Consider the following 57,671-nt stretch of genomic DNA (forward strand, 5'->3'; position numbering starts at 1 on the left):
GGCAGGGCACGGCCACCGCTATCGGGTTGGCCGCCACAGCGCTGGCAACGGCGCGGGCAGACTGGGGCATGCCCATTTGCCGTGCCAGCTCTGAATAGCTAAGGGTCTGACCCGCCGGAATCTTCTGCAAAGCCTGCCAGACCCGCTGCTGAAACGCTGTGCCTTGAATATCCAGCGGCAGGGCCAAACCCAGCCTGGGCTGCTCGATCAGGCTCACCACCTGGGCCACGGTCTGCTCGTACTGGCTGTCCGCTCCAATCAGTTCCGCTGCCGCGAAGCGCTGCTGCAAATCCTCAACCAGCCGTTGCGGATCATCGCCCAAGAGCACGCAGCACACGCCCTGCGCCGTGCTGGCCACCAGCAGGCTGCCCAGCGAGCATTCGGCCAGTGCGAACCGGATCGTCTGATGCTGCCCGCGCTGGCGATAGGTTTTGGGTGCCATGCCCAGCATGGCGGGGGCATCTTTATAGAAACTGCTGCTGGCCTCATAGCCACTCAGGTATGCGGCATCGGTGACCGACTGGCTGGACTCCGGCGTCATCGCCGCACGCAAATACTTGCCGCGATGCGCCTTGGCGTAGGCCTTGGGCGTGAGCCCCGTCACGCGCTTGAAGCTGCGGTGCAGCTGCCAGGGGCTGAGCCCCAGGCGCTGCGCCAGCACCTCCAGCGCAGGCACGGGCTCTTCGGCCTCTAGCCAGCGGCAGCATTGCGTGATGCGCTCATCTATTTGAAGGTCGGCAGCAGAGTGGGAGGGCGAAGGACTGGGCATGGCATGAATCTGGGCAAGGGCTTGGCGTCAATAACAGGAATGACTTTACGCAAAGCTTTTGCATCTTGCATCCACGTTCTTGCAGTCTTTATGCGTCTGGATTCGGTTACGCTGACTACACTGACCTCTTCAGAAAAATTCCACCATGACCACCGAATCCTCTGGCTGCCCCATGCATGGCGGCGAATCCATCGTCCGCGACGAGAAGGCACAGCTCGACTTCAGCCGCGACATGAGCTATGGCGACTATTTGCATCTGGACCAGATTCTGACGGCCCAGCACCCGCTGTCGCCCGCGCATGACGAAATGCTGTTCATCATCCAGCACCAGACCAGCGAGCTGTGGATGAAGCTGATGCTGCACGAGGTACGCGCGGCCATAGCGGCGATTGCCAATGCCTCGGGCGAGACCCGCCCCGATGCATTCAAGATGCTGGCCCGGGTGAGCCGCATCATGGAGCAGCTGGTCAGCGCCTGGACCGTGCTTTCGACCATGACGCCACCCGAGTACACGGCCATGCGCCCCTATCTTGCGAACTCCAGCGGGTTTCAAAGCTACCAATACCGCAGCATCGAGTTTTCGCTGGGTAACAAGAATGCCGCCATGCTCAAGCCCCACGAGCATCGCAGCGATCTGCTGGCCCAGGTGCAAGCTGCATACGAGTCACCTTCTTTGTATGACGTCTCCCTGCAACTGCTGGCCCGGGAAGGCATTGAGGTTCCCGCCAACAAGCTGCAGCGCGACTGGACCCAGCCGTATGAGGCCTGCGAAGGCGTGAAACAGGCCTGGATTACCGTGTACCGCGACCCGCACAAACACTGGGATCTGTATCAGCTGGGCGAGAAGCTGGCCGATATAGAGGATGCTTTCCGCCTGTGGCGCTTCCGCCACCTGACCACGGTGGAGCGCGTGATCGGCTTCAAGCGCGGCACCGGCGGCACTGGCGGCGTGAGTTATCTGAAGAAGATGCTGGATGTGGTGCTGTTCCCCGAAATCTGGAGCCTGCGCACCGAGCTGTAAGCAGCCCTCCCGCCATCGCCGATCAGGCTGTCCCTGCTGCTCTTAAGTGACAGCGCGGGCAGCCTGAATTCTTTAGGCTGAGGGAAAAACCTAACATCGCAACAAAATCCCCCATGCCTTCCGTTCAGAGCGCCTCTCCCGTCCCCCCTGCCAGCAAACCAGAACCCTCTTCCGCCGTCTGGGCCATGCTGGTCTGCCTGCTAACCGGCTTTGCACTCAGTCAGGCGTTTCGCACCGTCACCTCCATCATTGCCGATGGTCTGCGCAGCGACTTTGGACTGTCCGCCCAGTCTCTGGGCTCGTTTGCCGGGCTGTTTGCACTGTCCTTCGGCGTGGCCCAGTTGATCATGGGCATTGGCATGGATATCTACGGCTTGCGCCGCACCGTGCTGATGACTTTTCCGCTGTCAATTGCTGGCGCTGTACTGTCGGCCATGGCACCCAGCTATTCCTGGCTGATGCTGGGGCAGTTGCTGATCGGCATTGGCTGCTCGCCCGCCTTTCTGGCCAGCACCATGTTTATTGCTCGCCACTTCCCGGCAGACAAGTTTGCCTACATGTCCGGCATTGGCCTGGGTCTGGGCGGGCTGGGGCTGCTGTTTACCGGAACCCCCATGGCATGGCTGGTGCAGCACATGGGCTGGCGCGCGGGGTTTGCGCTGCTGGCGGTGCTGAGCGTGCTGTCCTGGCTGCTGATTTTCTTCAAGGTGCATGAGCCCGAGATCGCCAGCGACTCCCAGCCCAAGCCCGGCTTTATCGAAGCGCTACAAGGCTTTGGCAGCCTGCTGCTGCTGCCCCACACCTGGGGCATTGTGCTGTTGGGTATGGTCAGCTATGCATCGTTTCTGACGGTGCGCGGCCTCTGGCTCAGCCCCATGTTGATGGACCGATACCAGTTCTCGCTGGTCACCACTGGCAATGTGGCGCTGGCCTCCTCCATCATTTCGCTGTTCGTGCCGTCCATGTTCGGCCGCCTCGACCCCGGCCCCGCCTTGCGCCGCCAGCGCATCGCACGCTTTGCGCTGCTCATGGCGGCCACTTTTGTAGGTCTGGCTCTGGTTCACCACCCGGTATGGAGCGTGGTTCTGCTGCTGGTCATGAGCACGCTCTCGGGCTACGGCACGCTGATCTATGCGGATGTACGCTCGTCCTACCCGCCCGCCACCACTGGACGTGCACTGTCCATCTTCACCATGGCCATGTTCCTGGGGGCGGCGCTCATGCAATGGCTGTCAGGCATTGTGGCCGGCATTGCGGAGCGTCAGGGTTCGGACATTTATCAGGCCGTGATGCTGATGGTGGCCTCCATGCTGGGCATGGGTGTACTGGCCTACCGGGTCATCAAACCCTCGCCGCTGCTGCAGAAGGTCATGCATTAAAAATCGGCTCTAGCGCAATTTCTATATGCGTTAGCAGCTATTGTTTAGATAGTGACTAGAGCTTAGTCTTTCTCTACAGCGCACCTTCATAAAGCCAGGGCACATCCATGATGCGCCCGCCCAGAGCGCGCAGCGACAGATCCCGCCCCCAGCGCACCACCCCTGTGGCGTGGAAGATGCGTCCATTGCGCAGCGACCTTTCCTGCACGCGTGCATTGCGCTGCCAGCGGTTCAGGGCATAGCGACGCAGCCGCAGGCTGACATCCAGATCATGCATGGACAACGCGCTCTGCAGCTCTGCAGCATCTTCAATCGCCATGCCAGCCCCTTGGGCCAGATAAGGCCGCATGGGATGGGCCGCGTCACCCAGCAAAGCCACCATGCCCTGCGCCATCTGCGCCTCAGAGGCCACAGGCACCCGGTCAGCCACTGGCCACAAACGCCATTCGCCACCCAAGTCAGGCACATGCTGCACCAGGTCCTGCAGATAGCTGCAAGTGCCTTTCAGGTGCTGCATCAAGTCAGGCAAGTTGGCGGAATGATCCCAATGATCCAGATCGGCGGGCGGCGGGCCTTGCACAATCACCACCAGATTCTGTAACTCACCCCGGCGCACGGGGTATTGAATGGCATGCAGGTGCGGCCCCAGCCAGGCCGTCACCTCGCTGGTGCGCAGGCGTTTGGGCAACTGGGCCTGATGCACCATGGCGCGGTACGCCAGATGCCCGGTCACACGCGGCGGACCATCGCCCAGCATCTGGGAGCGCACAGCGCTGCGCACACCATCCGCGCCAATCAGCGCATCACCTTCAATCAGCTTATTGGCACTGGTTCGAATCGTGACCACGCTATCTTGCTCGGTGTAGCTGTTAACCGACTGATTGAGGTTGAGGTGCACCTCTGGCAAATTTTGCGCAGCCTGTAGCAAGATCTCGTGCATGTCGGCACGATGAATGGTGACGTAGCTTGCGCCATAGCGTTGCACCATATCGCGACCCAGCGGCAAACGGGCCAACTCTTTTCCCGTCACAGCGCTACAAGCACGCAAGGCGGAAGGTGAAGCCACCACCTGCTGCAAAGGCCGCTGCAACCCCCAGGCCTGGAGCCTGCGCACTACATTAGGGCCGAGTTGAATACCAGCCCCGACTTCAGAGAATTCTGTGGCTCGCTCAAAAAGGCGCACATCCCAGTCTGCCCGTGCCGCCGCAATAGCCGCCGCCAGACCACCGATACCGCCCCCCGCAATCAACACCTGCTTATTCATGGGTTCTGATTGTGCCGCTTCAATACCGTAATGAAAGAGAACTTTGATTTGCGCTGGCGCAAAACAGTCACCATGAAAAAAGCCCGCAAAGGCGGGCTTTTTCAACGTGCGCAATCCACAGCTTAGATAACGAATTGTTCGCGATCCTGGTCTGCAATCCACTTTGGCGGCTTGCCGCGGCCAGTCCAAGTCTGACCCGTGACTGGATCACGGTACTTGGGAGCGACCTTGGCACCCGCATTAGCGGAAGCACGCGCACGAGCAGGAGGAAATACATCTTCAGCAGTCAAACCGTATTCAGCAATCAGGCTACGAACCTTGCCCACCGCATCAGCGAGTTCTCGCGTACGGGCTTCGTTGATTTGCTGCTCCAGGTCTTCTCTCTGCTTCAGGAGTTCCTTGTAAGTGCTCATGATTTGCGCTTCTTGGTTGATTAAAGTGAAATCATTATAAATGCTTGAATCTCAAATGCATGAATTAACGAGTAAGCAATAACCACAATTAAAGATGCTTATGAAATGTAACTTCATGTTAATAATTTAATGTTTCTTGATCTTGAATTTCAAATATCCTGGAGATACACAGGTCATCAAAACCCATCAGCAAAAATATCGATTCGCCGAAAAGACCTTCTCAGGGGAACAGGAAAATGCCTGCTGTCCGCCAGAAATAATCCAACGAGCTTGTTATCGGGCCCTCGATCTTCATCCGGGAAAGCGAGAACTCCCAAAGTTCTTTCAACTCCCGGGCGGCTATCAAGCCGCCAGGAAGCGCCATCCAGATGGATCGGTCAGGCTTGGCTTGCTTCGATCGATTGCAGTTCTCCGGCGCTGTATTCCTAAAGATCATGCGATGTTATGTTCGCCCTGAACGACGCCGCACTGATCAATCACAAACATGATTGCGCCTGTTTGGGAGCGCATCGTAGCCACAACTTTAGTGCCCTCAAGGCTCAGAGAAAAATCCAAAGAAGCAAGCACATGCTCTCAGAAAACTCGTGTGAGTCTGAGTCCACTTCCAGAATTTCAGAACCTTTGATCAAGCCCAGAAGCTCAACCGGCAATCATTGACTAGCGAGGTACCAGGAATAGCTGCCCATCTCACACCCTTCAGCGCAGAGCTAAAAAGCCTGGACTAACGTCATTTCGACATCCAGTGATTGCACATCAGAGTGTGGCACCACTAAAGATGTCGAAGATCTTTCGTCCAAACGAAATACGTTCTGCAGCGTCTTGTGTTTACTGCCCTCAATCGAATCCGCTTGCACACGTCTAAAAGCTCGTAACCATTTCCTTTCGAGCATAGTTCATCGTGTTGATTCATTCGTTTTCATCAAGGCAAAAATGGCATTCATTGCGACTCCAGCAAATGGAAAAGGAGTGAGCGATGAATTCAACCAAGGTCATTGGTTATGCAGAAAGCTCGAAAACAGCGTCGGCTAGAGTTATCCCACTCGCACTGAAGCATCCCCCTCGATTAATCGTTATAAATGCAATAGCAGTCACAACAATAGCGGCAACTGAAATAGAGGCAGCCTCTTCAGATATTTTCAGAAAAGTCAATCATGGCCGGCTAGTCAAAATGCCACCAAGGAGAAGCACAAAATAATTACCAGTTGAAGCAAAAGAAGGGATAGCTCAAATTTTCATGCAAGGCCTGCGCACTTTTGTCACCGGCTTACGCCCACAGACAAGCCTCGCAACTGGATACCGATGTCAAGCTAGGCATCGAAAAACACCGCTCGGCAGCGTAAGCCCTGCGATCAGCAGAAAATCCATGAATCGTTCATAAGAAAGAAGACCATGGCTCTTTACTGTATCGGTGATATTCAGGGCTGCGACGATGCCTTCGAGCAACTGCTGCAAACCGTGGATTTCTCCGTCAGCCGGGATACGCTTTATGTGCTGGGTGATCTGGTAAATCGCGGCCCCAAGTCTGCCGAAGTATTGCGCCGCTGCATGCAGGCCGGAGACTCCATGCGCGCCCTGTTGGGCAACCATGACCTGCACCTGCTTGCCGCTGCCCAAGGCCTGCGCCGCCAGAGCAAGCGCGATACCCTGGCTCAGGTGCTGGATGCACCTGACCGTGATGCCCTGCTGAGCTGGCTGCGCCACCAGCCTCTGAGTCGCCTGCACACCAATGCCAGCGGAGAGAACCTCCTAATGGTACATGCCGGTGTGCTGCCCCAATGGAGTCTGCAAGACTGCATAGCATTGAATGCAGAGGTGCAAGCCGTTTTGCAAGGCGCTGACTTTGCGCGCTTTTTGCAGAACATGTACGGCAATCTGCCGGATCGCTGGTCAGCCAACTTGCAAGGCGATGATCGCCTGCGCTGCATCGTCAACGCCTTTACCCGGCTGCGCTTTTGCAGTGCGGAAGGCGTGATGGACTTTGAGAGTTCAGAATCTGCCGATCAAGCCCCCGAGGGGTTAACACCCTGGTTTGATATTCCCGGGCGGGCCACCGCCGACACGCCCGTCGCATTTGGCCACTGGTCCACACTGGGGCATATCAATCGCCCTGATCTGATGGCCATGGATACCGGCTGTATCTGGGGAGGCTGCCTGAGCATGATGCGCATTGGCGAGCGCATGAATGAACGCGAGCTGATTCAACTGCAATGCCCTCAGATGCAAGTGCCGGGCGGCAAGGGCTAAAAACGGCCAATGCCAACAAAAACGCCTGCAGTCAGCAGGCGTTCTTTAATGCAGCTCTTTCTTAAGAGAGGGCTGTTTGCACCGGAGCCTTGAACAAGGCCGCAATCTTGCGCTTGGGCTTGATGCCAGCACTCTTGACGGGAGCCGTGCGGCTGTCCCAGGCAGCCGCTTCAGCAGCAGCACTGGCTTCATAAGGCTTGTCGAAGAACGGATCAGCGGATGCACGAGGGGCCATACGCGATGGGCGGTGGGGATGACTGGTGCGGGGAGCACCGTCAAACTCGCGCTCACGACGGGGGCGGAACTCCTCAGCACTACGGCTTTGGCGCGCAGGGCGGAAGTCAGCCATAGGCGCTGGCTCCACCGGAATCTTCTTTTTGATGAGCTTTTCAATCTCGGCGACCTGACGGCTGTCATGGTCGGTGACCAGCGTTACCGCCAGACCCGATGCGCCGGCACGACCGGTGCGGCCAATGCGGTGCACATAGTCTTCGGCATTGAAAGGCACGTCGTAGTTAAAGACCGCTGGCACATCCTTGATGTCCAGACCGCGAGCTGCCACATCGGTACAGACCAACAGATCGACTTCACCGGCCTTAAACGCTTCGAGCGCCTTCAGACGCTCGTCCTGGCTCTTATCGCCATGCAGGGCAGCGGCGCGCAAACCATCACGTTCCAGGGCGCGAGTCAGGCGGGCACAACCGAGCTTGCTGTTGGAGAAGATGAAGGCCTGACGAATCTCTCGCTCTTTCAGCACAGAGCGAATTGCGTAACGCTTGTCGTCGTCCGTCACCTTATAAAAACGCTGCTCCACAGTGGAAGCGGTTTCATTGGGGCGAGCCACTTCAATCGTGACGGGGTCTTGCAGGTAGCTACTTGCAAGGCGCTTGATCTCTGGCGAGAAAGTCGCCGAGAACAGCAGCGTGGTACGCGTCTTGGGCAAGTGCGACAGGATTCGCTGCAGATCGGGCAGAAAGCCGATGTCCAGCATGCGGTCGGCTTCATCCAGCACCACATATTCCACCTGATTGAGCACCACATTCTTGGCTTCGATGTGATCCAGCAAACGACCCGGTGTTGCCACCAGTACTTCGACGCCCTTCTTGAGCTCGATAGTCTGAGGCTTCATGTCCATGCCGCCAAACACCACGGTGCTGCGCAGCTTGGTGTGCTTGGCGTACAGCGCAATTTGCTGCGCCACCTGATCGGCCAGCTCACGCGTAGGCAACAACACCAGCGCACGCACCGGATGGCGAGCAGGGGACGCCGAAGCATTTTCGTGGCGCATCAGCCGCTGCAGCAAAGGCAGAGAGAACGCCGCTGTCTTGCCTGTACCCGTCTGGGCAGCGCCCATGACGTCCTTTCCGGTCAATACAACCGGAATGGCCTGCGCCTGAATCGGAGTCATGGACTCATAGCCCATGTCGGCAACAGCGCGAGCCAGGGGCTCAGCCAAGTGAAGATTGGAGAAAGAGCTTGTCATTGAGGGCGTTATTGTCGCACCGAGTGGGTTTTTCGCGTTGGCTTTGTGATTTTTTGGCGTTCGATCGGCTTTGCGCCCTGTGTTTACAGAGACACGCAGGCCATTCAATACCCCGTGTAATCTACCGGGATAACCCGGATTTCAGCAGGGTAACTCCCAAAAAAGAAAGGCGTGTGACTCAACACACGCCTTTGCCAGACAAACACAAAGTTTAAAGCGACTGAGCCGCAAAGGTGTCACAGGCCTTGACGCTGCCAGTTTTATAGCCCTGTGTGAACCAGCGCACACGCTGAGCACTGGAGCCGTGGGTAAAGCTGTCAGGACGCACGGTGCCAGTGGCTTCGCGCTGCAGCTTGTCATCGCCAATCTGCTGGGCGGCATTCATGGCCGATTCGATATCGCCTTGCTCCAGCCAGCTCTTGGCCTGCTGGGACTTGTTGGCCCAGATGCCCGCCAGGCAGTCCGCCTGAAGCTCAAGGCGCACGGACATGGCGTTTTGCTCACGCTCACTCACGCGGCCGCGCATGGCATCGACCTTGCCCGAGATACCCAGCAGGTTCTGTACATGGTGCCCCACCTCATGGGCAATCACATAGGCACGGGCAAATTCGCCAGGAGCACCCAATTGGCGGCTCATGGTGTTGAAAAAGTCCATATCCAGATAGACCTTGGAGTCACCGGGACAGTAAAACGGGCCCATGGCCGACTGCCCTGTGCCGCAGGCCGTGCGCGTCACACCCGTAAATAGTACCAGCCTTGGGCTCTGGTAGTTGGCACCGCCATCACGAAAAACCTGGCTCCATACATCTTCAGTTGAAGCCAGCACGGTAGAGACAAACTTGGCTCCTTGATCATCCGCTGCCGGGCGCTGCGCAGGCGCTTGCTGCTGCACCTGGGGTGAGCCATCGCCAGAGAGGATGCCAATCGTTGTCAGCGGGTTGATGCCAAAAACACCCCAACCGACCAGCGCCAGAACCACGGTGCCGATGCCAATGCTTCGGCCGCCTATGGGAAAACCACCACCGCCACGACCACCACCGTCACCACGGCGGTCTTCGACGTTATCTGACTCGCGGTTGCCTTCCCACTTCATGGTGCTTACTCCTTTGTTGTCTTGCACATGGCCTGCGCCGGGTGGCGATATTAAGGGCTCCCGTTCATATTTGACGTATCAGGCTGTGCTTTTGTCACCTGAAAAAACTTTGCCCACCATTGTTTACCTTTGGCGCGCTATTCAACGCCCAGCCGGGCTTGAAACCAGTGTCATACCCGAAGGAATTTGCGCGGCGTCTGGCTGGTTGCGCGCCATCTGCTCTTCCACCACATTGACCATGCTTAGCAGCAGATAGGCCACGGCCAGCAGACCGACGATGGCGAGGATGACAGAAATCCATAATTTGCCGGACGAAGACTTGCGCACTGCAGCCGCTTGCTGCTGAGTCGGCTCGTAGGCCTGGGCAGCGCCGCCCTCTCGCCAGACTGGCTCGGACTGTCCGTGGCTCGAAGGCGCCTGCGTCCAGGAGGGGTCTTTGCGCTGTTCTGTTCGAGAAGATGAGCCAAACATATGTGCAAAAAATCAATCAATAAAACAGACGATATTGTGCGCGCAGCTCACCCCGTCCCAAAGCGCTGATTCAGTGATCTCTTGTCGGCGAACACCGGGCCCGGCTTTCATTTTTGTAAGCTCTGCCTCTACCTCTGTCCCGTCTTTGGCCACTGGCCCGCATGACCATGAACACTCACTCCCAGCCCCGCTCTGCATTTCTCGATGCCAAGGCCACTGCAGCACTACTGCCGTGGACGGCTCTGGCCGACGAGGTAGAAACACTTTTGCGTCAGATGCAAAGCAGCTCCAATGTGTCGGTTCCGCCACGCATCGTCATGCCGACTGCGCCCGGCAACTGCCTGTTCTGCATGCCTGCCACCGATGGACAGGTGGTCATGACCAAGCTCATCAGCTTCACGCCCGGCAACGCACAGGCGGGCAGGCCCACCATTCAGGGCGATATCGTCGTCTTTGATGCTGCGACGGGAGAGCGCCAGCTGATTCTGGATGGCCCCACCATCACCGCTCGCCGCACCGCCGCCGTTTCTTTACTGGCCGCGCGCAAGCTGGCCGCGCAGCCGGATGGGCCTCTGCTCATCATCGGCGCAGGTGTGCAGGGCAGCGCCCATTTACAGGCTTTTACCCAAGGGCTGGGCACGCAAGAGGTCTGGATTCACTCGCGCAGCCACAGCAGTGCGCAAAACCTGCTGACGCAGGCACAGGCAATGGGCCTGCGTGCGCAGATTACCGATGATCTGGCTCTGGCCGCACGCCACTGCCCTCTGATCGTGACCTGCACACCCGCACAGGCCGTGGTCTTACATGAAGCGCCCCGCCCCGATGCCTTTGTCTGCGCCGTGGGCGCTTTTACGCCGCAGATGGTGGAGCTGGCCCCTGAACTGTGCTGGCGCTTTTTGCAGCAGGGCCAGATCGTGGTCGACACCAAAGATGCCGAGCACGAAGCGGGCGACCTGCTGCAAGCCGGTATTGATGTCACCGCCCTGCCCAATCTGGCCAGCGTGATGCAGCAAAACTGGGCGCGGGCCACGGGCCCTGTGCTCTTCAAATCCTGCGGCTGGGGCGGGTGGGACCTGGCTGCCACACGCCTGGCCCTGCGACAGCATCAGTCTGCGCAAGTGGCATAAACACTGAAGCGGCTTGGGGAAACGCTCCTGTTTCAGAAGCATCTAACGCTTTATGCATAAGCGCCAAATCCACTTTTCATTGAAATATCACCTCTCACACGGCGGCATCGTCAACCAGTCAAATCAGCTCTGACTTTCAGCGCAGATGACAAACTCTGAAAAACCAGTTTTAATAATACTCAAATTGAGTATAAATATTTAACAGAACAACTCAGGATGGAGACAATGCCAATCAAGACCGTGGAATTCGATCAGCCCGCCCTGGGCACCAATGCCAATGGCAGCGCCCAGTGCAGCATCGGTCAGGCCTGGGCCAGAGTGCTGCCCGAGCAAGATCAGGCGCAGCAGCGCCAGACTGCCCAGCGCATCAAAGCCCTGCTCAAGGAGCGCAATGCCGTCATGGTGGCCCACTATTACGTGGATGGTGCACTGCAAGATCTGGCCCGCGAAACCGGGGGCTGCGTGGGCGACTCGCTGGAGATGGCACGCTTTGGCGCCGAGCACCCCGCTACCACCCTGATAGTGGCAGGCGTGCGCTTCATGGGCGAGACCGCCAAAATCCTGAGCCCTGAAAAAACCGTACTCATGCCCGATGGGGACGCCACTTGCTCTCTTGATCTGGGTTGCCCGGCCGATGAATTCAGCCAGTTCTGCGATGCCCACCCCGACCGCACCGTGGTTGTCTACGCCAATACCAGCGCTGCCGTGAAGGCGCGGGCTGACTGGGTCGTCACCTCCTCGGTGGGGCAAGACATCGTTGCCGCCCTGCATGCACGCGGCGAAAAAATCCTCTGGGCCCCAGACCGGCATCTGGGCAGCCATATCCAGAAGCAGACCGGGGCCGACATGCTGCTGTGGCAAGGCAGCTGCGTGGTGCACGATGAATTCAAGGCCGATGAACTGCAGGCGCTGGCCGACGCCCATCCCGAGGCCGCGATTCTGGTCCACCCCGAATCGCCTGCCGAAGTCACTGCACTGGCCGATGTGGTGGGCTCCACCACCCAGCTGATTGCCGCCGTGGGCCGCCTGCCCACCAGCACCTTTATCGTCGCCACCGATCTGGGCATTCTTCACGACATGCGCCTGCGCTACCCCGGCAAGACCTTTCTGGCCGCGCCCACCGCAGGCACGGGCGGCAGCTGCAAAAGCTGCGCCTTTTGCCCGTGGATGGCCATGAACAGCCTGCTCGGTGTAGAGCAAGCCCTGCTGCACCGCCAAGGCGTGATTGAGCTGGATGCGGCCCTGGGACTTGCCGCCCGCAAACCCATTCAGCGCATGCTCGACTTCGCCGCCGCCCAGCGCCAGCGCGTGCAAGCCAGCGGCGACATGGTGCAAGACACCGCCCTGTTCCAGAACTTCGGCCCCGCCTGAAAGCCCCCATGCCCCACTCCAAAACGTGCACCGATGTGCTCATCATCGGCAGCGGACTGGCCGGCATGTCTCTGGCTCTGAGTCTGCCCGCCACGCTGCGCATCACCCTGCTCAGCAAAGGCCGCGCCGATGAATGCGCCAGCGCCTGGGCTCAGGGCGGCATTGCCGCCGTGCTGGACGCCAGCGATAGCCTTGAGGCCCATGTACAAGACACGCTGATCGCCGGCGCAGGCCTGTGCGATGAAACCGCCGTGCGCCGCATTCTGGAGCAAGGACCGGACGCCATTGCCTGGCTCCAGCAGCATGGCGTGCCTTTCAGCACTCAGGCCAATGGGCAGCTGCACCTGACCCGTGAAGGCGGCCACCGCGCGCGGCGCATCGTCCACGCCACAGACCGCACCGGGCTGGCCGTGCACCAGCGCCTGCTGCAGGCCTGCCAGAATCGTGGCCACATCACCCTGCTGCAGCACTGCACCGCCATGGAGTTGCTGCAAGATGCCCAGCGCCGCTGCGTGGGCGCCAGCGTGCGCAATGCCGATGGCCGCCACCAGCGCATGCTGGCCAGCCATACCGTACTGGCCACGGGCGGCATGGGGCAGATCTATCCCAGCACCACCAACCCCGCCACGACAACGGGCGATGGGATTGTCATGGCCTGGCGCGCAGGCTGCGCAGTGCGTGACCTGGAGTTCATGCAGTTCCATCCCACGGCGCTGCACCTCAATGGCAAGGCGGTGGGTCTGGTGTCTGAAGCCCTGCGCGGCGAAGGCGCGCTGCTGCGCCTGCCCGGCAAAAACGGCAACCCTGGCGAACGCTTCATGCTGCGCCACGACTCGCGGGCCGAACTGGCACCGCGCGACATCGTGGCCCGCGCCATCGATACCGAAATGCGGGCACACCAACTGCCCCATGTGCTGCTGGACATTACCCATCAGAGCCGCGACTGGCTGGCTCAGCATTTCCCCGGCGTCATGGCCTTGTGCGCGGCCCACGGCATTGACATTGCCACCCAGCCCATTCCCGTCGCGCCCTGCGCCCACTACACCTGCGGCGGCGTGCAGGCCCATGTGGATGGGCGCACCAGCGTGGCCGGACTGTGGGCGATTGGAGAAGTGGCACGCACCGGCCTGCATGGCGCCAACCGGCTGGCCAGCAACTCGCTGCTGGAATGCGTGGTCATGGGGCGCGCCGCTGCGCGGCGCATGGCCGATCAGCCCCTGCTCAAACACCCCACAGTTCATCGCACCCAGCGCCATGAGAGCAGCGGGTTCAGCCCCATCAGCCAGCACGAGATGCAGCTCAACTTGCAGCAGCTCATGCAGCAAAACGTGGGCATTGTGCGCAGCAACCACAGCCTGATTGCCGCCGCCAAGCAACTGGTGCTGTGGAGATCACAGTGGCGTGGTGCAGACCATGCCCTGCGCAACCAGCTCGTGCTGTGCAGCCTGATGGTGGACGCCGCCCTGCAGCGCCACGCCAGCGTGGGCGCGCACTGCAATCTGGACTGGCCCATGCGGGAAGCCGCCGCGGCGTGAATATCGGCTGAAAACAAAAAAGCCCGCGGCAGATACAGCGGGCTTTTCTGATGAGGCGCTTCAACCGTCAGGCGCGGGGCAAGGTCACGCCATGCTGACCCTGGTACTTGCCGTTGCGGTCCTTGTAGCTGGTCTCGCACTGCTCGTCGCCCTGGAAGAACAGCACCTGGGCGCAGCCTTCGCCCGCATAGATCTTGGCGGGCAGCGGTGTGGTGTTGGAGAACTCCAGCGTCACATAGCCTTCCCACTCGGGCTCGAAAGGCGTCACGTTGACGATGATGCCGCAGCGCGCGTAGGTGCTCTTGCCCAGGCACACGGTCAGCACATCACGCGGAATACGGAAGTACTCCACCGTGCGTGCCAGCGCAAAGCTGTTGGGCGGGATGATGCAGTAGTCGCCTTCCATATCAACGAAGCTTTTTTCGTCGAAATTCTTGGGGTCGACCACGGTGCTGTGAATATTGGTGAAGACCTTGAATTCACGCGCGCAACGAATGTCGTAGCCGTAGCTCGATGTACCGTAGCTGATGACCTTCTTGCCGTCGACCTGGCGCACCTGGCCGGGCTCGTAGGGCTCGATCATGCCGTGCTGCTCCGCCATCTGACGGATCCATTTGTCGCTCTTGATGCTCATTGGAAATCCTGTATCGCTTGGTTTTTGATAGCGCTATATGGCTATGTAACCAGCGCAAGATCGCTATTTTGCTTGAGAAACAATGGTTTGCTCAATCAGGCGGTCATCTCCGAGGATGATCATGGCAAACAGCAGCTCGTCCAGATTGCGCGCCTGAGCCGTCTTACGCTCCAAGAGCGGCGTGCAAGCCGGGTTGATGACTACAAAGTCTGCCTCGCAGCCGGGCTGCAGATTGCCAATCACGCCACCCAGGCCCAACGCCCGCGCCGCGCCCGCCGTGTGCTGCCACCACAGGTTTTGTGGCGACAGGCTTTGACCCTGCTTGGCATGACCCTCGCGACCCACCACATAGGCGGCCTGCATGGTACGAAACGGCGAAAAACTCATGCCGCCGCCCACATCGCTGGCCAGACCGTAGAGCATGTTCGATACGTCGGCCTTGAGGTAGTCGAAGTAGCCACTGGACAAGAACAGATTGCTGGTCGGGCTCACTGCGGCTGCCGAGCGGGTGCTCTGCATCAGCTGTCTATCGGTTTCATCCAGCCAGATGCTGTGCGCGTACACCGCCCGCTCGCGCATCAGGCCAAAATCGTCGTACACGGCCAGATAGCTGCGCGCCGCAGGAAACAGCTCTTTGACCCAGGCGATTTCGTCCAGATTCTCGGCCACATGGGACTGAATCCAGACATCGGAATATTTAGCCGCCAGCTCGCCCGCACCGCGCAGTTGCGCCTCGGTGCTGGTGGGCGCAAAGCGCGGGGTGATGGCGTAGCCCAGGCGATCCACGCCATGCCAGCGATTGATCAGGATCTCGGTGTCGATCAGGCCTTGCTCGGTATCATCGCGCACGCCATCGGGGCTGTTGCGGTCTTGCAGCACCTTGCCGGCAATCATGCGCATGCTGCGCTTTTGCGCCGCCGTCATGATGGCATCGACCGATGCGGGATGCGAGGTGGCAAAGGCCAGCGCCGTGGTCACGCCGTTGCGCAACAGCTCATCCATGAAAAATTCGGCCACGCCATCAGCGTATTCGCGGTCATGAAAGCGCGACTCGTGCGGGAAGGTGTAGTTCTCCAGCCAGGGCAGCAGGCCGGGGGCCGGTGCGCCGATCACATCGGTTTGCGGGTAGTGAATGTGCATGTCCACAAAGCCCGGAGCCAGCAGCTTGCCTGGCAGGTGGATGACTTCCACCCCTTCGCGCTGAATGTACTGATCGGCCAGCGCCTGCCAGCTGCCCGCAGCCACTACGCGCTGACGGCCCGAGGCATCTGCCGCCACGGCCAGCAGGGCGTCGGAGTCATAAACAGCCTGGCCGTCATCGGCAAAGCGCAGCAGGGCACTACGGTAGATTTTCATGAGCAAGAGCTTACGCGCCAGATCCGGCGAGCGGAACACGGCGGCGCTTATAGGGGCTATACGATTGAGCGCAGGCTTACGCTTAACCGCTATTAAAAACAAAGCTGCTTGCGCCTGTTATTCATAGGGTTCATGCATTTATTTACATGAAAACTAATAAAAACAAGCGCAAGCAGCTACGATTTTAAAAGCACTGCAGAGCGGCTATCAGCGTGGCAAGGCGCCAATCACACCTTCGGCCAGCCAGTTCATCTCCAGAATCTGCGCGTCGGTCAGCGTCGCTCCAGCGGGGATGCGCACAGCGCCAGCGTTGTCACGCACGGCCTGCTTGCCTGCGGAAAATGGCACGAGCTGACCCTTGGCCATCTGTTTTTCACGCATCAGCACCTCATCGCGCGCCGACTTGCTGAGCTTGGGGCCAAAGCCTTCCACGCCCACCATGCCGTCTTTCACGCCACCCCAGAAGTCCTGACTCTTCCAGCGGCCATCCAGCACCGCCTTGGCGCGCTGCTCGTAGTACTTGCCCCAGCGGTGGGTGACGGCCAGCAGTTGGGCATCCGGCGCGACCTTGCGCATATCAGTGTGAAAGGCAATCGCCATCTTGCCCCGCTCCTGCGCAGCCTGCATGACGGCTGTTGATGCGACCTGAAACGCCACCACATCCACATCCTGATTGAACAGTGTCATGGCCGCCTCGCGCTCGCGTGGCGGGTCAAACCAGTTGTCCAGCCAGATCACGCGCACCTGCGCCTTCGGGTTGACGCTGCGCATGCCTAAAGCGAAAGCGTTGATGCCCTGCAGCACTTCAGGAATGGGGAAACCGGCCACAAAGCCCGCCACGCCCGTCTTGCTGGCGCGCGCTGCGGCAATGCCCGAGAGATAGCGCCCCTCGTAATGCCGGGCATTGGCCGTGGCCACGTTGTCCTGGCGCTTGTAGCCGGTGAGGTTTTCAAACTTCACATGGGGAAAATCGCGCGCCACCTTGAGCGTGGGCTCCATATAGCCAAAGCTGGTGGTAAAGATCAGCTGGTTGCCGCTGGCAGCCAGGTCGCGCAGCACGCGCTCGGCATCGGCGCCTTCGGCCACGTTATCGACGGCCGTGGTCTGCACCTGGGCACCCAGCGCGGCCTGCATGGCTTTGCGGCCATCTTCATGCTGGCGCGTCCAGCCGGCATCCAGCACGGGGGTGACGTAGACAAAGGCGGCTTTGAGCGGTTGCGCGGCGGCGACCATGCCGACGCTGGAAGTCAGCAGCAAGGCGGCTGCCAGCTGGGCCAGGCGATGAGTGTTTTTGAACATCATGATGTGGATTGCGTCAATTGCGTGATGCAACTCATAGCGTTCGGAGTTGAGTCAGGGCTACACAAGGCGGCAAGCCATCGCACCAAAGCACGCACCAGCGAGTGCAGCGCCATCAGGGCGAACGAAGCGGATGTGCAAAAGCCATGCACCGCTCACGAACCAAAGTTGGATTTGAACGTGAGGTGCTTATGCAGCGCGGCCAGCAGAACGTGGCGCAGCGGCAGCTGGAAAGACAAATCGGATGCAGAGATCATCGCCCACGCACAGGTGGTTGATTTGTCTGCGTATTTTAGAAGTAACGCTCTTCATGGACTACCTCGACGGGATAGCGGATGGGACAGTCTGCGCGGCAGGGCGTGCAGACACGAGCCGCTATTGTCCTGCCAATTCAGGCCGCAGGTGGCTTGCTGCAGCGATTCCCTCAGAGCCGGGCAGTGGCTTTATCGCACCGGCCGGCTTAGAAACCGTTTACTCAATACAGGCCTTGGCCACGGCCAGAAAGGCGCGCACGGCGGGAGAGTTTTCGCGCTCGCGGTAGGCCAGAGCCATGTGCACCTGCTCTTTGAAGTCGCTCAGCGGCCTGAAGATGACGCCCGGCTGGTTCACCAGCCGGTTGGACTCTGGCAGCACCACAATGCCGTAGCCCGCAGCCGCCAGGCTGGTGGCGGTAATGAAGTCATTGACACGATACGCCTCGCGGGCTGAGAAGCCTGCCGCTTCGGCCAGCCGCGCCAGCACGTCGGCAAAGCCCTCGCTCTCATTCACAAACTGCGGTGCGATAAAGGTCTGGCCGCGCAGGTCGGCGGCGCTGATGGTGGCATTGCGCGCCAGCGGGTGGTTCTCGGCCATGGCAACCATAAAGGGCTCGCTGTGCACGATGATGGCTTTGACGCCCTCCGGGTAGCGGCGGCGCGGGCGCAGCAGCCCCGCATCAATCTCGCCTTGCTGCAGGGCCTGTAGCTGACGCGGTGTTTCCATGGCCAGCACCTGCATGTGCACCTGCTCATGACCGGGTCTAAACCGGGTCAGCACCCGCGCCAACATGCCCGAGGTCACGGCCGACGAGATATAGCCAAGCTTGACATGGCCGCTCATGCCCTGCGCGGCCAGCAGGCCGATTTGCTGGGCCCGCTCCATGTGGCGCAGCACGGCCACCGCTTCTTCATAGAGCAGCTCACCCGCATCGGTCAGCGTGATGGGCTTGCGCTTGTTGCGCTGCAGCAGACGCACGCCCAATTGCTGCTCCAGCTGCTGCACCTGCACGCTGACCGCTGACTGAGCCACACCCAGCTTGTCTGCGGCGCGAGAGAAATGCAGCTCCTGGGCCACAGTGACGAAGTGCTCTAGTTGCCTGTAGCTGAGCATGAAAACCTTTTAATCTGAATTAATTATTAAAAAATGCATTTAAACCCGTAGATCGTATCAAACAAGAAGTATTCAATCACACCATTCCTGATTGAAGTACCACTCGCCATGAACGCTACCCCCCCCCAGAACCTGATCCAGCCAGCAAAATACGAGATCGCGCCCCACCCCGAGCACCCTCGCCTGCTGAAGCTGACTCTGAACCCTGAAGCGCTGTCCGCCTACCTTGCCGACGTGAAGAGCATCGACGTGCAGAACCTGGAGTACGTACCCTTCATGCGCTTTCACATGGCTCGCCGCCTGATTGCCCATCTGGGTCAGGATTTTGCGGACACGCTGGTGCGCATCACCAAAGACCGCAAGCACGGCGGCTTTGTGCTGGGTCTGGAAGGCCTGACACAGGACAGCGACGAATACGTGAAGTTCGGTACCGCCATCGGCCACATTCTTGGCCCGAGCAACCACGACTCCATGTCCAACAAGTACTACGCGCGCTTCCTGGTCAAGCACACGGACGCCAGTGACTCCTATCTGCGTCAGGCCTACCGCCTGTTCACCATGCACACCGACGGCACCTTCGTGACCGAAGCCACCGACTGGTTGCTGATGATGAAATTCGACGAAAAGAACGCCGTGGGCGGCGAGTCGCGCTTCCTGCACCTGGACGACTGGAGCGAGCTGGACCGCTTTGTGCAAGACCCCATGGGTGCCAAGCCCCTGCTGTACAAGGCTCCCGGCTCCAAGAACGTGAACGAACGCGTGGAACGCCCGGTGTTCTTCCACGGCGAGTTCGGCCTGTCCATGTCTTTCATCGACCAGTTTGTGCAGCCTGCCAATGACGCAGAAGCCCACTACCTGCAGAGTCTGTCGGAATCCATGGAAAATTCACCCGGCACCCGCACCGTGAGCCTGCCCGCAGGCGATCTGGTGGTGCTGAACAACTACTTCTATGTGCACGGCCGCGCACCTTTTGAGCGCAACGAGCAACTGCACCGCGAGCTGATGCGCCAACGTGGCACATTTGCTCAGTAACGCCTGACACTTAGATGTTTCTGTCACGCCCCCGTGCACCGCAAGTGTGCGGGGGCGTAGCCAGTTAAGCCCCCCTGACTTTCGCTCTCGAAGCTCCTACCATGGCATCGTCACAAGCCCCCTCTGCAAACCCAGCCCTCGCCCCTAAGGCGCAAGCCGCCTACGGCCAACGCGCAGGGCTCCCCCGTCATCTGCAGAACATCTTGTCGCTGCAGGACTTCGAGGCCGCTGCCCGCAAACACCTGCCCCGCCCCCTCTACGGCTATGTCTCGGGTGCAGCGGAAGATTGCGTCTCCCTGCAGGCCAACCGCGACAGCTTTCAGCAATACGGCTTCAGCTCCAAGGTCATGGTGGATGTGTCGCAGCGCAACCAGAAGGTCGAGCTGTTCGGTCAGACCTGGGACTCGCCGTTTGGCGTGGCCCCCGTGGGCATCAGCGCCATCTCCGCCTACCGCGGCGACCTGGTGCTGGCGCAAACGGCTGCCGCCAATCGCATTCCCGCCATCATGAGCGGCACCTCCCTCATTCCCATGGAGGACGTGGCCAAGGCCGCGCCCTCTACCTGGTTTCAGGCCTATCTGCCCGGCGATACCTCGCGCATTGATGGCCTGATCGACCGCATCGAAGCCGCAGGCTTTGGCACCTTGGTCATCACCGTGGACATTCCCGTCTGGGCCAACCGTGAAAACAATGTGCGCACCGGTTTCTCCATGCCGCTGCGCCCCTCCCTGCGCCTGGCTTATGACGGCATCACCCGCCCGCGCTGGATGGTGGGCACCATGCTGCGCACCCTGATCAACCACGGCATGCCGCACTTCGAGAACTCGTTTGCCACGCGCGGCGCACCCCTGCTGTCCAACACCGCCATCCGTGACACCGCCGGCCGCGACCACCTGAACTGGAGGAACATCGAGCGCATTCGCCAGCGTTGGAAGGGCAACCTCGTTATCAAGGGCATCCTGAACGAAGACGATGCCGTGATGGCCGCCGACATCGGCGCGCAAGGCATCGTGGTCAGCAACCATGGCGGCCGCCAGCTCGACGGCGTGGTCGCCCCGCTGCAAATGCTGCCGTATGTGGTGGACCGCGTAGGCCACCGTACCGCCGTGATGATGGACAGTGGCATCCGCCGCGGCAGCGATGTGCTCAAGGCCATGGCCCTGGGTGCACGCATGGTGTTTCTGGGTCGCCCCTTCATGTACGCCGCCGCCGTGGGTGGTGCGCAAGGCGTGGATCACGCCATTACGCTGCTGCGCGATGAAGTCGATCGCAATATGGCGATGCTGGGTGCGACCTCCATGGCCGAGATCACCAAGGACTGCCTGCGCTCGACACCGCGCTGATGCGCTGCTGAGATCGTGCTGACACATGCCACTGCTTCAGCCGCATCAAAACGATCTCAGCCTTCAAACCCTTCTGTCAGATTTTCTTTGAGGTGATTCACAAACGACGCAATACGGGAAGAAAGTGCCGTGTTGCGGTAATACACCGCATTGATGGGCTGGCGCACCTCCAGGGTCTGACGGGGAAAAAGCTGCTGCAAGCGCCCCGCTTTGCGCTCGGTCTGCGTCATGAAATCCGACAGGCAGACAATGCCAGCTCCTTGCAGCGCCAGCTCCAGCAAGGTTTCTCCGCTGCTGGCGCGAACCGTGGGTTCGATATGCAGCGTCTGGCCATCGGCACCGACCAGCGGCCAGTCATTCAGAGACTCTGGCTGCATAAACCCCAGCAGCGGGTGTTTTGTCAGCTCCTCCACACTGCGCGGCATACCGTACTCTGCCAAATAGCCGGGGCTGGCCAGCACGCGAATACCGCTGCTGGCTATGGGCGTGGCATGCAAGCTTGAGTCCTTGAGGCTGCCAATGCGAATCGCCACATCGGTGCGCCGCTCCAGCAGGTCAATCACTCCCTCGTTGCTCGTCAGCTCCAGTTGCACCTGCGGATAACGCGCACGATAACTGGCAACCAGCGGCACGATGACATGGCGCATGAACGGAGAGGCGGCATCCACCCGCAAACGCCCCTCTGGCTGATTGCGGCGCAGCGTCATCAACTCCTCGGTCTCATGCACAGACGCCACGATCTGCCTTGCCCGTGCGAGAAAAATCGCCCCTTCCTCGGTCAACTCCAGCCGCCGGGTGCTGCGACGCATCAGTGTTGTACTGAGCTTGGCCTCCAGCCTTGCCAGGGTACGACTGGTGGCCGAGATGGTTTGCCCTAGCTGCTCAGCCGCGCCGGTGATGGAGCCGCTGTCCACCACGGTGATAAAGGCCTGCATTTCATCGAGTGTGATCTTCATATTTGAATTTTTATCAAATATTTTTTACCCATACATGTCTTTTTAGTTAATAAACAAAAGAACACACTTGCATTGTTCTCAGCCCTGCACGGGTTGATCGTTATCGCAACCGGGCATCCGCAAAGGAATGCCCTCAAGGAGTTTTTGTATGAACCATGTTCCAGCTTTCGGCGTGGGCACTTTTCGCCTGCAAGGCCAGGTCGTTGTGGATTCCGTGCGCAACGCACTCGAAGTCGGCTACCGGGCTATCGATACGGCACAGATCTATGGCAACGAAGCAGAGGTAGGCCAAGCCATCAAAGAAGCCGCCATTCCACGCGAGCAGCTCTTCATCACCACCAAGATCTGGGTGGACAACTTGTCCAGCAGCAAGCTCATCCCCAGCCTGCAGGACAGCCTGCGCAAGCTGGGCACCGAACAGGTAGACCTGACACTGATTCACTGGCCCGCCTTTCAGAACGTCGCTCTGGAAGAAGCCATGACGGCGCTGGCAGAAGCCAAGGCCCAGGGCCTGACGCGTCTGATCGGCGTGTCCAACTTCAATATCGACCTGACACAGCAAGCCATTGCCGCCGTGGGAAAAAGCGAAATCGCCACCAACCAGATCGAGCTAAGCCCCTATCTGCAAAGCCCCAAGCTGGTGAGCTTTCTGCAAAGCCAGAACATTGATGTGACGTCCTACATGACGCTGGCCTACGGCAAGGTGCTGGGCGAGCCTGTCATCGCGCAGATTGCACAGAACCACCAAGCAACGCCGGCACAAGTCGCGCTGGCATGGGCCTTGCAGCGCGGCTTTGCCGTCATTCCATCCTCCACCAAACGCGAGAATCTGGCCAGCAATCTGCTCGCGCAGAAGCTGCAACTGACAGACAGCGAAATGGCACTGATGGCAGCACTGGAGCGCAACGGACGCGAGGTGAACCCCGAAGGTCTCGCCCCCCTCTGGGACTGAGTCAGCACACCGCAAACAGATCGCCATTTATGAATAAACCCTTGAATCCAAGCTGGCCGCTGCTGGCCTTGGCCGTGGGTGCCTTTGGCATCGGCATGACCGAGTTCACCCCCATGGGCCTGCTGCCAGTCATTGCCGATGGCGTGGGTGCCAGCATTCCTGAAGCGGGCATGCTGATTACCGCCTATGCACTGGGCGTCATGATCGGAGCTCCCATCATGACGCTGGCTTTGGGCCGCATTCGCGTCAAAACTGCCTTGATATCGCTGATGGGCATTTTCGTCATCGGCAACATGCTGGCGGCGGCAGCGCCCGGCTACTCCACACTGTTGATGGCACGGCTGGTAACCAGCCTGAACCATGGCGCCTTCTTTGGCCTGGGTTCCGTGCTTGCGGCCAGTCTGGTGCCCAAAGACAAGCAGGCCAGTGCGGTGGCGGCCATGTTTCTGGGCCTGACGATTGCCAATATCGGCGGCGTACCGGCAGCCACATGGGTGGGCCAGCAAATTGGTTGGCGCATGGCGTTTGTGCTGACCGCCGCTCTGGGGGTGCTTGCCATGGCAGCACTGGCCATCACGCTACCGCGTGGCGAAGTGGGCAAGATGCCGGATGTGCGCCGCGAGTTGCGCGTGCTGACCCGGCCTCAGGTTCTGCTGGCCCTGGGGACGACCGTGATGGGCGCAGGCGGCATGTTCACGCTCTATACCTATGTGGCCCCTGTGCTGCAAAGCATGACGGAGGCGACACCCAACTTTGTCACGCTGTCGCTGGTCATCATCGGCCTGGGTTTCACCATCGGCAACTGGCTGGGCGGGCGGCTGGCCGACTGGTCGCTGGACGGCAGCACCAAGCTGTTCCTGGCTGCATTGGCGCTCATCATGCTGGCACTACCCTTTGTTCTGCCTTCAAAGGCCGGGGCGCTGCTGGGCTTGCTGGTCTGGGGCATCGCCACCTTCGCCATCGTGCCGCCGGTGCAGATTCGGGTCATGCAGGCTGCGGCAGAAGCGCCCGGCCTCGCAGCCTCAGTCAACATCGGCGCGTTCAATCTGGGCAATGCGCTGGGCGCTGCCGCCGGGGGGGCCGTGATTTCAGCGGGCTGGGGTTATGCCTCGGTGAGCTGGGCCGGAGCCGTGCTGGCGGCCGCGGGTTTGAGCCTGGTCATTGGCGGATCGCGAAGCACTCGCAGACTGGCCTCCGCTTGAGCCCGGCACCGAGCACTTGCAGGTACCCCTAAGATAGGACGCTTGAATAACTAAAAGGAGAGCGTCATGCCCATGTTTGTAGACCACTCGCCCCCGGGCGAGTGCATTTTCTGCAAGCTCGTCAAAGGAGAGATTCCTGCGGCCAAGGTCTATGAGGACGATCTGACCATCGCCTTCATGGACATTGGTCAGGCCACGCGCGGCCACGTGCTGGTGGCCAGCAAGCGCCACGCCGTCAATCTGCTGGAGCTGACGACTAAGGAAGCCGGCGCGGTGATGCAGACCGCCCAGCGCGTGGCGGCCGCAGTGAACAAGGCCTTCGACCCCGACGGCATCAATATCTTCCAGGCCAATGGCGCACCGGCGGGGCAGACGGTGTTTCACTTCCATCTGCATGTGCTGCCACGTTTTGAGGGCGATGGTCTTTCGGTCGTCTGGCAGCGCGAGGAGCCCGGCTTTGCCGTGCTGGGCCAGCTGGCCGAACAGATCAAGGCTCAGCTTTCCTGAATCTATTCACTATCAAAAAAAGAGCTGCCAGCGCTTGATGAATAAGCGCTGGCAGCTCTTTTGACGTTTAAACCACTGTTAGTGGGACTCAGCCGTCTTGATGGCATCCGCCACTTGCGATGGCGTCACATCACCCTTTTGCCGACCCCAGCGCACGCGCATGTAGTTGACCAGGTCGGCCATATCTTCATTGCTGAGCTGCTGGGCAAAGCCAGGCATGGCCTGCATGCGCTCCCCATGGGCCAGGTCGCGCTCGGGAAGACCTTCGCGGATCACACGCACCAGGTTCAGCGGCGTGGGGAACATGGCCGTGGTGTTGGTATCCAGGCGCAGCGACGAGTGCGGCTGGCCCTGGCCATCGACACCATGGCAGCCTGCGCACAGACCCACATAGACACGCTCTCCATTGGCCGACACCGGAGTTTGCGGTGCCTCGGCAGGCTGGGCTGCTGCAGGTTGTGGCTTCTCGCCCTGCATCAGATAGGCGGCCATGGCCTTGAGATCGCGCTCATCCAGGTGCGAGCTGGAATGTTCGAGCACCGGGAACATGCCCATGGTCATCACGCCCTGGGACGACAGGCCGGTGCGCAGAAACTGCACCAGGTCTTGCTCGCTCCAGCCACGCTCGGCCATGGCTTTGGGGCGCAAGTCAGGGGCATAAGCACCTTCGATCACATTGCCTGCCAGCGACTTTTGAGGTCCATGGCAAAGCTGGCCGTGCGCGGTGTGTGGCATTCGCCGCAGTGCCCCAGGGTGTTGACCAGATAGGCGCCACGCTCCAGATCGTTGTTCGCCTCGGGAGCGGGTTCACCAGCGGGGCGCTCCAGCGCATTCCACAAAGCCAGACCGGGACGGATGCTGAACGGGAAGTTCATCTCGGGCTGGCGATTGGCGACTTCCACCGCAGGCTGGGCCTGCAACCAGACCCACAGCGCATCGACGTCGGCACGCGTGATGTCGTGGTAACTGGCGTAAGGCATGGCAGGGTACAGGTTCTTGCGCCCCGGAGCCATACCGCGCGCCACGGTGCGATACAAATCATCAGCTGACCAGTTGCCGATGCCATGCTCCTTGGAGGGCGAGATGTTCGTACCGTACAGCGTGCCCATGGGCGTGACCATGGCCATGCCGCCTGCCAGTTCGGCACCCGTGGTGGGCGAGCTGTGGCAGGCCGCGCAGTCGGCGGCGCGGAACACCTGCAAACCGCGGTCAGACAGCTTCTGCTTTTGCTCGGGGCTGATGCTGGCCAGATCCACACTGGCCGGTGGCACACTGCCGCTGGAACTGCCAGCGATGTACATGCCGCCCAGCACCACCACGGCTGCTGCCGCAATGCCCGCCGCAATCTTGGTCAACTTGCTGCGTTGAGCTTTATCCATGACGGCTGACCTCCCGCGTGCGCTGGCCCGTCGTCAGGCCGGGCGTGGCCAGAATCAGGTCGCGCACGGCGTGGTAGTAACGCACATAGCCGGTGCAGCGGCAGATATGCTTGTCCAGTGCGGCTTCCACGGCCTCTTCCACCGCGTTGGCGGCCACAGGCTTGGTGCGCAGTTGCTCCATCAGCACGGTGGCCGAGTTCACAAAACCCGGCGTGCAATAGCCGCACTGGAACGAGAAATGCTCGAGGAAAGCCTGTTGCACGGCCGAGGCCACGGGCTGGCCCTTGTCATCGGTGCTGGCCGCGCCTTCGATGGTGCGAATGCTCTTGCCGTTGAGCCAGCTGACACCGGTCACGCAGGCGGGCACCGTGTGCGAGCCCTTGCCGGGCTCATCGACGATGACGGTACAGGCGCGGCACACGCCCTGGCCGCAGCCCAGACGGGTGCCGGTCAGGCCCTGATATTCCTGCAAAAACTCGATCATCATCAGGTCCTGCGGCAGATCGTGCGGACCGGTCTTCTGACCGTTGATGGTGGCGGAAAACTGGATACGTTGCTGCATCACAATGCCTTCTTGATTCGTTCCGCGCTCAGCGGCAATTGATAGAAACGCTTGCCGGTGGCATGGGCCACGGCATTGGCACAGGCAGCAACCACGGGAATCATCACCACTTCGGCCATGCCCTTGGGCGGATCGGTGCGTGAGACCGGGGGCAGCACATGGCCCTCGGCCGTCCACACCGCCAGCTCGCTGGCGCGCGGCAGGTGATAGCGGTTGAAGCTCCAAGTGCCATTGCCGGGACCGGTGGGCCCCAGTGGCAGCTCTTCGTACAATGCGTGACCGATGCCCATGGCCACACCGCCCTGCAGCTGACCCGAGACCAGCTCGGGCACGATTTGCGCACCGCATTCCAGCCAGGTCTTGTGACCCAGCAAGCTCACCTTGCCGGTGCCGGTAGATACAGCCAGCTCGACCAGGGTGGCGCAAGGTGCGTAATACACCGCTCCCGCCGCCAGGCGGTGCACGGGTGGATAACTGACCTTGACGCGCGGCTGGAAGGCGTAACCGGCGCTGTCCATGGCAGCTTTCTTCGCGGCATCGGCACCCTTGCCAAAACGCACGGACAGAGCGTCGATCTCGGCGCTGAAGCGCTGGCCGCCCAGCTCGAACTCGGCACTGGCCCAGGAGCGGCGGTTAAAGGTATGGACGCAGACGCCGGTGACCAAACCCAGCTCATGGGCACGTGCGGCCAGACGCTCGAAGCTCAAAGGCTCCATCGCTCCAGCGACCAGCTTGCCGTCCTTCCATTCGGCCTGATCCAGCGTGACAGGCATGCCCTGCAGCGGGCCACCAAACGGATTGCCCCAGATGGACAGCGCCGCAGGCCAGAGACCGTGGGCCAGCAGCAGCTTGGCCGCCTGGCGCGTGGTGTGGGTGAAGTAATAGGCCGAGTTGGAGGCCGAATTGGGCGAGGTAAAGCTGGGCACCCAGTACGGGTCCTGCGACTGGCGATCTTCATCGGCCTGGGGCGTGGAATTGGGCTGCTCCTGTGTGTGCACCGGCATCTCGGGCCATTTCTGGGCCGCAAACACCACATCATCGACAGGACGCCCCAGGAAGGGCTCGGCCACCAGCATCTGCGCGGTGCTGCTGCCGGTACCAATTTCCGGCGCAATATGCTTCATGGAAATCTTGCCTTCCGGCGAGATTTCGATCAATGCCAGCGCGGCTTCACCGGCAGTGCCAAAGCTCTTTTGCACCGAGGCAAAGCCCACGCCGTAGCGCATTCCGGGGTTGGCGGCTTCGTACTCGGCCTTGCGCTTGGCGCGGTTCGTCCACACCGGGTCTTTCGCCGCCAGTGCCAGAATTTCGCCAATACGCAGATGACCTGCAGGCACGGCCCCCTGGGTGTTGCGCAGACCTGTGCGCAGCATGTTCTTCTGGCGCAGCGCAATCGCATCCATGCCCAGCTGGTCGGCAATTTCGTCGACCAACATCTCGGTGGGTGCCATGGACTGCAAGGTGCCGTAGCCGCGCACCGACCCGGCCGTCACCTCGCTGCTGGGGTAGACCGCCACGGACAGATCGCTCTTGGGAAAGTAGTACACCGACTGCGAGGACGCTACGCCCAGTGTGCCCACCGAGGGGCTGAAATTCATGGTGCCGCCGCCGTCGCCGCGCATATCCACGGAGAACGCCTGAAACTGACCTGCAGCATCCACGGCAATCGTGGTCTTGAGATCAAACGGATGGCGCTTGAGCGCGAACTGAAAGTGCTGCCAGCGGTCCAGCGCCAGACGCACCGGGCGTCCTTCGGCATACAGCGCAGCCAATGCCACGTAGTACGGGAAGGAGTGGTGCTCCTTCTGCCCGTAGCCCACGGTAAAAGCGCTCAGGTAGTCCATCTCATGGAGCGCAAAGCGGCTGGCCTTGACCATGCCGACCATATGGCCCGCCGTGGCATAAGGCGCCTGGGTGGCACCGACCATATGCATCACGCCCTTGGCGCTCTCGTACCAGGCCAGACCGTTTTCCGGCTCCAGCGCCGCTGGCTCCATGGACTGGCTGTGATAGTCGCGTGAGAAGACTGTCACCCCTTCAGGAGGCTGCTTGAGCAGCTGCTGAATGTCAGCCGAGTACTGCATGGCCTTGCCGTGCTTGGGATGGTCCACGCCTGGCCACTGCACTTCGGGGCCGGTGAGCTGGGGGCGAACAATGCCGTCCGTCAGCGGCGCGTAGAGATCGGGCTCATCGTGCTTTTCTGCGCCCATGCGCACATAGCGCGCGGCCACATAAGGCTTGCGCTGGGGCGGCGTAGCCGCCGCACCATATTTGAAGATGCCTTCATTGAAGCGCAGCAGGCGCACGGCCTGGCGATAGCGCTCGTAGTCATGCCAGATACCCAGCGCCACGGGCTGGCCCAACATGGGCGAGACCTGGCCCTTCGGCAAAAAGTAGCTGCCGTAGAAGCCCGGCTCGGGCATACGCACACCATCGGCCTCGGCGCGCTCGGCATCCACCAGCACATCGGGTGCCAGTTCATTGCCCAGCACCGACAGGTCGAGCCCCTCATAGATCCGGTCGGCGCGCGGAATCATGATCAAGAGCGCGTAGGACTGCTGGGCAGGCCAGCCCGTCATGTCTCTGGCACGCAGATCGATGGCAAACAGCTTCTCCCCCGTCACCTTGGCCATGCCATCGCGCCGGTAGCGCAACTGGCCGCCTGCCAGCCAGCCACCATCTTGCCCTGCAGCAGGTTCGACCATGGCGGCAAGCGCTTGCTCCAGCGGGCGCACGCCGGCAATTACCCCCAGAGCGGCGGCAGCCTTCAAAAAGCTGCGCCGACTCACATCCGATTTGGGCACATTCGTTCTCCATTGAGCAAACCGCAGCGGCCGCGCTGCAGCGCCGTGGTTGCGATTGATTCATTCCTGCCACGCAACCCGCCCAAGAACAGTGCTTGCTGTTCAGTCCGCTGTGGTGGGCAGTCGGTGCTGCCACCTGGATGAACCCCAAATCGATTTGAAGATCATTTCAACAATCCCTTTTATAAGGAACAGGTTGCAAAGCAAATTACCCAAATCGATTTGGGCAAAGTAAAGTATACAAAACCTTTACGAATGCCGGCTGGGCCTCCTGAAATGACCACCAACGCTTGCAGGAGCCTGTCCAGCAGCAAGCCCGCACAGGCCTGATCAACCGTTTTTCCGAGAAACCTCATGGCCGCCCCATCCGCCCAACGCATCACCATTGCCGACGTGGCCCGAGAGGCCGGCGTTTCACGCACCACGGTTTCGCACGCACTCAACGGCCGCGGCCAGGTCGATCCCGCCACCCGCAGCAAGGTGGAGGACGTTGCACGCAGCCTGGGATACCGGCCCAACCGCCATGCCCAGCGCTTGCGCACTGGCGGCACCAGCATGATTGCGCTGCTGTCGTCCATGCCCTTTACCGTCTCGGGCGGGCCCTCACGCCTGGGCTTTTTCATGGAAGTGGCATCGGTCGCCGCCACCTCGGCGCTGGAGCGCGGCCTGGTCATGGCCCTGGTGCCCCCCCACAGACCCGATCAAAACTCGCTGAACCTGCTCGACATCGACGGCGCTTTGGTCATAGAGCCGCAGGCCGGCGACCCTCAGCTGGCAGCGCTGCTGGCTCAGGGCCTTCCCGTGGTCTCGATTGGCCGCCCCGGCGGCGACACCATCGACGTTCCCTATGTGGATCTGCTGTCCGGCCCTGCCACGCAAATGCTGCTGACCCATATGCTGGCGCAGGGCGCGCAGCGTATTGCACTGGTGGTTGGCGCTTCGGAACGCACCTCCTACAGCCAGGCCGAGCAAGCCTATGCCGCCATGGCAGCGGGCCACGGCATGCAGCCCGTGACGCTGCGCCTGGATGAAGCGCTGGGAGAGGATGGCGGCTATGCTGCGGCCCGTCAGTTGCTGACCGAGCACCCCGAACTGGATGCCATGCTGGTCATGGTCGATGCCTTTGCCGTGGGTGCAGCCCGCTATGCTCAGGAGGCAGGACGGCGCATTCCCGAAGACCTGATGCTGGCCACTCGCTATGACGGCCTGCGTGCACGCAGCTGCGAGCCACCGCTGACGGCGCTGGATCTGCATCTGGAAACCGTGGCGCAGCAGGCCGTGGACATGCTGTTCGAGCATCTGCGCGGCGACTTGACGCGGCGCACGGCAAGCAGCCCCCTGCCCAGTCTGGCGCTGCGCCGATCCACACAAAGAAAGCCCCGCTGAATCGCTTCAACGGGGCTTTGCAATGTTTCTCAGGCGCAAGAAGCTATCAAAATAATAGCTTCTTGCGCTTTCCAGTATTTGGCTTCAAGCCATTTTCATCCAGATTTTCAAGCCGCAGAAAATCGCGCAAAGGTCTGATCCAGTCGCGCTATCCATTCAGACTTCTGTGCATCGCTGGCAAAGCTGGCTTCCAGGCTATTGCGCGCCAGTTGGTAAGCCTCGTCTGCACCCATCCCTGTCGCGGCAAAGAGCTGGGTGTAGTTCTCGTTGACGTAGCCGCCAAAGTAGGCCGGGTCGTCCGAGTTGATCATCACCTTGAGGCCTGCTTTCAAGAGACGCGGCAAGTTGTGATCCGCCAGGTCTTTGACCACGCAGAGCTTGAGATTGGATAGCGGACAGACCGTGAGCGGAATCTGCTCCTTGACCAGTCGCACCATCAACTGCTCGTCTTTTTCAGACTGCACACCATGGTCGATACGCGCCACCTTCAACACATCCAGCGCGCCCCAGATATAGGCGGGCGGGCCCTCTTCACCGGCATGCGCGACGAGGCGCAGGCCCAGTTCCTTGCAGCGTGCAAACACGCGTTCGAACTTCTCGGGCGGGTTGCCCAGCTCGCTGCTGTCCAGCCCGACGCCGATAAAGCGGTCGCGCAGCGGCAGTGCCGCTTCCAGCGTCTGCAGAGCGCTTTCTTCGCTCAGGTGGCGCAAGAAGCTCAGAATCAACGTGGCCGAGACGCCTTGCTCAATCTGCGCATCGCGGCAGGCACGGTACAGGCCGTTGATGACGGTTTCCATGGCCACACCGCGTTCGGTATGGGTTTGGGGGTCGAAGAAGATTTCCGTGTGCACCACGTTGTCAGCCACGGCGCGGTTCAGGTAGGCGCGGGCCATGTCGTAGAAATCTTGCTCGTACAGCAGCACGCTGGCGCCAGCGTAGTAGATATCAAGAAAGCTCTGCAGATCGGTGAAGGCATAGGCGGCACGCAGCGCCTCCACGCTGTCATAGGCCAGCTTCACGTTGTTGCGCTGGGCCAGCGCAAAGATCAGCTCAGGCTCCAGCGAACCTTCGATATGCATGTGCAGCTCTGCCTTGGGCATGGCTTGCAGCAATTCGGGCAGGCGCGCAGTTTCGATAGGGGGCACGGAATGTTTCATCAGCAAACTCCGAAGGTGATGCCTTGAGACTTGAGGAAGCGGCGATAGGCCGAGGACATACGGTCAGCTGCCGAGTGCATTTCCGCACGCGGGTCCAGCGGCAGAGCCTTGGGCAGTTGCGATTCCAGCACGGGCTGGTCCTGCACAAAAATGGTGTGCTGGAAGGTTTGCAGCTGCTCGTCAGTCGATTCAAAGTCTGCCACAGCCAGGCGGAACCAGACACGGCTGATTTCCGGGGTCACGGGGCAGATGAACAGGCCGATCTGCTCGCGCCAGCCTTGCTTGGAGCTGCCTTCTTCAGGAATCTTGGTCAGCACTGCGGTGTAGGGAGCCGTCACCTCGTAGGTGTATTCGACTTCCGCCGGTTGTGTGGAGTGCAGGTTGGACTGGGGTTGCACGGCCTTGCAGCCGGTGGCGATAACGCCCGTATCCTTGGCCTCGACCTTGTAAGTCGCCATGGCCGTGGCATCGCGGCTGCCTAGCCAGCCCTCATGCACAAAGCCGAAGTGGGACATGTCGAGGAAATTCTCGATGATGCGCGGCGCGCTGGCAGCCACGTCGTAGGGGCCGCAGTTCACCTTGCGCAGATGTTCGTCGGACTCGGCAGCAAACACGGGCAGCTGGCTGTCGCTAGATTCCAGACGCACCCAGACCAGTCCATAGGCCTCCTGCACTTCAAAGGCCTTGACGCACTGCGATGCGGGGGGGGTGAAGTCAGGCACGGCAGGTACTTTGACGCACTGGCCGCCCGTAGCGAATTGCCAGCCGTGGTAAGGGCACTCCAGATTGCCGTTTTCGACGCGGCCCATGGACAGGCGCGCGCCGCGGTGCGGGCAGCGGTCCACAAAGGCCTGGACCTCACCTTCAGCATTGCGCCACAGCACCACAGGCTGCTCCAGCAGTTGAACGGGCAAGGGCGCACTCACTACTTCGGAAGATTGGGCAACAGGATGCCAGAGGGTACGTTCAGTCATGGGGTTACTCATCTTTATCAAAACAAAGGGCCGCTCTGCGGCGGCCCTGTCACAGCCTAAAAGGCTGGTTAACGGCGCTTACTTGGAGTCGCCACCGGGGACCTTCCCTTCCACGCCCTTGACGTAGAAGTTCACGCCCTTGAGGAAGGCATCGTCAGCCACTGCACCCGCAGCGACCAGTTCCTTGCCATCTTGGGCGGCGATCGGGCCCTTCCAGATATGGAATGTACCGTCCTTCAGTCCCTTCTTCACTTCCTCAACCTTTGCCTTGGCTTCAGCGGGGATGTCTTCCGCCATGGAAACGAGGTCGATCGCATCTTCCTTCACACCCCACCAGGACTGCTGGCTCTTCCAGGTGCCGTCCAGCACGGCGTTCGCGGTCTGGATGTAGTACTTGGAGGGATTGAAGATGGCCGATGCCAGGTGAGCCTTGGGGCCATAGGCTGTCATGTCCGAATCCCAGCCAAAGGCGCGCTTGCCCTTTTCTTCAGCGGTCTTGAGCACAGCGGGCGAGTCGGTGTTCTGGAACAGGATGTCGGCACCGCCGTTGATCAGGCTGGTGGCGGCTTCTGTTTCCTTGGGAGGAGCGAACCATTCGTTGACCCAGACCACCTTGGTCTTGATCTTGGGGTTCATGGACTGAGCGCCCAGCGTGAAGCTGTTGATGTTGCGCAGCACTTCGGGAATTGGCACCGAGCCCACCACGCCCAGCGTGTTGGACTTGGTCATAGCACCAGCGATCACGCCGGCCAGGTACGCACCTTCGTAGGTACGGAAGTCATAAGTGCTGGCATTGGCCGCCGTCTTGTAGCCGGTGGCGTGCTCCCACTTCACATCGGCAAATTCTGGGGCCAACTTCTGGATGGTGTCCATGTAGCCGAAGGTGGTGCCAAAAATCAGCTTGTTGCCTTGAGCCGCCATGTCGCGCAGCACACGCTCGGCGTCAGCGCCTTCAGGCACGCTTTCCACGTAGGAAGTCTTGATCTTGTCGCCCAGAGCGGCTTCCAGCGCCTTGCGGGCCTGATCATGTGCAAACGAATAACCACCATCTCCCACAGGGCCCACATAGGCGAAAGCGATTTTCAGTGCTTCGGGCGCTGCAGGAGCTGGGGCGGCAGCAGGCGCTGCGGCCGGTGCTGGCGCTTCTTCCTTTTTGCCGCAGCCCACGAGAGCTGCCGAAGCCACGGCTGTCAGGGCGGCGACCTTGATCAATGAACGCTTGTTGAAATCAGTCATTCGTCTTTCCTTGGATAAGTTGAGGTAGTTATTCAATGCGAACGCGATGCCAGACAGAACCCCATCGCGCCTTAATCAATATATGCATAAATTGAGCCAAGTTGCAGACAGGTATCTCTAAAACGACAGCGCAAAAACAAAGGCCCCGAAGGGCCTTGGACGGACGCCGCTCAGGCGTCCTGCAAACAGTGCTTACTTGGCACCAGGCACTTTGCCCTCGATACCGTTCACATAGAAGTTAATGCTGCGCAGCCAGGCATCATCGGCCACCTTGCCGGCTTCCAGCACTTCCTTGCCAGCGTTGTCCTTGACCGGACCTGTCCATACAGCAAACGTACCATCCTTCATGCCGGCCTTGGCCTTCTCGACCTTGTCCTTGATTTCCTGGGGCACGTCGTCAGCGATCTTCTTCAGATCGATCGCACCTTCCTTCACGCCCCACCAGAAGTTGCCGGTCTGCCACTTGCCGTCCAGCGTGTCCTGCACCACCTTGGTGTAGTAAGGAGTCCAGTCAATCACCGCCGAGCCCAGGTGAGCCTTGGGTGCGAAGCCGCTCATGTCGCCGTCCTTGCCGAAGGCGCGAGCACCGCGCTCTTCAGCCGTCTTCAGCACAGCGGGAGAGTTGGTGTTCTGGTACATCACGTCCACACCGCCGTTGATCAGGCTGTTGGCCGCTTCCGATTCCTTGGGCGGCGCAAACCATTCGTTCACCCAGACCACCTTGGCCTTGATGGAAGGATCAACACTCTGGGCACCCAGCACGAAGGAGTTGATGTTACGCACCACTTCCGGGATTGGCACCGATGCCACCACGCCCACCGTCTTGGTCATGGCACCCGCCACGATACCGGCTAGGTACGCACCTTCAAAAGTCTTGGTGTCATACACGGCTGCGTTGTCCGCAGTCTTGTAGCCAGTGGCATGCTCGAACTTCACGCCAGGGGTGTCGGCCGCGACCTTCTGCACAAAGTCCTGGTAGCCAAAGCTGGTGGCGAACACCAGCTTGTTGCCCTGACCGATCATGTCGCGCATCACACGCTCGGCGTCAGCGGACTCAGGCACGCTCTCAACCATGGAGGTCTCGATCTTGTCGCCAAACTTTTCCTGAATGGCCTTGCGACCCAGTTCGTGCTGGAAAGTCCAGCCGCCGTCGCCAATGGGGCTCACATACATGAAGCCGACCTTGAGCTTGTCTGCAACAGGAGCCGCAGCTTCTGGCGCAGCAGCGGGGGCTGCAGGAGCCTCTTCCTTCTTGCCGCAGGCTGTCAGAACTGCCATCGAAACAGCCGACAGGCCAATCATCTTGATCAGAGCGCGCTTACCCAGAATGTTCATTGTCATTGTCCTCATGTATTTTTAAAAAACGGATTGCACCACATCTGGGCGTCAAGCTCCAGGGTAGAAGGGTTTCCCCAGGGATGCAGGCATGTTGGCGCGAATCCAGGCGGGGTTGCGCGAGATCAGCACCAGCACCACGATGGTGGCCAGATAAGGCAGCATGGACAGAATCTGGCTCGGAATCTGCACGCCCGTGGCCTGCAGGTGGAACTGCAGCATGGTCACGCCACCAAACAGATAAGCACCCAGCAAAATACGGGCCGGGCGCCAGGTGGCAAAGGTGGTCAGCGCCAGCGCAATCCAGCCGCGGCCCGACACCATGTTTTCCACCCACAGCGGTGTGTAGACCACCGAAATATAGGCACCAGCCAAACCGCACATGGCACCGCCAAACATCACGGCCATCAGGCGAATGCGGCGCACGGGGTAGCCCAGTGCATGGGCCGACGAAGGCGACTCACCCACGGCGCGCAGCACCAGGCCAGCACGCGTGCGGTACAGAAACCAGACCATGACAGCAGCCAGAGCAATCGAGCCATACACCAGCGGGTGCAGGGTGAAAAGCGCAGGGCCCACCACGGGCAGATCAGCCAGACCGGGAATGGCAAACTTGGGCAGCTCCGGCAGCCTGGCCTGCACATAGCCCAGACCCACAAAGGCCGAGAAGCCTGCGCCAAACAGCGACAGCGCCAGACCGGTGGCGTACTGATTGGTGTTGAGCCAGATCACCAGCACACCAAAGATGCCAGCCAGCAACGCGCCAGCCAGCATCCCCGCGCCAAAGCCCACCCAGGTACTGCCAGAGTGAACCGTGGCGGCAAAGCCCGCAATGGCGGCGCAGAGCATCATGCCCTCAGCCCCCAGGTTGACGATGCCCGCTTTTTCGTTGATGAGCAGACCCAGAGCCGCCAGCGCCAGAACGGTGCCTGCGCTCAGCGTGGAGCCCAGAAGCAGTGCATAGGATTCCATGGGTCAGGCTCCCTTCACTGCAGAAATAGCGGTGCTGGCTTTTTGTGCCACCCAGCGAATGCGGTAAGCGACCAGCGTATCGCAGGCCAGCAGCGTGAACAGCAGCAGGCCTTGAAACACGCCTGTCAGCGCCTTGGGCAGGCCCAGACGCGACTGCGCCAGCTCACCACCGATATAGAACATGCTCATGAGAATGGCCGAGAAAATCATGCCCACAGGGTGCAGGCGACCCACAAAGGCAACGATGATGGCGGCAAAGCCGTAGCCAGCCGGAACATAGGGCGTGAGCTGACCCAGCGGGCCAGCCACTTCCAGCGCACCCGCCAGACCGGCGGTGGCGCCAGAGATCAGCAGCGCCGTCCACAATGCCTTGCGCGAGGAAAAGCCAGCGTAGCGTGCTGCAGCGGGAGCCAGACCGCCCACCTGCAGCGCAAAGCCAGCGCGAGTGCGAAACAGAAATGCCCACAGCAAACCGGCACCCACCAGCGAAATGATGACGCCGATGTTCATGCGCATGCCTTGCACCAGACGCGGGATCTGTGTCACACGCTCAAAGCTCTTGGTCTGCGGGAAGTTGTAACCCATGGGGTCCTTCCAGGGCCCATAGACCAGATAGCCCAGCACGAGCACGGCCACATAGACCAGCATCAGGCTGACCAGAATTTCGTTGGCGTTAAAGCGGTCACGCAGCAACGCCACAATGCCCGCCCAGACCATGCCGCCCAGCATGCCGGCAATCAAAATAGCGGGAACAATCCACGGCCCGGTGGTCTTGTCCGCAAGCAGCGCCATGCCACCTGCGGCCACGGCACCTATGACAAACTGGCCTTCGGCACCAATATTCCAGATATTGGAGCGAAAGCACACGGCCAGCCCCAGCGCAATCAACAGCAGCGGCGTGGCCTTCATGGCCAGCTCACCTAAAGCGTAGCCAGACTTGATGGGTTCCCAGAAAAAGGCTTGCAGGCCCTTCACCGGATCTTTGCCCAGTAGGGCAAAAAGGCACACACCAACCAGCACCGTAATCAGCAGCGCCAGAATGGGAGAGCCATAAGTCCAGAACCTGGAAGCCTGAGGTCGTTGTTCCAGCTTAAGCATGGGCGGCTCCCTGCGCTGCACCCGTGTTGTCCCACAGGCCACTCATCCATTCACCAATCTGCTGCACCGTGGCATCCGCTCTTTGCACCGAAGGGCTCAGACGCCCCTTGGCCACCACATGCAGGCGGTCACATATCTCAAACAACTCGTCTAACTCCTCACTGAGCACCAGCACCGCGCAGCCTTCATCGCGCAGCTTCAGAATGGCACCACGGATCTGCGCAGCAGCTCCCACATCCACCCCCCAGGTGGGCTGGGAGATGATGAGCAGACGCGGCTTGGCGTCAATTTCACGACCCACAATGAATTTCTGCAGGTTGCCGCCCGACAGGGACTGCGCTGGCGAGCCAGGGCCACCGGCTTTGACGTTGAAGCGCGCAATGATGTCTTTGGCCTGGACCTGCAGCTGGCTCATGCGAATCCAGCTGCCCTTGCCCAGTGCATCCTTGCGGGTCAGCAGCAGGTTGTGCGCCAGCCCCATGCTGGGCACGGCACCGCGCCCCAGACGCTCTTCAGGCACAAAATGCAACCCCATGCCACGGCGACGCCCGGGGCCCATGCGCCCCACGCCTTTGCCCAGCAGCTGCACCATTTCAGGCTCGGCACGCGTGTCTTCACCCGACAGCGCGTACATCAACTCTTTCTGACCGTTGCCAGACACACCGGCAATGCCAACCACTTCACCGGCCTTGACCTGCAGCGCAATGCCCTGCAGATCCACACCAAACGCTTCCTGCGTCTTGATGGACAAGCCCTGGACGAGCAACACGGTATCGCCGGTGTTGGGGCTGCGGTGCTCCAACTCTGGCGGCTCCGAGCCAATCATCATGCGCGACAGCGAGGCATTGGTTTCAAGGGCCGGGTTGCATTCTCCCGTCACCACGCCACCGCGCAGTACGGTACAGGCCGTGCACAGCGAGCGAATTTCATGCAGCTTGTGACTGATGTAGAGAATGGAGCAGCCTTCGGCGGCCAGCCGGCGCAGCACGACGAACAGCTTCTCGACGGCCTGAGGCGTGAGCACCGAGGTTGGCTCATCCAGAATCAGCACACGTGGGTTGGTCAGCAAAGCACGGATGATTTCCACGCGCTGCATCTCACCCACAGACAGGGTGTGCACAGGGCGATGCGCATCGACATCCAAGCCGTAGTCACGCGCCGTGGCTTCAACGCGCTCTATGACTTGGGCCAGAGGAATGCTCTTGTCCAGACCCAGCCAGACGTTCTCGGCCACGGTCAGCGTGTCAAACAGGCTGAAGTGCTGGAACACCATGGCAATGCCCAGCGCACGGGCTTCTTGCGGGTTACGGATCTGTACTGGCTTGCCGTCCACCAAAATGGTGCCTTCGTCAGGTTTGACGGCACCATAGATGATCTTCATCAGCGTGGACTTGCCAGCGCCGTTCTCGCCCAGGATGGCGTGGATCTCGCCGGGCTTGACTTTCAGCGATACCTTGCTGTTTGCAACAACAGCCGGGTATCGCTTGGTAATACCCTCCAACTGCAGGCGCGCAGGGGCATTCGCAGACGGGGATTGTGTTGGGGGGGGATTCATCGCTGGATTGTCTCTCAATTCAAATAACAAATTGACTCAAACAGGCTCTCTGCGCTGAACAGGAACGGGATACAAGCTATTGATTTCGCAGCGTTAGTGCCACATTTCTCACCACCTCTCGCAACCAGCGCGTGGCTGCGCCAGCATGCGAACGGGCATGCCAGAGCTGGTAATAGACCAATGGCGGAAACTCCACGGGGCACGGCAAGATGGCTAAAGGCAGGCGTTCGCTGAAGCGTTCACAGAACAGTCGGCCCGATGTCATCACAAGCAAGCTTGATGCCACCATGTCAGGTATCAGGCTGAAATGCGCGCAACGCGCAGCCACCTGGCGGCTCAGCCCCATGCCTGCCAACTGCTCGTCAATCACACCCTGAGCACCGGGATAAGCCGGGGTCGGCGCAATATGCTCGGCCTGCAGCCATTGCGCCACATCCCAGCCTCGACGCACGGCCGGGTGCTTGGGACTGACAAGGCAGACCACCTCATCCTCAAACAGCTTGGCCATGTGCAGCCCTTCGGGTGGCTGGGGCCAGTTGCCAATAACCACATCAATTTCACCATCGGCCAGCTGTCCTTCGTAATGGGCCTCGGCACTCAGCGGCAGAAAATCCACCGGGCAATGGGGCGCCTGGGACTTGATGGTTGACATCAGCCGGGGCAGAAACTGCGGGTCCAGATAATCGCTGGCGGCAATCCGGAAGGTCCGAGTAGAAGTCCGCGGGTCAAACTGGCGCGCGTCGCTGAACAGGCCTTCGGCGGCTCGAAGAATGTCAGCCGAAGGCTGCACCATGCCCAGGCCCACATCGGTAGGCTGCATCTGCGCGCCCGAGCGCACCAGTAAAGGGTCACCCGCCAGCTCACGCAAGCGGCGCAGTGACGCCGATACCGCTGGCTGATGCATGCCCAGACGCAAAGCCGCACGAGAGACACTGCGCTCGGTCAGCACCGTGTGCAGCACCCGGATCAGGTGCAGGTCTATCTTGTCAAACAAGGTCTGGTCACGCATGGGTCTTGGCTACCCGACCATTGGCTGGCTGGGCCTATTTTGTTTTGTCAGAAAAGCAGTAGCGGAGCGTAACTCAGTCAGCACAGTCAATCCGTCAAATGATGGACTCAACAGCCGTGTGCCAGATGCATGAAACGCGCGCTCACACCGATGCAGCCATCACTTCCACACGATTACGCCCCTTTCGCTTGGCGGCATAGCAGGCCATGTCCGCTCCCTTGAAGGCCGTAGCGGCGGTGTGATAGCTGGCATCCAGCAGCAGCATGCCAATGCTTGCACTCAACATATAACGCTGGCCCTGGTAGGAACCATCCCAGTCCTGAATGGCCATGCACAGCAGCTGCGCGTGACGCATGCCCTCCTCGCGGCTGACACCGGCCATGAGAATGGCAAATTCATCGCCGCCCACACGGGCCACCCAGCCATGCGGGCGCACGGTGGATTCAATGAGCCGGGCAATATGGCCCAGCACCTCATCCCCCACCTCACGCCCACCCTGGCGGTTGACCTGAGAAAAGTGATCCAGATCCACATACAGCACGATGCCGTGCACTGCAGGCTCCGCCGTCGTACGGCTGACAGTGCCCGCAGCGCTCAGGCTCTCCAGATAGTCGGGCGAGGCATATTCACGCAGCCACTCTTTAAGACGCAAGGCAAAGGCCGTGCGGTTGGGTAGGCGCGTCAGGGGGTCATGCATCGCCTTCCAGCTGGACTGCTCACGCAACTGGCGCTGCGTGGTCACATCTTCAAGCTCCCAGACCAGGTAATGCTCATCCAGCTCCTTGCCTGTCAGCTCCCATACCCGGCTCATGCGCTGCATGCTTTGCCCGTGAATGCGCACCCATATCGGCCTGGAGTCTTTGCGGACAAAGCAGACCTCGCTATCAAATTGACCGTAGGTATCAAGCGCGCGGCGAACTCGCTCCATCAAGTCCTCGTAGTCCGCATCTGTAGCGCACAGGGCGCGCACCGGTAGTCCCGGCATTTCTCTGGGTTGGTAACCCAGAACTCTGGCGGCCTGCATGCCCACGCGCTGCACCTTGGAGCCATGCGTCACGATCAGGCCCACCGGGGCATAGTCCATCAGCGTTTGCAGCTGCAGCTCCAGCTGACGCTCTCGCTCGCCATGCACTTCATAGCCCCCGCCCAGAGCCTGCAATGCCGTACGCAGGGTCTGCGCCTCACCCCAGTCATGATCCGACAGGGCTTGCCACCAGTTGGCACCACGAACTGAAGAATCCACCTCCAGCATCAGGCCACGGCGTTCAGCCCACTCTGCCGTGCGGAACAGAGCAGTGAGCGGATAGGCAATCAGGCAGAGCACAACGCCCAATACCAGCGCCACAGCCAGCAACGCTGCGGCCAGCCAGCCCATCATTTTTGATGAAATACCGGGAACCCACTCCTGAACATCGCTCATCTTGAGCAACGTCCATTGCGCCCAGGGCAAGGGCATGGCGCTCAAGAGTTTGTTACTGCGCTGTTCACTGACAGCCCCCGCCTGTGCTGTCTTGAGCCAGACAGGGTCCAGCTCCTTGGGCAAAGCTGCACCACCAGGAGCAGCAGACAATTGCCATTCTCCTTTGCTGCTGAACGCCAGAGGATGCAGGTCACGGTCAACCAGCAACAACTGGCTGCCTGCATTGGCAGAGGCCACTTCCAGAGAGAACAGCACCGTCAGAGGTACTTTGTAAGTGCCGCCCAGCACGCCTTTCAGTTTGCCCTGGGCATCACGCACGGGCACCACGCTATGAAATTTCAGCTGCAAACCCGCATCACTGGAACGCACCCACGCCTGAGTCATCGGTTTGCCTTCAGCCAACGCCTTTTTAAGGACTTCGCGCAGCGGCTCATCCAGCTGGTGCAATGGCTTGGCCTGCTCTTTATGCAGATTGGCCAGCAACTGTCCCTTGTCATTGGCCAGTTGCACTTGCTCAAACTGCTGGGCCAAGGAAGCAGGCTGCCTGAGCGTGGCTTCCATCGACTCTGGAGAGTCCTGCATGTGCTCTGACAGCACCATGGCCAAGTTATGCAATGGCTTTTGCTGCTGCTCTACCCTAAAGGTCAGTGACCGGGCTGCGTACTCCAGGGCCTTGGTCTGCGCAGGCAGAGCCCCTTCCATGACAACCTTGCGCATGGAATAAGCCATCCAGCCCGCAGCGCCGGCCCCCACCAGTAGCACCGCAACCATGGCGATCAGTACCATGCTGCGCAGCATGGGGCCAGGGCTTTTACGAAGCATGCCGACATGCGCGCCCAAGGCGGTATCCACAGGCTGCGGCGAAGCAACCCATGGCGGTTCTGCTTGCAAGAGTGGAACAGTGTCTGACATAGGCTTCAATATAGAGAGCCCACGCACACTGCCTCACGAGAGGAAACCCCGGAGACTGTTAGTAAACACTGCTTCAGCCGCCGCTCATGGAGCGCAAAGCCAAGCGCTACATGGCCTACAGAGCATCCCCGGGACTTACCCCAGCGCCAGCACTTCCAGAGCGCCCGGCTTGGGCAATTCAATGACATTACCCCGCCCAGCAATCAGGCCATGCTCGCGCAACTGCCTGAGCACACGCGAGAAAGTTTCCGGCGCTATCCCCAGCTGAGCCGCTATCAGGCGCTTGCGGGCGCTCAGCGTGACGCGAAGACCCACGCCATCTGTTGCGGGGGTTGCATGGTGCAGCAGCCACTGGGCGCAGCGCGCTTCAGCATCTTGCGCCAGACGGCTGACGGCCAGCTCAGTCTGCGAGCAATAGGCCTTGGCCAAGTCTTTCACCAGTTGCCGCACCGCAACTGGCAGCTCGGCCACCGCAGCCTGAAAGCGGGCCAAGGGAATGGTGTAGAGGCGCCCGGCCGTCTGGGCCTGCATATCAAGGCAAGAAGGACGATCTTGCAGCGCAAAGGCCGCATCCAGCCATGCAGGGCCGTCCACCTGGCCGAGCTGATGGCGCATGGAGGAGTCCTGGCTCACGCCCAGCATGACGCTGCCGCTCTCTAGATACAGCACCGAGTCTATGGGTTGGCGACGTTGCCTGAGCCATGAGCCTGGAGCAAAGCTCTCAGGCTGCCCAAACTTGGAGGCAGCTTGCGACAGGGAGGGCATGGTAAACATATGGACCTCACTGTGCCGGGCTTCGCCCTGCCCTGCATTGAGCCAAGTCAAAAGGCTGGAAGGTCTTCGCAATCTCTGCGTCACTGCATCGTAAAAAATACAAAGGCACAAACAAAAAGGCCGCAGTCGAAACTACGGCCTTTTTACTCTTTACAAGCTTGCTATCAGTTCACAGCAGCGCCGGACTCATACCAGGTCTTGACCAGGTTGCGCTCGTCATCAGACAGTGCGCCAGGGTTGCCAAAAGGCATCTTCTTCAACTGAACCACCTGCTGGTAGATCTGTTGAGCGTGCGACTTCACAGCTTCGGGCGAATCCAGACGGACAGCCTTTTGCTGGATGGCAGCACCGTGGCACAGTACGCAATGCTGTTGAAAGATTGCGTTGACCTTGGCAAAACCTTCACCACCTGCTGCGGGTGTAGCAGACTCAGCAGACTGGGTTGCAGCAGGAGCAGCGGCTGCGGGGGCAGTCGTTACAGCAACAGGAGTAGCGGGTGCTGCAGCAGCAGGTGCAGGAGCGGGCTTGAGCCAGACGAACACAGCCAGCAGAGCGGCAACGCCACATGCGGCATAAGGCCATGGGTGGCTGTTACGACCCAGCTTGTAGCCGTGGCGCATCACGAAGAACTGACGGATGGCTGCACCGGCGAACATCATGCCAATCAGCACCACCCAGTTCATCTTGTGGCTGTACAACCAGCCATAGTGGTTCGACAGCATGGCGAACAGCACAGGCAGGGTGAAGTAGGTGTTGTGCACACTACGCTGCTTGGCGCGCTGGCCGTGGCGTGGGTCCACAGGATCGCCTGCCTTCAGAGCCGCCACCACCTTGCGCTGGCCAGGGATGATCCAGAAGAACACGTTGGCGCTCATGGAAGTCGCGATCATCGCGCCCACCAGCAGGAACGCAGCCTGACCAGGGAAGATGTGGCAAGCCAGGTAGGCTGCGATACACACCAGCACCAGAACCAGGGCACCGACTGTGGCATCGCCGTTCTTCTTCTGACCGAACGTGCGGCAGATGAAGTCATACAGCAGCCAGAACACCACCAGGAAGGCCAGAGCCGAACCGATAGCAGCAGCCGAGCTCATCGCATTGGGATCACCGGGGGTGACCAGGTAGATGTTGGCGTTCCACAGGTAGGAGACCGTCAGCAGGGCAAAACCAGACAGCCACGTGGTGTAGCTTTCCCAGTAGAACCAGTGCAGGTGATCCGGCATCTTGGGAGGGGAGACGTTGAACTTGACGGGATGGTAGAAACCACCGCCGTGCACCGCCCACAACTCGCCGCTGACGCCTTGCTTCTTCAGATCGTCGTCCACGGGCGGCGTCAAGCTGCTATCGAGGAACACGAAATAGAATGAAGAACCGACCCATGCAATGGCGGTAATGACGTGCAGCCACCGCAAAAGCAGGCCGGCCCAGTCGAGAATGTAGCTTTCCATAGCTCTAACCTTGGCAGCGTGGGGCTGCCGTGCAAGCTGCTCACCACTGCGGGCGCTCTGAGCAGAAGAAAAGGCCGCGCTCCCTAGGCAAAAGCTTCGAGGCACCGCTGCGACCAGTCTGTAGACAGAAAGTGTATGCACTTTCTGCCTCCGCAAGATTGAAATTCAGGGCAAACCATCCTAGTGATTTCCCGTAGATGCCAGCTACTTTCAGATTGAGCGGTTGTTTTTTGGTGCAATGCAGCGCTAAGCGACAATCCTTCGCTGTAACAGCTGGGCAGCAACAGCTACCGCAATGACTTCTGGCTCTTTACCCGCAATGCCCGGCACGCCAATCGGGCAGGTGATGTGCGCCAACTCTGCATCGCTGAAACCACGACTGCGCAATCGGCTGCTGAAACTGGCCCATTTGGTCTTGCTGCCAATCAGACCCACAAAAGGCAAGTCGCCCCGCTCGCGCTGGCGCAACAGGCATTGCGCAACGACTTCCAGGTCTTCCGCGTGGCTAAAGCTCATGATCAGCACCTGAGCCTGAGCAGGCAACTGCGCCACTGCGGCCTGTACTGGGTCGGAATGCTCGCATTGCACACCCATCTGTTCTTGCTCTGGGAAGACCGCATCACGGCTATCCACCCAGACCACCCGGTACGGCAGGCTGCGCAGGAGCCGAACCAGCGCATGACCCACATGGCCGGCTCCAAACAAGGCCACGCATTGCGACGGCTCGGGCATCAAGGCGCGCAAGCGCGATGCATCAGCCGCCTCAAACCAGATATAGCGCAACTCCAGCGCACCGCCACAGCATTGGCCCAGACTGGGGCCCAGTGCATAGCGCTGCACATGGTCATGCGGCACTGAGGACTGATCCGTCCACCGCGCTAGCAACTGGCGAGCCTGCGCAATAGCCTGCCACTCCAGGTGACCGCCGCCAATCGTACCCATGACCTCGTTGGCAAAAACGGCCATCCAGGCCCCCTCTTCTCGCGGCACAGAGCCGCGAGTGGCCTGCACCTGCACCCAGCACAAGGGCTGACGGCTCAAGCGGGTCAAAATTTGCTGCTGCGTTTCACTCCACATGGCGGCTGATTTCTATCTTTCAGAATTCACTATGTTCCTGCATTTTGCAGACAGCAATAGTTGTGCCTTTATATGAATGCCTTAATCAGATGCTTATTGCACGGCGCATTGACGAGTCGTTGCAGTTTTTGCACTCCTCACCGCCAGATATCAACGCGATAGCGTTGACCCCTTCTTATTTACGGCTACGCTTGGCAATATGTCTGATACCCAAGAATCCACCCGCGCAACACAAAGCCGCAGGCCACTGGCCTGGCTGATGACAGGACTCGTTGCCGGCGTAACTGCCTTGCTCGTTGCCTGCCAGTTCGCGCCACAGAGCCCATCCATAGGCATCACGCCCGCTGACAAGGCCAGCCCCATTTACCGCAAGCAAGCAGCGCAGCACCTGTATGAGAAAAATGCAAACCGCATCTACAAAGGCATGCTGCCACCCATGCTGTATGCGATTGGCGTGCTGCAAGTTCAGCTGGACGGACAGGGCCGCGTGAGGAGTCTGAACTGGATGCGCAAACCCAGCCACGCCCCCGAAGTGGTGGCAGAGATTGAACGCTCTGTACGTGCCGCCGCCCCCTTCCCCTCCGCCGGAAAATCCGTGACGTACACCGACACTTGGCTATGGGACAAGTCTGGCCGCTTTCAGCTCGATACATTGACCGAGGGTCAGCTGGGTCAGTAAGACCGTGCATGACAGCCGCATCAGGCAATAAAAAACCGGCCAAAGCCGGTTTTTTATTTTCAAGAATCAAACAAGGCTTATTCGACAACCTTGGTGATCTTTGTGCCTTGCAGCGAAACGCCCGCTTCCAGACCCGCATTGGTCAGCACATAGCTGGTCACGGGTGCACCGGCCGTCGTGGTATCCACACTGCCATTGGCACCGATCTTGCCAGCGGCCACTGTGGCATCCGCGCCCACAGACCAGCCATCGCTCTTGAGAAACTTGTCCAGCGCTTCCTGGGTATTGAACACATAGATCACAGCCTTGGACTGGCCGCCAGCCTGCCAGCCAATGGATGCGCCCGTTGTGCTGTAGTAGCCGCGGTTATTGCCGGCCACGCGCAGCACGCCACGGCCATGCTCCACACCCACGACAAAGCTACCACCAATCACCGACGGGAAGATCAGCACACCCTTGGCTCGCTGCACCATTTCCTTGGAGCCGGGGGCTGTCTGATACAGACGCTCCAGCGCCGCATTGGCCCGTGTGTTGATCGTGGTCGCATCAGCGCGCGGAGCTGATGATGTCTCAGGCTTGGTCGTCGTACAGGCCGTCATGGCCATTGCACCTGCAGTCACGGCAACAGCCACTGCAACAGAACGCAGAGAAATTTGACGCATACCAATATCCTTTCATGGGATGAATGTGTTCAGACATTTCCGAGATAGAAGATCCTGCAGTCCAGCATTCAGACGCTCTTGCACATCCCCCTGACACAAGAGCAGCCAGAAGCAGGGTTAGCTTCATGCTAGTGCGAGGCGTCGCTCAATAAACCCCACAGTTACAGATTGCGCGATTGACCTACATAAGGCAAGCCCTTTTGTTAAAGAATCCTCACAAAACGTCGGCTCTTTGCATCATCGTTACTCCTGCTCAAAGTTTGGGCAATGACCTGTTCCTGCTGAAATTAGCGCTAGCATTGTTGATGTGCCCACAGCGCTGATGACAGGAAGCTCATGAAGTTCTGGAATTACTTTCACCATCCCAAGGCAGCCTTGGTGCTGCTGCGTGTTTCACTGGCCTTGCTCATGCTGCTGCATGGCTGGGCCAAGATTCGCTACGGAATTGGCAGCATCGAGGCCAAAATCGCCGCCCTTGGCGCCCCCGGGTTTCTGGCCTATGGCGTTTATCTGGGCGAGGTCGTGGCTCCCCTGCTGCTGCTGGTGGGCCTGTGGGTCGTACCCGCCGCACTGGTGATTGCAGCCAATATGGTGGTGGCATTTGTACTGGTGCACACCCACCAGATTCTGATGCTGAACAACTCTGGCGGCTGGGCTCTGGAGTTGCAGGCTTTTTATTTTGTCAGTGCACTGGTTGTCGCGATGACTTATTCCAAAGGGAAATGAGCTCCCAAAACAAGAGCGGCTTGCGCCTGTCATTGATGATTTTCAGATTATTTTTATTCTGAAACCCATGTATGACCTGCGCAAGCCGCTCTTGTTTTTGCCATGTCTCTCAATAAGAGACTACGTTCCTGATCAGGAGCCGCGGTAGGTGGAGTAGCTCCAGGGGCTGACCAGCAAAGGCACGTGGTAATGCTGAGCGGGGTTGGCCACGCCGAAATCCAGGCTGACCTTGCCCAGGAAGTTAGGCTCAGGCAGTTCCACGCCGCGGGCCTTGAAGTAGGCAGCCACGTCAAAGGTCAGGCGGTAAGTGCCAACCTTGATGGTGTTGTTGTCGAACAGAGGCGCATCCGTGCGGCCGTCATGGTTCAGAACCAGGCTCTTGACCAGAGTGGCGGTGTTGCCATCGGTAGAAAACAGTTCAACGGCCATGCCTGCAGCAGGGCAGCCATTCATGGTGTCGAGAACGTGGGTGCTCAGGCCCATGGAAATCTCCTCACAGGCAGTTTGCAACTGCCCTTGGTTGTGTCAAACATCTGTGTATTCAAAGCACGCACACGCAGGTGCGCAACGCTTTGATCTTTAAAGTGTATACAGTTTCTGTACCCTATCAAAGGCTTTTCAGCCTTGACTTTCAGGCACATAGCCAACCCAAAGAAGGTCGTTCTTTACACTGGCTGCAACACTTCAGGAGACAACGCATGCAATTGCGCACAATCGCTTTGGCGGCCAGTATGTTCATCGCTTTAGCGGGTTTGAATGCCTGCAGCAGCACAGCAAGCAACGACGCGATGCCTCTGCCCGCGCTCGGCACATCTGCCACCCATGAAACAGCGCCCATCATCACGCAAACCGCCGCTGCACAGGCCGCGGCGGCGGCTTATGACTTTGATCTGGACGTCTTTCACCCCGTGATCGCCAAAAACGGCATGGTCGCGTCTGAGCAGGAGTTGGCCACCCAGATTGGCCTGGATATTCTGAAAGCTGGCGGCAACGCCGTCGATGCCGCTGTCGCCGTGGGCTTTGCGTTGGCCGTGGCCTTGCCCAATGCGGGCAATATCGGCGGCGGCGGCTTCATGATGGTGCATGACGCCAAGAGCGGCAAAGACATTGCGCTGGATTTCCGCGAGACAGCCCCCAAGGGCGCATCGCGCAATATGTACCTGGATGACAAGGGCAGTGTCATCAACGGCAAGTCGCTCTTCACCCACTACGCTGTGGGTGTGCCGGGGACGGTGGCAGGTATGACGCATGCACTCTCGCGCTGGGGCAGCATGCCGCTGGCCAAGGTGATGGCACCGGCCATCGCGCTGGCCGAAAAAGGCTATCCCGTGAGCGTGACGCTGGCCAAGACGCTGGACCAGGAAAAGAAGAACATGGGCCAGTGGCCCGCCACGCAGGCCATTTTCTGGAAGAACGGCGCGCCACTGCAGACGGGTGAACGGCTGGTGCAAAAAGACCTGGCGCAGTCCATGCGCCTCATCAGCCAGCAAGGTGCCAAGGCTTTTTACCAAGGCAGCATTGCCCAGAAAATTGCGGCTGAAATGGCGCCACATGCCAACGCCATCACGCTTCAGGATCTGCGTGACTACAAGCCGGTGGAGCGCAAACCGGCGCGCGGCAACTATCGCGGTTATCAGATCGTGACCATGCCCCCGCCGTCTTCTGGTGGCGCGCACCTGCTGCAGATTTTGAACATGATGGAGCACTGGCCCTTCAAGCAATGGGGAGCCAACAGCGCGCAGAGCGTGCACTACATGGCCGAGGCCATGAAGCTGGCCTACGCGGACCGCGCTGAATATCTGGGCGACCCGGATTTTGTGAAAGTCCCACTCAAGGGTCTGACCTCCAAGCGCTATGCCGATGAACTGGCGAGCAGTATCAAACCCCAGCAGGCCAGGCCCAGCCAAAACATCAAACCTGGAAAGCCACAACCGTATGAAAGCGACCAGACCACGCATTACTCCGTGGTGGACAAGGCGGGCAACGCCGTGGCTGTGACCTACACACTCAACACCAACTTTGGCAGCGGCATCGTGGCCAAGGGCACCGGCGTGTTGCTCAATAACGAGATGGATGACTTCTCGGTCAAGCCCGGCGTGGCCAACGCTTACGGGCTGGTGGGCGGCGATGCGAATGCCGTGCAAGCCGGTAAACGCCCGCTGTCATCGATGACGCCCACGCTGGTACTCAAGGACGGCAAGCCGGTGCTGGTGACAGGCAGCCCTGGCGGCGCACGCATCATCACCACAGTGCTGCAGCAAGTCGTCAACTACATTGACTTTGGCATGAACCCGGCCGAGGCGACGGCCACGCCGCGCTTTCATCATCAGTGGACGCCGGATGTACTGCGCATTGAAAAAGGCTTTAGCGCCGATACGCTGGCACTGCTCAGGCAATGGGGGCACAAGGTTGCCGTGAAGCCCGCCATGGGTCGCACACAGACCATTGAAGTGCGCGACGGTGTGCTGCAAGGTGCATCAGACCCGCGCAACCATGATGGAAAAACGCTGGGCTATTAATCCCTGAGTCGCTGACATTTCACTCAGAGCAAAGGGAGTGAATTCTGAATAAAAAAAGCCGCGCTCCCCCGAGCGCGGCTTTTACTTTGAGGCGGCTGCTGACCGTACGCGTAGCCAGTGGCCGCCCTCCCCACCTCTCGTTTACTCAGCCTTCTGGCCGATTTCGAAATTGGCCTGGATTTCCAGGGCGCGCACCATGCCGGAATGATCCCAGCCCGCGCCGCCGTGGGCCACGCAGCTGTTGAACAGTTCCTGGGCCTGAGCCGTGTTGGGCAGCGACACGCCCAGCTGACGCGCGCTGGACAGGGCCAGGTTCAGGTCCTTCTGGTGCAGGGCAATGCGGAAGCCTGGGTCGAAGGTGCGCTTGATCATGCGTTCGGCGTGCACTTCCAAGATCTTCGAAGAAGCAAAACCACCCAGCAGAGCTTCACGCACGCGAGCAGGATCTGCACCAGCGCGCGATGCGAACAGCAGGGCTTCAGCCACGGCTTCAATGTTCAGCGCCACGATGATCTGGTTAGCCACCTTGGCGGTCTGACCGTCGCCGTTGCCGCCGACCAGAGTGATGTTCTTGCCCATCTTTTCAAACAGGGGCTTGACGCGCTCAAAGGCTGCGTCTGGGCCACCGATCATGATGGACAGCGTACCGTTCTTGGCACCGACTTCGCCGCCGGACACCGGTGCGTCCAGGTACTGAGCGCCGATGGCTTCGATGCGCTTGGCAAATTCCTTGGTCGCCACGGGCGAGATGGAGGACATGTCCACCACAATCTTGCCGGTGCTGCCCTTCAAGCCAGCAGCCACGCCGTCTTCACCAAACAGCACCTTTTCCACGTCGGGAGTGTCGGGCACCATCACGAAAATGATGTCGGCACGCTCGGCCACACCGCGAGCGGTGGTGCACTGAGTCGCGCTGGTTTCAGCGATGCTGGCAGGCACCTTGCCGTGCGTGTTCACAAACAACTGGTGACCAGCCGAGATCAGGTGGCCGCACATGGGCGCGCCCATGATGCCCAGACCGATAAAGCCCAACTTGAGGGACGATGCGTTCATGGTGTACTCCTAACTATTCTTGATATCAAAATCGATAGCTGACAGCGCTTTTCCAGAAAGCGCTATACGGCTTATGCAGCGACTGCGGCTTTCTTCCAGCCGCCAATTTTTTCCAGCCAGCCCAGGCCCGATTCGGTGTTACCTGCAGGCTTGTATTCGCAACCGATCCAGCCGTCGTAGCCGATGCGGTCCAGGTGTGCGAACAGGAAGGGGTAGTTGATCTCGCCAGTGCCGGGCTCGTTGCGACCGGGGTTGTCAGCCAGCTGGATGTGACCGATACGGCCCAGCTGCTTTTGCATGGTCGCAGCCAGCTCGCCTTCGGTGCGCTGTGCGTGGTAGATGTCGTACTGAACGAAAGCGTTAGCGGCACCCACTTCGTCCAGGATGGACAGCGCTTCATCCGTGCGGTTCAGGTAGAAGCCGGGGATGTCGAAGGGGTTGATGGGCTCAACCAGCAGGCGGATGTTGGCGGCGCTCAGCGCGGCTGCCGCAAAGCGCAGGTTTTCCACAAAAGTACGGCGCACCACAACAGGATCAGAACCCGCAGGAACCTTGCCAGCCAGGCAGTTCAGCTGAGGCACACCCAGCGCATGGGCATAGGTCACAGCTTTGGCAACGCCAGCGCGGAATTCGTCAACGCGGTTGGGGTCGCAGGCAATGCCGCGCTCGCCGGCATCCCAGTCGCCAGCGGGCAGATTGTGCAGAACAATCTTCAGGCCCGTGGCGGTCAGGCGCTCCTGAATTTCTTCCACGGTGTGAGCGTAGGGGAAGAGGAATTCAACGGCTTCAAAACCTGCGTTTGCGGCACGTTCAAAACGCTCGAGGAAAGGCACCTCGGTGAACAACATGCTCAGGTTGGCAGCAAAACGGGGCATGGTCTTGTCTCCAGATATCTCGTCAAAAGGGAAAAAGGACAGAGCCTTCGCTCTGTCCTTGGGTGCTGTTAACCCAGCAGAGCCAGTGCGCTAGGCGCATCGGCCTTTTCGGTGGCCAGGTCTTCGAACTCGACCACGTTGTCGATTTCAGCGCCCATGGAGATGTTGGTCACACGCTCCAAGATGCACTCGATCACCACAGGTGTCTTGTGCTCGGCCATCCAGGCTTCAGCCTGCTTCATGGCGGGAGCAAAGTCTTCGGCGCGGTGAACGCGGATGGCCTTGCAACCCAGACCTTCAACGACCTTAACATGGTCAACACCGTAGCCGCGGGTGGCATCACCCTCATCCATGTTGATATTGTCGAACGCCAATTGCACGCAATAGTCGATCGAGAAAGCGCGCTGCGCTTGACGGATCAGGCCCAGGTAGCTGTTGTTCACCAGCACGTGGACGTAAGGCAGCTTGAACTGCGCGCCCACGGCCAGCTCTTCAATCATGAACTGGAAGTCGTAGTCGCCGGACAGGGCCACAATCTTGCGAGCGGGGTCAGCAACGCGCACACCCAGAGCCGCAGGAGTGGTCCAGCCCAGAGGGCCGGCTTGGCCGCAGTTGATCCAGTTGCGTGGCTTGTACACGTGCAGGAACTGAGCACCGGCGATCTGCGACAGACCGATGGTGGACACATAAGTCGTGTCGCGGTCCAGCGAGTTGTTCATGCACTGATAGACGCGCTGTGGCTTCATCGGCACGTTGTCGAAGTTCGTCTTGCGCAGGAACTCGACGCTGTTCTTACGGCCTTGGCACTCAGCCACCCATGCCTTGCGACACTTGAGCTTGCCAGCAGCCTTCCACTCCTTGGCCACGGCAACGAATTGTTCCAGAGCAGCCTTGGCGTCAGAAACGATGCCGTAGTCAGGGGCGAACACGCGGCCGATTTGTGTGGGCTCGATGTCCACGTGCACAAACTTGCGACCCTTGGTGTAGACCTCGACCGAACCGGTGTGGCGGTTGGCCCAGCGGTTGCCGATACCGAACACGAAGTCCGAAGCCAGCATGTTGGCGTTGCCATAGCGGTGGCTGGTCTGCAGACCGCACATACCGACCATCAGCGGGTGGTCATCAGGGATGGTGCCCCAGCCCATCAGGGTGGGGATTACGGGCACATTCAGGATCTCGGCCAGCTCAACCATCAGATCCGAAGCGTCGGCGTTGATCACACCGCCGCCAGAGACCAGCAGAGGACGCTCAGATTCGTTGAGCATCTCGATGGCCTTCTCGGCCTGCTTGCGCGAAGCGGTGGGCTTGTACGCAGCCAGAGGCTCGTAGGTTTCAATGTCGAATTCGATTTCAGCCAGCTGCACGTCGATGGGCAGATCGAGCAGCACAGGACCTGGACGGCCGGAGCGCATCAGGTGGAAAGCTTGCTGGAATGCTCGGGGCACTTGAGCAGGTTCCAGAACCGTGGTCGCCCACTTGGTCACTGGCTTGGCGATGGAAGCAATGTCCACCGCCTGGAAGTCTTCCTTGTGCAGACGCGAGCGGGGAGCTTGGCCGGTAATGCACAGGATTGGGATGGAGTCAGCGCTGGCCGAGTACAGGCCGGTGATCATGTCGGTGCCAGCAGGGCCGCTGGTGCCGATACACACGCCGATATTGCCGGCGACGGCACGGGTGTAGCCTTCAGCCATGTGGCTGGCGCCTTCCACGTGACGGGCCAGAATGTGACCGATGCCGCCGTGGTTCTTCATTGCAGCGTACAGCGGGTTGATGGCCGCACCTGGCACACCAAACGTCACGGTTACACCTTCTTTTTCGAGCACCAGGACTGCTGCTTCGATCGCTTTCATTTTGGCCATGAGGGTCTCCTTAAAACTGAGTTGAACTTTAGTCAAGACCTTTGCTTGCCGGAAGCCGCTTACAGACCATAAAATTTATTCCACTGAAGAATAAATAGGAGTCAAAACGATGGACAAACTCGACGCGATGCACATGTTTGTGCGGGTGGTGGAGACCGGTAGCTTCACCAAAGTGGCGCAGGAATTTGCCACCACGCAGCCCACGGTCACCAAGCAGATAGCGGCCATGGAAGCGCGTCTGAAAGTGCGCCTGCTCAACCGCAACACACGCGGCGTGAGCATGACGGAAGCCGGCGCGCTGTACTACGAGAAGTGCAAGATCATCGTCAACGATGTGGCCGAGGCAGAGAACGTTGTCAAGGTGCGCCAGACGCAGGTGCAGGGCCAGCTGCGCATCGGCAGCTCGGTCGCCTTCGGGCGGCGCGTGCTCATTCCGCTGGCCATGGACTTCATGAAGCACAACCCCCAGGTGCAGGTCGATTTGAGCTTTGAGGACCGCTACACCGATCTGGTGGCCAACGGCATCGATGTGGCGCTGCGCCTGGGCAAGCTGGCCGACTCATCGCTGGGTGCGCGCATGCTGGGGATCAATCCCTGGGTGCTGGTCGCTTCCAACACCTATCTGCGCAAACACGGCACGCCGCGCCGCCCCTCAGACCTCAAAGAGCATTCCACACTGATCTACAGCAGCGTGCAGGGCAACGACATCTGGCGGCTGCGCAATGCCAGCGGCGAGCCAGTATCCATTCCGGTCACAGGGCGACTGCGTTCCAACAATCTCTCGGCCCTGTTGGCTGCTGCGCGCTCGCACATGGGCATTGCAGCCCTGCCGCGCTATGTAGCCCAGGATTCGCTCAAGGATGGCCGCGTGGTCGAAGTGCTCAAAACCTGCCGTCTGCATGAGCAGGAGATTCACGCCGTCTACCCCTCGCCGCGACTGGTTCCGCAGAAAGTTCAGTCGTTCATCGCCTTCCTGCAAGGCAAGTTTGACGATGCCTGGTGGGAGGAATTACCGCGCGGAGGATGATGGGAGGGCGATTCTGCAAACGAATCAATCTTGCCAGAACGCTATCAATAGCAAAGCAGCTACCGCTTATTCAGCGGAAGCTGCAGATTCATAAGACCTTGAAGTCTTTTAAATTCAATCGCAAGGCGCTATGAAAGATGCGGATCAAAGCACCAGGATGGCGCGGAAGTCATTGACGTTGGTGTGCGTGGGGCCGGTAATCACCAGATCGCCAATGGCCGAGAAATACCCGTAGGCATCGTTGCGATCCAGGTGGTCGCTGATGCGTAGGTTCTGCTCGGCTGCACGCTTTAAGGTGCAAGGAGAAACGCGGGCACCGGCATTATCCTCAATGCCGTCAATTCCATCGGTGTCAGCCGCCAGCGCCCAGACCTTTTCCTGACCTTGCAACGCCTGCGCCAGACCCAGACAGAACTCACCCGCGCGGCCGCCACGGCCCTTGGCTGCGCCGGGCTGGCGGGGACGAATGGTCACCGTGGTCTCGCCTCCTGACAAGATCACGCAAGGCTTGGCAAAAGGCTGGCCATGCTTGGCCACGGCACGCGCCAGTGCGGCGTGCACCTTGCCCACTTCGCGGGATTCGCCTTCCATCTCATCCGACAGCACATGCACAGCCATGCCCGCTTCACGCGCGGCAGCTGCCGCCGCTTCCAGCGATTGCTGGGGCGTGGCAATCAGGTGAACGGTGTGGCCTTCAAAGCGCGCATCGCCGGGCTTGGGCGTTTCCAGCTGGCCGGCCTCCAGTGCAGCGCGCACGGAATCAGGAATACTGATCTGGTAGCGATTCAGAATCGCCAGCGCTTCGGCGCAGGTCGAGGCATCCGACACGGTGGGGCCGCTGGCGATCACCGAGGGATCGTCGCCGGGCACATCGCTGATGGTCAGCGTCACCACCTTGGCGGGGAAACAGGCCGCAGCCAGACGGCCACCCTTGATACGGGAGAGATGCTTGCGCACGCAGTTCATCTCGCCGATGGCCGCCCCGCTCTCCAGCAGAGCCTTGTTGATGCGCTGCTTCTCGGCCAGATCGATGCCTTCGGCAGGCAGAGTCAGCAGGGATGAGCCGCCGCCAGAGATCAGGCAGATCACCAGATCATCGGCGCTCAGTCCTTGCGTCAGCGCCAGAATGCGCTCGGCAGCGGCCAGACCGGCGGCATCGGGCACGGGGTGAGCGGCTTCCACCACCTCCAGTCGCACCGGCAGGCCTTCGGGCCGCGGCGGAATATGGGCATAGCGGGTGACGACCAGACCGGACAGCGGCGCATCTTGCGGCCACAGCGCTTCAAGCGCCTGAGCCATGGAGCCACCAGCTTTGCCAGCGCCAAGCACCAGAGTACGGCCCTTGGGCGGCTTGGGCAGATGGCGTGCCAACCCCTCGATGGGCAGGGCATTGCGCACCGCCACCTCATACAGATGACGCAGGAAACCCGCTGGGTCTTGCTGAGGCGAAGGTGCGACCGCAACCTGCGCGCGCGAGGATGTATTCTGTGCTTGCATAGCTGCGCATTGTGCATTCCGGCTTTTTTGCCTCACAGACCCTCCAGCGTCACAACACTACTGATCTTTGCTGCATTAATGCCGCAAGTCATTGTGCCGCATGGGTTTGCGCGCTTTCACGCAGCTTTTCTTCACCGGTTATCAAGATAAACACCATAACCGGTGGACAGAAACTGTATACAAAATTAGTCTTCAACCGCTATGATGAATTTATGGAAACTTCCACCACCAGTTTCATTGTTGACAGCCTGACCAAGGCGATCGTCGAGCATCGCCTGATGCCCGGCACCAAACTGGCAGAGCAAAAACTGGCCGATCACTTCGGTGTTTCCCGCACTCTGGTTCGCCAGGCGCTTTTTCAGCTCTCACAAAACCGGCTCATCAAGCTGGAGCCTGCACGTGGCGCTTTTGTCGCTACGCCCTCCGTGGATGAGGCACGCCAGGTCTTCGCCGTGCGCCGCATGCTGGAGGCCGAGATGGTACGCAGCTTTGCTTCGCAAAGCACTGCCGCCAAGATTCGCGCGCTCAAGCAGCATGTGACTGCTGAAAAAAAGGCCATGGAGACCAATGACGTGGGCCAGCGCACCGAGCTGCTGGGTGACTTTCATGTGCGCATGGCAGAGCTGATGGGCAACGAGGTGTTGGCACAACTGCTGGGGGAGCTGATTTCACGCTGCGCCTTGATCACGCTGATGTACCAGTCTGCCTCGGCGGCCGAGCATTCGCACGAAGAGCATTCCGACATCGTTACCGCACTGGCGGCAGGCGATGCCGAACATGCGGTGCTATTGATGCAACAGCACCTGGACCACGTGGAAGCAGGCCTGACCTTTGACCGCGATCTGCCAACGAACGAC

At 60.0% G+C, this 57,671-nt stretch carries 50 protein-coding genes (2 of these 50 only partly in view); 17 read left to right on the plus strand and 33 right to left on the minus strand.

Annotated features, from left to right (window positions below; translation table 11 throughout):
* Positions 1 to 769: the 5' portion of a methylated-DNA--[protein]-cysteine S-methyltransferase gene (locus tag HF327_RS17550; protein ID WP_198461625.1), read on the minus strand. The gene continues 104 nt to the left of window position 1, outside the view; the window shows 769 of its 873 coding nt (coding positions 1-769); the start codon lies at positions 767 to 769; the stop codon falls past the left edge of the window.
* Positions 770 to 914: 145 nt separating this feature from the next.
* Here HF327_RS17550 and kynA point away from each other — a divergent pair, with 145 nt between their 5' ends.
* Positions 915 to 1,790, plus strand: coding sequence for a tryptophan 2,3-dioxygenase (gene kynA / locus HF327_RS17555; protein WP_198461626.1), 876 nt, complete (start codon positions 915 to 917; stop codon positions 1,788 to 1,790).
* Positions 1,791 to 1,903: 113 nt separating this feature from the next.
* The gene (locus HF327_RS17560) at positions 1,904 to 3,169 is read left to right on the plus strand and encodes an MFS transporter (RefSeq protein ID WP_198461627.1); all 1,266 of its coding nucleotides are present in this window, start codon (positions 1,904 to 1,906) and stop codon (positions 3,167 to 3,169) included.
* Positions 3,170 to 3,242: 73 nt separating this feature from the next.
* Here the strand turns inward: HF327_RS17560 and HF327_RS17565 are convergent, their stop codons facing one another.
* Both HF327_RS17565 and HF327_RS17570 read right to left on the minus strand, forming a co-directional pair.
* The gene (locus HF327_RS17565; protein ID WP_198461628.1) at positions 3,243 to 4,433 is read right to left on the minus strand and encodes an FAD-dependent monooxygenase; all 1,191 of its coding nucleotides are present in this window, start codon (positions 4,431 to 4,433) and stop codon (positions 3,243 to 3,245) included.
* Between the two features lie 122 nt (positions 4,434 to 4,555).
* A complete protein-coding gene (locus HF327_RS17570) occupies positions 4,556 to 4,846 on the minus strand; it encodes an H-NS histone family protein (protein ID WP_099736043.1) in 291 nt (96 codons plus the stop codon).
* Positions 4,847 to 6,235: 1,389 nt separating this feature from the next.
* On the opposite strand from HF327_RS17570, the gene HF327_RS17575 reads away from it, so the two are divergent.
* Positions 6,236 to 7,090 (plus strand): symmetrical bis(5'-nucleosyl)-tetraphosphatase, encoded by an 855-nt coding sequence (locus tag HF327_RS17575; protein ID WP_198461629.1) that lies wholly within the window; start codon positions 6,236 to 6,238, stop codon positions 7,088 to 7,090.
* Positions 7,091 to 7,151: 61 nt separating this feature from the next.
* Here HF327_RS17575 and HF327_RS17580 read toward each other — a convergent pair whose 3' ends face one another.
* From HF327_RS17580 to HF327_RS17590, 3 genes are all read right to left on the minus strand, one after another.
* Positions 7,152 to 8,573 carry a DEAD/DEAH box helicase gene (locus tag HF327_RS17580; RefSeq protein WP_198461630.1) on the minus strand — a complete coding sequence of 474 codons (1,422 nt, stop codon included), beginning with the start codon at positions 8,571 to 8,573 and terminating at the stop codon, positions 7,152 to 7,154.
* Positions 8,574 to 8,784: 211 nt separating this feature from the next.
* Positions 8,785 to 9,666: a KPN_02809 family neutral zinc metallopeptidase gene (ypfJ, locus tag HF327_RS17585; RefSeq protein ID WP_198461631.1), complete on the minus strand. Its 882-nt coding sequence runs from the start codon at positions 9,664 to 9,666 to the stop codon at positions 8,785 to 8,787.
* 141 nt (positions 9,667 to 9,807) lie between these two features.
* On the minus strand, positions 9,808 to 10,137 hold the full coding sequence (locus HF327_RS17590) for a hypothetical protein (RefSeq protein ID WP_198461632.1): 330 nt from the start codon (positions 10,135 to 10,137) through the stop codon (positions 9,808 to 9,810).
* A gap of 167 nt (positions 10,138 to 10,304) precedes the next feature.
* Here HF327_RS17590 and HF327_RS17595 point away from each other — a divergent pair, with 167 nt between their 5' ends.
* The 3 genes from HF327_RS17595 (at position 10,305) to nadB (ending at position 14,170) form a co-directional block, all read left to right on the plus strand.
* On the plus strand, positions 10,305 to 11,264 hold the full coding sequence (locus tag HF327_RS17595) for a delta(1)-pyrroline-2-carboxylate reductase family protein (RefSeq protein ID WP_198461633.1): 960 nt from the start codon (positions 10,305 to 10,307) through the stop codon (positions 11,262 to 11,264).
* Positions 11,265 to 11,489: 225 nt separating this feature from the next.
* Positions 11,490 to 12,635, plus strand: a complete 1,146-nt coding sequence (nadA, locus tag HF327_RS17600; protein ID WP_198461634.1) for a quinolinate synthase NadA — start codon at positions 11,490 to 11,492, stop codon at positions 12,633 to 12,635.
* Positions 12,636 to 12,643: 8 nt separating this feature from the next.
* Positions 12,644 to 14,170 carry an L-aspartate oxidase gene (gene nadB, locus HF327_RS17605; protein WP_198461635.1) on the plus strand — a complete coding sequence of 509 codons (1,527 nt, stop codon included), beginning with the start codon at positions 12,644 to 12,646 and terminating at the stop codon, positions 14,168 to 14,170.
* Positions 14,171 to 14,237: 67 nt separating this feature from the next.
* Here nadB and dcd read toward each other — a convergent pair whose 3' ends face one another.
* From dcd to HF327_RS17625, 4 genes are all read right to left on the minus strand, one after another.
* Positions 14,238 to 14,804, minus strand: coding sequence for a dCTP deaminase (gene dcd, locus HF327_RS17610; RefSeq protein WP_099736037.1), 567 nt, complete (start codon positions 14,802 to 14,804; stop codon positions 14,238 to 14,240).
* A 63-nt stretch (positions 14,805 to 14,867) separates the two neighbouring features.
* Complete coding sequence (gene guaD / locus HF327_RS17615) at positions 14,868 to 16,160, minus strand: guanine deaminase (protein WP_198461636.1); 1,293 nt, start codon at positions 16,158 to 16,160, stop codon at positions 14,868 to 14,870.
* Between the two features lie 207 nt (positions 16,161 to 16,367).
* The gene (locus HF327_RS17620; RefSeq protein WP_198461675.1) at positions 16,368 to 17,459 is read right to left on the minus strand and encodes a BMP family ABC transporter substrate-binding protein; all 1,092 of its coding nucleotides are present in this window, start codon (positions 17,457 to 17,459) and stop codon (positions 16,368 to 16,370) included.
* A 471-nt stretch (positions 17,460 to 17,930) separates the two neighbouring features.
* Complete coding sequence (locus HF327_RS17625; protein WP_198461637.1) at positions 17,931 to 18,827, minus strand: LysR family transcriptional regulator; 897 nt, start codon at positions 18,825 to 18,827, stop codon at positions 17,931 to 17,933.
* A 108-nt stretch (positions 18,828 to 18,935) separates the two neighbouring features.
* Between HF327_RS17625 and glaH the strand changes: the two genes are divergently transcribed.
* The gene (gene glaH / locus HF327_RS17630) at positions 18,936 to 19,859 is read left to right on the plus strand and encodes a glutarate dioxygenase GlaH (RefSeq protein WP_198461638.1); all 924 of its coding nucleotides are present in this window, start codon (positions 18,936 to 18,938) and stop codon (positions 19,857 to 19,859) included.
* 101 nt (positions 19,860 to 19,960) lie between these two features.
* Complete coding sequence (locus tag HF327_RS17635) at positions 19,961 to 21,202, plus strand: alpha-hydroxy acid oxidase (RefSeq protein ID WP_198461639.1); 1,242 nt, start codon at positions 19,961 to 19,963, stop codon at positions 21,200 to 21,202.
* Between the two features lie 56 nt (positions 21,203 to 21,258).
* Here the strand turns inward: HF327_RS17635 and HF327_RS17640 are convergent, their stop codons facing one another.
* Positions 21,259 to 22,158, minus strand: a complete 900-nt coding sequence (locus HF327_RS17640; RefSeq protein ID WP_198461640.1) for a LysR family transcriptional regulator — start codon at positions 22,156 to 22,158, stop codon at positions 21,259 to 21,261.
* A 148-nt stretch (positions 22,159 to 22,306) separates the two neighbouring features.
* On the opposite strand from HF327_RS17640, the gene dkgB reads away from it, so the two are divergent.
* The 3 genes from dkgB (at position 22,307) to HF327_RS17655 (ending at position 24,819) form a co-directional block, all read left to right on the plus strand.
* The gene (gene dkgB / locus HF327_RS17645; protein WP_198461641.1) at positions 22,307 to 23,110 is read left to right on the plus strand and encodes a 2,5-didehydrogluconate reductase DkgB; all 804 of its coding nucleotides are present in this window, start codon (positions 22,307 to 22,309) and stop codon (positions 23,108 to 23,110) included.
* A gap of 41 nt (positions 23,111 to 23,151) precedes the next feature.
* On the plus strand, positions 23,152 to 24,312 hold the full coding sequence (locus tag HF327_RS17650; RefSeq protein WP_407927053.1) for an MFS transporter: 1,161 nt from the start codon (positions 23,152 to 23,154) through the stop codon (positions 24,310 to 24,312).
* A gap of 66 nt (positions 24,313 to 24,378) precedes the next feature.
* Positions 24,379 to 24,819, plus strand: coding sequence for an HIT family protein (locus HF327_RS17655; protein WP_198461643.1), 441 nt, complete (start codon positions 24,379 to 24,381; stop codon positions 24,817 to 24,819).
* 78 nt (positions 24,820 to 24,897) lie between these two features.
* Here the strand turns inward: HF327_RS17655 and HF327_RS22170 are convergent, their stop codons facing one another.
* The 4 genes from HF327_RS22170 to HF327_RS17670 are packed head-to-tail and all read right to left on the minus strand — an operon-like array spanning position 24,898 to position 29,564.
* Complete coding sequence (locus HF327_RS22170) at positions 24,898 to 25,494, minus strand: c-type cytochrome (RefSeq protein WP_328701893.1); 597 nt, start codon at positions 25,492 to 25,494, stop codon at positions 24,898 to 24,900.
* The gene (locus HF327_RS22175; RefSeq protein ID WP_236024261.1) at positions 25,491 to 26,198 is read right to left on the minus strand and encodes a c-type cytochrome; all 708 of its coding nucleotides are present in this window, start codon (positions 26,196 to 26,198) and stop codon (positions 25,491 to 25,493) included. Before HF327_RS22175 ends, HF327_RS22170 begins: the two co-directional genes overlap by 4 nt.
* Positions 26,191 to 26,760 (minus strand): (2Fe-2S)-binding protein, encoded by a 570-nt coding sequence (locus tag HF327_RS17665; protein ID WP_198461644.1) that lies wholly within the window; start codon positions 26,758 to 26,760, stop codon positions 26,191 to 26,193. The genes HF327_RS22175 and HF327_RS17665 overlap by 8 nt, the downstream gene beginning before the upstream one ends.
* Positions 26,760 to 29,564, minus strand: coding sequence for a xanthine dehydrogenase family protein molybdopterin-binding subunit (locus HF327_RS17670; protein WP_198461645.1), 2,805 nt, complete (start codon positions 29,562 to 29,564; stop codon positions 26,760 to 26,762). The genes HF327_RS17665 and HF327_RS17670 overlap by 1 nt, the downstream gene beginning before the upstream one ends.
* A gap of 354 nt (positions 29,565 to 29,918) precedes the next feature.
* Here HF327_RS17670 and HF327_RS17675 point away from each other — a divergent pair, with 354 nt between their 5' ends.
* Positions 29,919 to 30,950: a LacI family DNA-binding transcriptional regulator gene (locus HF327_RS17675; RefSeq protein ID WP_198461646.1), complete on the plus strand. Its 1,032-nt coding sequence runs from the start codon at positions 29,919 to 29,921 to the stop codon at positions 30,948 to 30,950.
* 107 nt (positions 30,951 to 31,057) lie between these two features.
* Here HF327_RS17675 and HF327_RS17680 read toward each other — a convergent pair whose 3' ends face one another.
* From HF327_RS17680 to xdhC, 12 genes are all read right to left on the minus strand, one after another.
* Entirely contained in the window at positions 31,058 to 32,107 is a 1,050-nt protein-coding gene (locus HF327_RS17680) for an adenosine deaminase (protein WP_198461647.1), read from the minus strand.
* A complete protein-coding gene (locus tag HF327_RS17685) occupies positions 32,107 to 33,081 on the minus strand; it encodes an aromatic ring-hydroxylating dioxygenase subunit alpha (RefSeq protein ID WP_198461648.1) in 975 nt (324 codons plus the stop codon). The genes HF327_RS17680 and HF327_RS17685 overlap by 1 nt, the downstream gene beginning before the upstream one ends.
* A gap of 78 nt (positions 33,082 to 33,159) precedes the next feature.
* A complete protein-coding gene (locus HF327_RS17690; RefSeq protein WP_198461649.1) occupies positions 33,160 to 34,317 on the minus strand; it encodes a BMP family ABC transporter substrate-binding protein in 1,158 nt (385 codons plus the stop codon).
* Between the two features lie 192 nt (positions 34,318 to 34,509).
* On the minus strand, positions 34,510 to 35,652 hold the full coding sequence (locus HF327_RS17695; RefSeq protein ID WP_198461676.1) for a BMP family ABC transporter substrate-binding protein: 1,143 nt from the start codon (positions 35,650 to 35,652) through the stop codon (positions 34,510 to 34,512).
* Positions 35,653 to 35,703: 51 nt separating this feature from the next.
* Positions 35,704 to 36,624, minus strand: coding sequence for an ABC transporter permease (locus HF327_RS17700; protein ID WP_198461650.1), 921 nt, complete (start codon positions 36,622 to 36,624; stop codon positions 35,704 to 35,706).
* A gap of 3 nt (positions 36,625 to 36,627) precedes the next feature.
* Positions 36,628 to 37,722, minus strand: coding sequence for an ABC transporter permease (locus HF327_RS17705; RefSeq protein ID WP_198461651.1), 1,095 nt, complete (start codon positions 37,720 to 37,722; stop codon positions 36,628 to 36,630).
* Positions 37,715 to 39,277: an ABC transporter ATP-binding protein gene (locus tag HF327_RS17710; protein ID WP_198461652.1), complete on the minus strand. Its 1,563-nt coding sequence runs from the start codon at positions 39,275 to 39,277 to the stop codon at positions 37,715 to 37,717. Before HF327_RS17710 ends, HF327_RS17705 begins: the two co-directional genes overlap by 8 nt.
* A gap of 76 nt (positions 39,278 to 39,353) precedes the next feature.
* Positions 39,354 to 40,286 carry a LysR family transcriptional regulator gene (locus HF327_RS17715; RefSeq protein ID WP_198461653.1) on the minus strand — a complete coding sequence of 311 codons (933 nt, stop codon included), beginning with the start codon at positions 40,284 to 40,286 and terminating at the stop codon, positions 39,354 to 39,356.
* Positions 40,287 to 40,428: 142 nt separating this feature from the next.
* Positions 40,429 to 42,504: a diguanylate cyclase domain-containing protein gene (locus tag HF327_RS17720; RefSeq protein WP_198461677.1), complete on the minus strand. Its 2,076-nt coding sequence runs from the start codon at positions 42,502 to 42,504 to the stop codon at positions 40,429 to 40,431.
* Positions 42,505 to 42,753: 249 nt separating this feature from the next.
* A complete protein-coding gene (locus HF327_RS17725) occupies positions 42,754 to 43,392 on the minus strand; it encodes a Crp/Fnr family transcriptional regulator (protein ID WP_198461654.1) in 639 nt (212 codons plus the stop codon).
* A gap of 164 nt (positions 43,393 to 43,556) precedes the next feature.
* Complete coding sequence (locus HF327_RS17730; RefSeq protein ID WP_198461655.1) at positions 43,557 to 44,840, minus strand: urate hydroxylase PuuD; 1,284 nt, start codon at positions 44,838 to 44,840, stop codon at positions 43,557 to 43,559.
* A 246-nt stretch (positions 44,841 to 45,086) separates the two neighbouring features.
* Positions 45,087 to 45,917 carry a xanthine dehydrogenase accessory protein XdhC gene (gene xdhC / locus HF327_RS17735; RefSeq protein WP_198461656.1) on the minus strand — a complete coding sequence of 277 codons (831 nt, stop codon included), beginning with the start codon at positions 45,915 to 45,917 and terminating at the stop codon, positions 45,087 to 45,089.
* 199 nt (positions 45,918 to 46,116) lie between these two features.
* Between xdhC and HF327_RS17740 the strand changes: the two genes are divergently transcribed.
* Entirely contained in the window at positions 46,117 to 46,596 is a 480-nt protein-coding gene (locus HF327_RS17740) for a hypothetical protein (RefSeq protein WP_236024263.1), read from the plus strand.
* Positions 46,597 to 46,673: 77 nt separating this feature from the next.
* Here the strand turns inward: HF327_RS17740 and HF327_RS17745 are convergent, their stop codons facing one another.
* The gene (locus tag HF327_RS17745) at positions 46,674 to 47,258 is read right to left on the minus strand and encodes a BPSL1445 family SYLF domain-containing lipoprotein (RefSeq protein ID WP_198461657.1); all 585 of its coding nucleotides are present in this window, start codon (positions 47,256 to 47,258) and stop codon (positions 46,674 to 46,676) included.
* A 336-nt stretch (positions 47,259 to 47,594) separates the two neighbouring features.
* Between HF327_RS17745 and HF327_RS17750 the strand changes: the two genes are divergently transcribed.
* The gene (locus HF327_RS17750) at positions 47,595 to 47,984 is read left to right on the plus strand and encodes a DoxX family protein (RefSeq protein ID WP_198461658.1); all 390 of its coding nucleotides are present in this window, start codon (positions 47,595 to 47,597) and stop codon (positions 47,982 to 47,984) included.
* 132 nt (positions 47,985 to 48,116) lie between these two features.
* Here HF327_RS17750 and uraH read toward each other — a convergent pair whose 3' ends face one another.
* Complete coding sequence (uraH, locus tag HF327_RS17755; protein ID WP_099736008.1) at positions 48,117 to 48,467, minus strand: hydroxyisourate hydrolase; 351 nt, start codon at positions 48,465 to 48,467, stop codon at positions 48,117 to 48,119.
* Positions 48,468 to 48,682: 215 nt separating this feature from the next.
* On the opposite strand from uraH, the gene ggt reads away from it, so the two are divergent.
* The gene (ggt, locus tag HF327_RS17760; protein ID WP_198461659.1) at positions 48,683 to 50,503 is read left to right on the plus strand and encodes a gamma-glutamyltransferase; all 1,821 of its coding nucleotides are present in this window, start codon (positions 48,683 to 48,685) and stop codon (positions 50,501 to 50,503) included.
* 141 nt (positions 50,504 to 50,644) lie between these two features.
* Here the strand turns inward: ggt and glxR are convergent, their stop codons facing one another.
* The 3 genes from glxR to gcl all read right to left on the minus strand — a co-directional run bounded on the left by glxR (position 50,645) and on the right by gcl (position 54,290).
* On the minus strand, positions 50,645 to 51,556 hold the full coding sequence (gene glxR, locus HF327_RS17765; protein ID WP_198461660.1) for a 2-hydroxy-3-oxopropionate reductase: 912 nt from the start codon (positions 51,554 to 51,556) through the stop codon (positions 50,645 to 50,647).
* 71 nt (positions 51,557 to 51,627) lie between these two features.
* Complete coding sequence (hyi, locus tag HF327_RS17770; protein WP_198461661.1) at positions 51,628 to 52,431, minus strand: hydroxypyruvate isomerase; 804 nt, start codon at positions 52,429 to 52,431, stop codon at positions 51,628 to 51,630.
* A gap of 68 nt (positions 52,432 to 52,499) precedes the next feature.
* Positions 52,500 to 54,290: a glyoxylate carboligase gene (gcl, locus tag HF327_RS17775; protein WP_198461662.1), complete on the minus strand. Its 1,791-nt coding sequence runs from the start codon at positions 54,288 to 54,290 to the stop codon at positions 52,500 to 52,502.
* 109 nt (positions 54,291 to 54,399) lie between these two features.
* Here gcl and HF327_RS17780 point away from each other — a divergent pair, with 109 nt between their 5' ends.
* Positions 54,400 to 55,317, plus strand: a complete 918-nt coding sequence (locus HF327_RS17780; RefSeq protein ID WP_198461663.1) for a LysR family transcriptional regulator — start codon at positions 54,400 to 54,402, stop codon at positions 55,315 to 55,317.
* 144 nt (positions 55,318 to 55,461) lie between these two features.
* Here the strand turns inward: HF327_RS17780 and HF327_RS17785 are convergent, their stop codons facing one another.
* Positions 55,462 to 56,814 (minus strand): glycerate kinase type-2 family protein, encoded by a 1,353-nt coding sequence (locus HF327_RS17785; protein ID WP_198461664.1) that lies wholly within the window; start codon positions 56,812 to 56,814, stop codon positions 55,462 to 55,464.
* A gap of 212 nt (positions 56,815 to 57,026) precedes the next feature.
* Here HF327_RS17785 and HF327_RS17790 point away from each other — a divergent pair, with 212 nt between their 5' ends.
* Positions 57,027 to 57,671 carry the 5' portion of a GntR family transcriptional regulator gene (locus HF327_RS17790; protein WP_198461665.1) on the plus strand. 33 nt of this gene lie beyond the right edge of the window, so 645 of the gene's 678 nt are visible here — the first part of the coding sequence; the start codon lies at positions 57,027 to 57,029; the stop codon falls past the right edge of the window.

It is taken from the genome of Comamonas suwonensis (genome assembly GCF_012844455.2).
Lineage (GTDB): Bacteria > Pseudomonadota > Gammaproteobacteria > Burkholderiales > Burkholderiaceae_C > Comamonas > Comamonas suwonensis.

Coding starts and splice junctions, on each gene's coding strand:
- kynA (WP_198461626.1), top strand. CDS start 915: ATGACCACCGAATCCTCTGGCTGCCCCATGCATGGCGGCGAATCCATC.
- HF327_RS17560 (WP_198461627.1), top strand. CDS start 1,904: ATGCCTTCCGTTCAGAGCGCCTCTCCCGTCCCCCCTGCCAGCAAACCA.
- HF327_RS17565 (WP_198461628.1), bottom strand. CDS start 4,433: ATGAATAAGCAGGTGTTGATTGCGGGGGGCGGTATCGGTGGTCTGGCG.
- HF327_RS17570 (WP_099736043.1), bottom strand. CDS start 4,846: ATGAGCACTTACAAGGAACTCCTGAAGCAGAGAGAAGACCTGGAGCAG.
- HF327_RS17575 (WP_198461629.1), top strand. CDS start 6,236: ATGGCTCTTTACTGTATCGGTGATATTCAGGGCTGCGACGATGCCTTC.
- HF327_RS17580 (WP_198461630.1), bottom strand. CDS start 8,573: ATGACAAGCTCTTTCTCCAATCTTCACTTGGCTGAGCCCCTGGCTCGC.
- ypfJ (WP_198461631.1), bottom strand. CDS start 9,666: ATGAAGTGGGAAGGCAACCGCGAGTCAGATAACGTCGAAGACCGCCGT.
- HF327_RS17590 (WP_198461632.1), bottom strand. CDS start 10,137: ATGTTTGGCTCATCTTCTCGAACAGAACAGCGCAAAGACCCCTCCTGG.
- HF327_RS17595 (WP_198461633.1), top strand. CDS start 10,305: ATGAACACTCACTCCCAGCCCCGCTCTGCATTTCTCGATGCCAAGGCC.
- nadA (WP_198461634.1), top strand. CDS start 11,490: ATGCCAATCAAGACCGTGGAATTCGATCAGCCCGCCCTGGGCACCAAT.
- nadB (WP_198461635.1), top strand. CDS start 12,644: ATGCCCCACTCCAAAACGTGCACCGATGTGCTCATCATCGGCAGCGGA.
- dcd (WP_099736037.1), bottom strand. CDS start 14,804: ATGAGCATCAAGAGCGACAAATGGATCCGTCAGATGGCGGAGCAGCAC.
- guaD (WP_198461636.1), bottom strand. CDS start 16,160: ATGAAAATCTACCGTAGTGCCCTGCTGCGCTTTGCCGATGACGGCCAG.
- HF327_RS17620 (WP_198461675.1), bottom strand. CDS start 17,459: ATGTTCAAAAACACTCATCGCCTGGCCCAGCTGGCAGCCGCCTTGCTG.
- HF327_RS17625 (WP_198461637.1), bottom strand. CDS start 18,827: ATGCTCAGCTACAGGCAACTAGAGCACTTCGTCACTGTGGCCCAGGAG.
- glaH (WP_198461638.1), top strand. CDS start 18,936: ATGAACGCTACCCCCCCCCAGAACCTGATCCAGCCAGCAAAATACGAG.
- HF327_RS17635 (WP_198461639.1), top strand. CDS start 19,961: ATGGCATCGTCACAAGCCCCCTCTGCAAACCCAGCCCTCGCCCCTAAG.
- HF327_RS17640 (WP_198461640.1), bottom strand. CDS start 22,158: ATGAAGATCACACTCGATGAAATGCAGGCCTTTATCACCGTGGTGGAC.
- dkgB (WP_198461641.1), top strand. CDS start 22,307: ATGAACCATGTTCCAGCTTTCGGCGTGGGCACTTTTCGCCTGCAAGGC.
- HF327_RS17655 (WP_198461643.1), top strand. CDS start 24,379: ATGCCCATGTTTGTAGACCACTCGCCCCCGGGCGAGTGCATTTTCTGC.
- HF327_RS22175 (WP_236024261.1), bottom strand. CDS start 26,198: ATGGATAAAGCTCAACGCAGCAAGTTGACCAAGATTGCGGCGGGCATT.
- HF327_RS17665 (WP_198461644.1), bottom strand. CDS start 26,760: ATGCAGCAACGTATCCAGTTTTCCGCCACCATCAACGGTCAGAAGACC.
- HF327_RS17675 (WP_198461646.1), top strand. CDS start 29,919: ATGGCCGCCCCATCCGCCCAACGCATCACCATTGCCGACGTGGCCCGA.
- HF327_RS17680 (WP_198461647.1), bottom strand. CDS start 32,107: ATGAAACATTCCGTGCCCCCTATCGAAACTGCGCGCCTGCCCGAATTG.
- HF327_RS17685 (WP_198461648.1), bottom strand. CDS start 33,081: ATGACTGAACGTACCCTCTGGCATCCTGTTGCCCAATCTTCCGAAGTA.
- HF327_RS17690 (WP_198461649.1), bottom strand. CDS start 34,317: ATGACTGATTTCAACAAGCGTTCATTGATCAAGGTCGCCGCCCTGACA.
- HF327_RS17695 (WP_198461676.1), bottom strand. CDS start 35,652: ATGAACATTCTGGGTAAGCGCGCTCTGATCAAGATGATTGGCCTGTCG.
- HF327_RS17700 (WP_198461650.1), bottom strand. CDS start 36,624: ATGGAATCCTATGCACTGCTTCTGGGCTCCACGCTGAGCGCAGGCACC.
- HF327_RS17705 (WP_198461651.1), bottom strand. CDS start 37,722: ATGCTTAAGCTGGAACAACGACCTCAGGCTTCCAGGTTCTGGACTTAT.
- HF327_RS17710 (WP_198461652.1), bottom strand. CDS start 39,277: ATGAATCCCCCCCCAACACAATCCCCGTCTGCGAATGCCCCTGCGCGC.
- HF327_RS17715 (WP_198461653.1), bottom strand. CDS start 40,286: ATGCGTGACCAGACCTTGTTTGACAAGATAGACCTGCACCTGATCCGG.
- HF327_RS17720 (WP_198461677.1), bottom strand. CDS start 42,504: ATGCTGCGCAGCATGGTACTGATCGCCATGGTTGCGGTGCTACTGGTG.
- HF327_RS17725 (WP_198461654.1), bottom strand. CDS start 43,392: ATGTTTACCATGCCCTCCCTGTCGCAAGCTGCCTCCAAGTTTGGGCAG.
- HF327_RS17730 (WP_198461655.1), bottom strand. CDS start 44,840: ATGGAAAGCTACATTCTCGACTGGGCCGGCCTGCTTTTGCGGTGGCTG.
- xdhC (WP_198461656.1), bottom strand. CDS start 45,917: ATGTGGAGTGAAACGCAGCAGCAAATTTTGACCCGCTTGAGCCGTCAG.
- HF327_RS17740 (WP_236024263.1), top strand. CDS start 46,117: ATGTCTGATACCCAAGAATCCACCCGCGCAACACAAAGCCGCAGGCCA.
- HF327_RS17745 (WP_198461657.1), bottom strand. CDS start 47,258: ATGCGTCAAATTTCTCTGCGTTCTGTTGCAGTGGCTGTTGCCGTGACT.
- HF327_RS17750 (WP_198461658.1), top strand. CDS start 47,595: ATGAAGTTCTGGAATTACTTTCACCATCCCAAGGCAGCCTTGGTGCTG.
- uraH (WP_099736008.1), bottom strand. CDS start 48,467: ATGGGCCTGAGCACCCACGTTCTCGACACCATGAATGGCTGCCCTGCT.
- ggt (WP_198461659.1), top strand. CDS start 48,683: ATGCAATTGCGCACAATCGCTTTGGCGGCCAGTATGTTCATCGCTTTA.
- glxR (WP_198461660.1), bottom strand. CDS start 51,556: ATGAACGCATCGTCCCTCAAGTTGGGCTTTATCGGTCTGGGCATCATG.
- hyi (WP_198461661.1), bottom strand. CDS start 52,431: ATGCCCCGTTTTGCTGCCAACCTGAGCATGTTGTTCACCGAGGTGCCT.
- gcl (WP_198461662.1), bottom strand. CDS start 54,290: ATGGCCAAAATGAAAGCGATCGAAGCAGCAGTCCTGGTGCTCGAAAAA.
- HF327_RS17780 (WP_198461663.1), top strand. CDS start 54,400: ATGGACAAACTCGACGCGATGCACATGTTTGTGCGGGTGGTGGAGACC.
- HF327_RS17785 (WP_198461664.1), bottom strand. CDS start 56,814: ATGCAAGCACAGAATACATCCTCGCGCGCGCAGGTTGCGGTCGCACCT.